Genomic DNA, 41293 nt, shown 5'->3' with positions numbered 1-41293 from the left:
CAGGACCCCGAACACCTCGGGGAACCACAGCATCAGGCCGGAGCCGCCGATGGCGAACATACCCCAGAAGACCGCGATGAAGTCGAATTTCTCCCAGTAACGGTTCATTCCGGGGTCGGACCAAGTTAACCTCTTGATTCTTATAAATAAACATCCAAAAAATGCCTGTATTTAGTTGCTATGGGCCTATTTTCGTTCCCAAAATCAGGGCCACAGCTCTCTTCTGCCAAACGTAGCCAGGAATAAAATAGCGATTAGTCCTGGGCACGACATCTCATCCCCTCCAGAGTGATAACGACCTGCTTTTGCACTATAAGCCGGTTTTTACTCCGAAAAATCCGCCCATAGGCCCTTTTTTAGGGCATAATTTCGACATTTCCGTCCGGCCCCGAAAGCTCGGTGCCAGTAGACCTCGAATTCCCTCTGCAATTTCCGCTGCCGGTGTGGTTGTTCAGCCAGATAGGCCAGCCTCGGCGAAGGGCGAGAGGTGAAGTGCTTCAATAGCAACATACAACTTGAAATATGGCCTGTTTCGTGTAATGATTAACCATCAAATTGGTGCCGTGGCGGTGTGAACAGTTACTGTTCGCTAACCGGCATGAGTACCGGTAGCAATTAAAAGGGTCTCAGCGAGGTGAGCAGTTACTGCTTGCTGTAGCTGGGGCTCTTTTGTTTTATGGATGATATTTCAGCCAGTCATAAATCCTGATGGCCCGCTTCAAATCGGTTTTGAACGCTGGTTCTCCCGTGGTAAGCGCGGAAGGGTTGGCAGTCAGGATATTCACAAGGAAGGCGTGTAGCTCGTCGACATCGATATTTTCTTTCTTGAGATGGGGCAGCACCTGTAGACATTTTGCCGCAGGCAACGTGCTACTGAGTGAGGAAATGGTCTCTTGCCGGCAATAATGACGTTCACGGTTTTTTTTGATCGTGCTGGAAAGCAAGTCATCAAAGTGCTGCTTACTTTGTGCAGCTGACTGGGCTCTCTCCGGCAAATCCTCCGAGTATTGCGAAAGGTACTTGAATATCGGCAAGCTGTTACTGTTATGCGACAACAGCGTTGGCAAGGCTTTCCAGATGATGCTTTCCGCATCGAAATCCCTGTTGTCGAGAACCACATCGGCGTACAGCTCGTCCGCCGTAATCCCCGCATACCCCTTCTGACCGAAATCAGCCAGCACCCCCACACCGACAACCACTTCTACATCTTCCAGTTTATCGTCTTCAAAATTCATGACCCGCATTCGTCCCGTCGGCTTGTTCGTCAGAACCAGCTCGTAGATGTCCTGCTTTAGTCGCCGCAGCATCGGAGCGTTATATTTTGCCTGGTTTTCCAGCAGGGCCTGATATAACGGCTCGTAGCTTTTCAAACGGATGCGTGTCATTTCAATGGATTTACCACCTTCAAACGATTTGCTGTAGGTGGAGACCTCCTCGTCCTCGCCCTCTTTTGCCCGCACGACAAACATCAACCGTTCCTTAATCTTGTCGAGGTTTTCGACGGAAAGGCATTTGACGATCGATTTCAGGATGTTTTCGATGTTGGCATCATTGATGGAATATCCGATGAACACGATGGGGTGTTCGAGAAAAATCGTCAGGATTTTTGCAGCCAGATAGGCATTCTTTTCCGTGAAATCGGCATAATCAGCTTCGTTGATAACGATGGATTCCGGCTTGGTGTAGCAGCCATGTATTTTGTAGATTTCGGAAACACCGTGCAGGGTGGAAAAGAGCAGCTCTTCCTGGCCGACGTATTTCGTATAACTGGGGAACAGATCCTCGATGAAGCTGTCGTAATTGGTCGTCAACACTCCGCAGATACTGCGCATTTCCAACTTTTTAAACAATTCAATTTCAGTCGCATACCCGGTGTCATGCACCATGCTCTTGTCGCGCATGTGGCGGGCAATTTCAATCTTTAACGGAGAGACCGAGCGGCTGATCTCATCTGCCGATTGCTCCCTGCTTTCCCTGCATTGCTCGTCACTGAACCAGCGCACATTGAAGTCTCGCTCGATCAGTTCCGCCACCTTCGGCAACAATCCTTCCTTGCACTCCAGCCCTTTTGCCTGCTGTTCATACATCTCATAGGCATACTCATTGTCAGTCGCCAACCGGGCAAATTTACGAAGCAAACCTATCCAGTTTTCCAAACCGAGATAGCGGATTGACATGCCTGACCCGACAAACAGCATCGGCAGGTGGTCCGTTTTTTTCAAGAGCCTCAGCATTACATTTTTCATGATAACTCCAGTAACTATCTCTTTCTGGTTTGAATCAACTCACCCTGACCTGGCCGTTCATCAGCATGGGCAGGAGCCAACCGCGAAGTTGGGTGAGGTGCTGGTTTTCCTTTTCGTGTAGATCCTGTCGCTTGAGGATCGACTCCACTGATTTGGTGAACTGTTCGACAACGTTCGGGTCAGGCAATGAGCGGGTGCTTTACGTGGAGCCCGAATTCCCCGGTGGGGCAGAATTTCGCCGCCCTCAGCTACCTGTCAAAGGGTGGCAATAATGGCAACAAACTCGTCGAGCCGGTAAGCCCCCTCAATGGGGTTTTTGTCGAACACCATGAAATAACGGTACTGATTCTCTGCCTTGGCTGCCCATGCTTTGCCCAGCTTCAGCTTGCGTTCCGAGTCGGAATTGTCGCGATCATCCCCCTTCGTTTCGATCAACAGGGTCTTTCCGTTTTTGGTCTGCACCAGAAAATCGGGGTAGTGATTGATGAATCCGTTGAGGCAGAAGCCCTTTTTTTCCATGATCTTGTGCCAAAAGAGGACGTTGTCGAGGTTGGCAATGTCGTTGATTGCTTTGACCTCAAGGGAATTCATGCCTCCTTCGCGAGCATAGAGACTCTTGGGAATACTGGGGGCTATGTCCACGGGATGAATACAGATAGGAAGCGTGTAGGCTTCTTTGACGGTCAGACGATCTCCAGCTAACCACGTACCAAAACATTTTTCTGCGTGTTCGGTGGCCAGAGCATTGATCTTCCCTTTGATCTTGTCCCGGTAGCTGTACTCGCGTTCAACGCAATCTCGTAGCTGTTCAACCGTCATGGCGGAGAAAATGCGCTTGACGTAAACCTTGATCTCCTGGTCGGCAATCGGGTACATGTTGCCGATCAGTTGGCACATTCTGCCGGTCAACTGCTCGATCTGCGATTCTTTCGGACGGCTGAGGATGTACTCCGCCAGTTGCTCGCGCACTCCTGACTTCAGCTTCCAAAAACCCGGCTTGTAATCGTCTTCGGCAACCTTCTCGATGTCGATGCGGTAGGCGTCGCCATCCATTGTGGCAAAGTCAATCTGGCTGTCGCACTGACTGAGACGGAATTCTTCAAGGAAAAGCTCTTTGTTGACCCTCACCTCGTCCTCGAACAGATAGAGTCCGAGCGGCTGGGTATAAAACTCAGGAAGGCAAAGATTTTTGGCCTCATTCGCAAAGACAGGCTCCATCGGATACTCGTCCATACGCCCCCTCACTTCGTCAGGAAATTCAAAGCCGCCAGCGTCCTTCGTGCGCTCTTCGTACTCTTGATTGGCCTCGTTGGTGATTTCTTCAATCTCCTGAAGAACATCATCGACCGCCTCCGAATTCCAATCACTTTCAATCGGACTAACCTCTTCACCAACCGGCAGGGACTGTTCCTGATCACCAGCTTCAGAATCCACAACCGTATCTCCCTGCGGCACGAAAAGGTCACGCTGGGAAGGTTTGGTGTCTTCCGCTCCCTTCAAGTCAGCAGGCAACTCCTCAGCATCCTTGGCTCGCAGATCCTTACGACTGAATCCGGCCAAGTTCAGACCCTCGACAATCTTGTCCAGCGTGCTGATGAAATGCGCTGATGATGCTAAGACGAAAGCGTTGTTCAGTAGGTTTCGTTGGTGCTTTCGGGCGTAGGGCTGGCGCAAAACCCGGCCGACAATCTGCTCCACGTCCACCGACGAATGCCGGTTGGCAATGGTGGCCAGAACGTAGGCGAAGGGGCAGTCCCAGCCCTCCTTGAGAGCGTTGATGGTGATGATGTAGCGGATGGGACAGGTCCTGGAGAGCAATGGCACATTTTTCAGTTCGTTGATCGTTGCCGTCTTGATGGCAATCTGCTCTTCAGGGATGCCGAGTTTGACCAGTCGCTCGCGAATAAGGGTGAAGGTCGTGCTGTCCTCGCGGGTTTCAGGCTCAGCCTGGAAAAGAACGATGGGACGGATGTAGTCGCCCCCCTGCTTCTCTTCTTCGACGGCCTGCGCCTCCAGCCGGTTTCTCAGCTTAATGGCGCTGTTGATGACCTCCTTCTGACTGTGGTGGTTGTAGGCGATCACCGGCAGCTTGACCATGTTGTTGTCATTGAGCTGCGCGGCGTCAACATAGCTGATGATGTTGCTCTCTTTGCGCGGCGTGGCCGTCAGGTCAAGGATGAAGCTGGGGTTGAAGTTGGTCAGCATCTCTTTGCTGAGGTTGGACCCGGCATTGTGGCTCTCGTCCACAATGCACACCGGCCTCATACTGCGGATCACATTGATCAGCGCCGATTCGTCCGTCTCGGGCAGAACGTCCTCGGCACTGATGGCGCGGACGAACCCATCCAGGTTGCTGTTTTCCTGATACGCTTTGCGCCCCTCCTTGTTGCTGGACCGGAACGAGGCATAGCTGAGAACGAACACGTTGAGCTGCTCACGAACGCTGCTGACGTTGAAGTTCGCCCCCTGCAACAGATCTTCCTTGCCGTACACCCCAACCCGGCCGTTGAACAGGGTGTTGAGCTTCTGGCGATAGGGGTGTTGGGGGTTGTTGAGATTGTTGTAGGTCTGTTCAAGAATGGCGTTGGAAGGGACCAGCCAGACGACCGCTTTGGGTTCATTGCGCAGGTAGATTTCAAGGCAGTCGAAGACCGTGCGAATGGCGTTGGTTGCAATGAAGGTCTTGCCGCCACCGGTCGGCACTTTGAGACAGATATGAGGAACTTGCGGGATGATGTTCCGGTACTTTTCGGGCCGGACCACGCCTTTGTCGGTCCAGAAGCGTTCAAAAGCCTGCTGTAGGTTGCCGCAACTCTCAACGGAGGAGAGAAACCCGGCCAGGTCGTCCAGTACGTTCTGTTGGTACGAGAGTAATTCCATGCCGGTCTCCTAAAAACGGGATATATCCCGAGGGATTTTCTTGAAGCGGATGTTGTGTTTGCGCATGAACCCGGCATCGAGGACGCAGGAGTCGGCGTAGATGAGGTAGCCTTCGTTTTTGCGTTGCAGCGTCGCCAGGAAATCGAGGCTGAGCACGGTCAGGCGCTCTGGATCGTAGTAGAAATAGAACCCGGTCCGGTCGCGCTCGCCGAGCCAGTAGGGATGCTCGTCGGCTTCGATGGCAGGGAGTTTTTCCGTCCAAGCGACGTACTGACGGATTTTTTCAGTGCCGATCGCCTCGTTTAGATTCCCTTCATCGTCAAAGACCCGCTCGCCAAGGGTGTAGTAGTCGAAGCCGCCGCCGGTGCCATCAACACGCTTGCCCTCCTCACCGTAGCCGTCCATGACCCGCAGCACCCTTTCTGCGGTGATGGTTTCGGCATAGTCCATCATTTCGATCAGGATGAACTTGCGATTGCCACCGTCCTGATTGTTGAGGTTGAGGACGGCTTGGGCAGTGGTGCCGGAGCCTGCGAAGGAATCGAGGATAAGTGAATTGTTATCGCAAGCTATATCCAGGACCCTAGAGATGAAATCTGCTGACTTGGGGAAAGCAAAGACTCTCTCTCCCATTATTTGGTCTAATTCATCTGCACCAGTTTGTCCTTTTATGTCTGCCCAGAAACTGGATACCGGCATCCTTGCCTCTGTTTCAGAGAGAAAGCGCTTCTTTCTGGTTTTCCCGGTTTTGGGATTTAGTGGCCACCAGATTTTGTTGTCAGCCAATAGCTTTTCATAACCAGCCCTGTCAGTAATCCAGCCTCTTGATGGGTCTGGATAAAAAACATCGCCCGTTTCCGGATTGCAAATATTATAATGCAGGTTCGGGCGATCTTCCTTTGTAGCCTTCCCTGTAAGAGGGTCAGTAACATAAGGGCCCCTTGGGTCATTGTCTTGATTTTTAAAATTTGATCTATCAATAAAGCGGCCGTGTATTGGAGCCCCTTTGGAGGAAACAATAACGTATTCGTAGTCTATTGATAGTCGAGTCTTGACTCGGTTGTCAGTATTTCTGGATTTCCAACAAATAGATCCCAAGTAGTTATTCTTACCAAACACTTCCTCGAGTACTATTTTTAGAGAGTGATATTGGTTCTCGTCGATACTACATAAAAATACGCCATCATTAGCGAGAAGGCGCTTAAGCAGTTGCAGACGCGGATACATCATGCACAGCCACTTGTCGTGCCGACAGAGGTCTTCCCCCTCCTTACCAACAACATCGCCAAGCCATTTCTTGATGCGCGGATCATTGACGTTGTCGTTGTAAACCCATCCCTCGTTGCCGGTGTTGTAAGGCGGGTCGATGTAGATGCACTTGACCTTCCCCTCATACTGAGGCAGCAGGGCCTTGAGGGCTTCAAGGTTGTCACCGTGGATTATTTTGTTGCCGGTTGAAACTTCGTTTTCGTCGCCGAAGGTGTACTGGTGGTCGAGGGTCTTGACCGGCACCTCTTGGTGATGGTTGATAACCTTGTCTTTGCCTTTCCAGATCAATTCGGGCATGAAGCTTCCTTAGGTAAATCGATTTCTTCTGCTAACGTGATAAATAGCAAGGCCTTATTACTTAATCTAATCCTCTGGCTCGTCAGTCTGGCTTGCCGCGCTGGCAATCTTCTCTTCGTGCCACTTTGCATAGGTCGTGCGAGTCCCCTCAATGGCCCACGACTCCCGGCCGTTGGTATTGCGTGCAGCAACCACTGAGGAAGCGGCACTGGGGCTGGAGAAAGAGACGTCCTCGGCGAATTCGAAATAGTCCGGCTTCTTTGCATCAACCAATTTGCCGTCGGCGACTAGTTGATCGCGCAAAGTGCGATAGGTGTCCCAAGAGGGGACTCCTTCCTTGCGAGCAGTCGAGCCCTGGAGCACAACGAACTCGCCTCCGGCCTCAATTGCCGTTGCCTTGGCCCCACTGGTGGCCATGAGGAACCGGGGGGATTCCTCCGCCTTGCTTGTTGGTTCTTCGCTCGGCTTCGCCTGCAAAAAGCCGAACCCGAGAGCGGGCAGGATCATTTGAACCTGACCAAGGAAGAACTCCATGTCCGCTACGTCCGGTTCTGGCAGGGGAGGCGTGGGGGGATTGGTACCGTTGGAGAGACTTGCACGATTCGCTACCTTGGCCTTTTCGAGCAGGCGGCTCTCCAGGTAGCGGCCATGCGACTTGGTGATGTTTTCGTCCTTACTGATGACAACAGCAGTGCGGGTCCAGAAATCCTTTGTAGGGTCTTTGTCGTGGTCGATCAACCGCTTGAGGACGCTATCCCCTTCGCCGATGTAAACCCGGTCACGGCTGGGGCGGTCCGGGTCAGGCCCAACGAGAAAGTAAACCCCGGTTCGGCGCACTTCTTCCCGTTTTGCCAGGTCTGCAAGCTGGCTTCTTGGCGCGACATAAAGCTTGCCAGTCCAGTTAATGATTTCAGCGGTGAGAATTCCGGTGGGTGTACCGTCCACCAGATAAAGACGAATCGTTATTCCCTTCACAGATCCCCCTTCCAATACCGCGATAGTACATAGAAAAACCAGCAAACAATAACATTTCCTAAGCTAAAACGGAAAAGAAAAGCCCCGAACCGGGCGGATTCGGGGATTGACAAGGAGCCAGCTTCTTCTGGGTCCCAAGGACTCGCAAGGGGGCGCAGTTGTCGACCAGGACTACCCGGCCATGCCCCGGCGACCAAAGGCCGCCCACACCTCGGGCCGATGCCACCCACAAACGAAAGCCCTCCCAGGGAACAGAGAGGGCTTTCGCTATCTATCATGAGTGTTGGCGCCAATCTACCTGTCTGTCAGGCAAACCCCCGATTCCGGAAGAGGCGCATGAAGAGCACCCCAGCCACGGACAGGCAGAGACCGACGCTAAAGAAGAGGTAACCGATGCTGCGGCCGTCTCCCCACCCGAGGAGGTCCTTTCCCTCCATCAGGCCAATCAGGCCCAGACCTCCGAAAGTCCCGATCCCCCCGATGACGTAGAGTGCAAAAGCGAAGACCGCCAGACCGATTCCCTGCTGGTTGTTCATGATCCATCTCCCTTCGAGGTATCGCTTAACGAAGGGGGCTGCCGAGACGGCAGCCCCCGCTTTAACGTCCGCTCTTAGCCCTTGAGGAAGGCGACGAGCATCAGGAAGGCAAGGCTGAGGCCGGTGAAGAAAGCGAGGAAGCCGAAGCCCTTGAAGAAGAAGTCGTAGAGGACGCCGCTCGTCTTCCGCGCCGCGTAATCCTCGGTCACTCCCAGCTCCTCGTAGCGCTTCCACTGGTCGCCGCGCTCCTCGATGAACTCCTCCTTGGTCATCTCCCCGTTGAAGATAACGAAGTCCATGGGGAACTTCTCCGGCCGTCCGTGGGTATTGAAGAAGTGGACGGTGAAGATGAAGCCGGTGGCGAGCAGGGCCTCGTCCGAGTGGATGATCGTCGCCACGTTGAAGGTCCAACCGGGCAGCAGGACCCCGAACACCTCGGGGAACCACAGCATCAGGCCGGAGCCGCCGATGGCGAACATACCCCAGAAGACCGCGATGAAGTCGAATTTCTCCCAGTAGGTCCAGCGCTCGAAGGTCGGCTTGGGACCGCGGAACAGGAACCAGCGCACCATCGCCTTGACGTCGCGGATGTCGCGGAAATTCGGCAGCAGCGAGTCGGGGCCGAAGAGGCGGACGAAGAAGCTCCCCTCGACGTCGCGGCGGATGAAGAGGAAATCGAAGGACATCACGATGGTGCTGAGGAAGTAGTAGAAGGTCAGGATGGCGCAGCCACGGTGGATCAGCCCCGCGTAGTGAACCCCGCCGTAGAAGGACATCATCGTCTTGGCCCACTCCTGGTCGGCGAACTTGAGGGGGAGGCCGGTGAGGGAGAGGCCGAGAAAGCTGATGATGACCGTCATGTGCAGGAGAATGTGGCGCGTCTCGAAGCGCTTGTAGATCTTGTGGCCGTCGGCGATGTCGTGGGCACCTGCGCCCCCGGAACCGCCATCCAGGGCGGCGGCCGCCGCATCGGCGGAGACGCCGGCGGGAACCCTGCGGACAACCCCTCCTGTGGCGGCAGCGGCCAGGTGAAGGGCCTTCTGCTTTTAACGGTTTTCCACGAAGCCGCGGAACATCCAGAGCAGGGTGTGGATCCAGAAGACGGCGAATGTGCCGATCAGCAGCCCGGTCATGGCCATGAAGGTCCAGTAGAGGATGGGGTAGTTCTCACTGTCGGCATGGTCGCCGTGGGCGTAGAACTTGGCGAACTGCCCGGTGGCCTGGGGATGGCACTCGGCGCATGTCTGCACCAGGTTTTCCCCGTGCAGGGTGGAGGCGGGATCGTCCTGGGGCAGGACCATGTGGGCGCTGTGGCAGTCGCTGCACCCGGCGGCCCTTTCGGCGAAACCGAGCCGGAAGCTCTTGCCGTGGTAGCTCTCCAGGTAGGTCTCGACCGCGTGGGGATAGACGCCGTTGTGCTCCATCTTCTCTTCGTCGCCGTGGCAGTCGATGCAGACCTGGGTGCCGAACACCCGGCCGTCCTGCGCATCGGTCTCGCTCAGCGCCTTGATCTCGTGCAAACCGTGGCAGTCGTTGCAGGCGGCCGAGTCTTCGTTGCCGCCGGCCACCGCCATGCCGTGGACTTAGTTTTCGTAGCCCTCCACGTCGTGGCACTCCTGGCACTTGGCAACGACGTCCTGCTTGTCGCCCGCCCAGGCCTTCTGGCTGTGGATCTCGGAATGACAGCCGGTGCATCCGACCTCGCCGTCCGCGTGGACGCTTCCGCCGTACTCGTGGCCCTCTTCTTTGTGGCAGCGCACGCAGTTGACCGGCTGGACTTCGATCTCCCCCTCGGTGTGGGCATCGATGTCGACCACCTCCACGTGGCAGCTGGTGCAGGCGTTCCGGCCGTGCACGGAGGCGGCGAAATCATGCTCGGATGCCGTATCGTCATGGCACTCCAGGCAGGTCATGGGGTCCGGGGCCATGCCGCCCGAGCCTGCGGCCGGAAGGGCCAGAGCCGCAAGTAAAACAACCATCAGGGGAACAACTGTGCGCAACCAACTCATTACGATCTCTCCTTTTTGAATACGTTCTGCAACCTGGCCGTCAGCGCGGTCCAAGCCGACTCCACAGATCTTTCAGGTTCCCGGGGATCTCAGGATGCTCCCGGTAGTTGAAGCGATACTCCATTTCGGCCATGAAGAGAGGGAACTTTCTTCGAAACCCGCCCCGATAGCGGGTCAGCCGGCTCTTTGCAAAGGCCCAGAAATGCATTCCCAGGCGAACCTCTTCGGCGGACGCTCCGGGGTGCCAGGCCCTGTGGCGAAAGGTCTCGATGGCGAGCCGCTCACGGGCCGTCCGGTTCGGGGCATCGACCACCGAGGAGGGGCCCAGGCACCCGCCCTCCCCTTCTGCCGGGGAGAAGCGCAGGTGGACCTTCGCCTCTTTCGTGAAGAGCCAGAGAAGGACCTGTGTCCCGTCTTTCCCGGGGTCCGGCTCCGCCCCTTCCCTTTCGGTCAGCGGCCAGTCGCGGCGGTTCTGCCTCTCGATCTCTTCGCGAATGCGGTTGTAGTGTCCCTGAACGGTCTTGCGGTTGAGTCCGAGCAGTTCGGCCCCCCGGTCGGCCGGGACAAAGCGCCAGAACAGATCGACGATCCCGCCCCGGGCGACCCCGTCGAGGCGGGTCGTCTTGGAATCGACGGTGATCCGCTTGCGGCACTGCCGGCACTGGATGCGCCCGTCGCCCAGAAGGTGAAACTGGTCGCCGCCGCACTGGGGGCAGCGCACCCCCTCCCCCGGCCCACTCCCTCCGGGACGGCCGCCATGCGGGAATTCGTTTTCGTTCATGGTCTGGTCGTTTCATCTTTATGGTCCGAAGTACTGGTCCAATCCGCGCAAGGGCACAAAAAAAGCCCCAAAGACACTTCCCCTGGACCAGCCTCATTGAACGGGAAATCCTGTTGCAAAACCCGTCGGCACCCTCCCGAGTCACACCATCCAGCCCCTTGCCACATCGAAGCAGGCCGCCCCGATACAGGTCAGGGACCACAGGATGAACCCCGAAATGGCCACCCCGATGGTGCATATCACCCCGAAAACACCCAGCCGGAATCCCCGCCTGAACGTGCCGGAGATGAGATTTTCAACCCTCATAACCTATCTCTTCTCAAAGGGCCGACATGGTTCTCTCTAGATGAACCATGTCGGCTGGTTCACGGGCACCCCGCCCAGCATGGAGGTCAGCGACCAGAGCACCAGGATGGATGCTCCGACCACCGATCCTCCAACGAGGCCGAACATGCCAATACGGAAAAAGAACCTTGCAACCTTCGACAACCCATGCGTTGATTTCACACTCTGCCCTTTCCGCGCCACAGCCTAGATCAGCCGGCTTGCCAGATCGAAGGTCGCCCCGCCGAGGCAGGACAGGGACCAGAGGATGAAAAACGAGGTCAACAGGCCGATCATCCCGACAATGGCAAAAAAACCCATCCCCGTACTCGAACCGATCGGTCGACTGAACAGTTCCTCTCTTTTCATGATGTACCTCCCTTCTTCCCAGCTGCGCCGGCCGGATCGCTCGCTCAGGCCAGCTTGGATGCCACGTCGAAAGCCGCGCTGCCGAGGCAGGTGAACGACCAGAGGATGAACGCGCTCAGGGAAATCCCGACAAATGCGAAAGTGCCATAAACCGAGTACTTGTAGGTCTTCTTGACGGGGTTGGAAATAATGTTTTCAGCTTTAATGACTTACCTCCTTGTGGGGAAAATGGTGAATTCCTGCCTGCCAGGTCAGATCAGATCAGCTTGGCGCCGATGTGGGACAGCGCCGGCCAGGCAACAAAAGCACTGGCGGAAAAGGCGGCGATGCCCATGGCCACCATGGTGGCCTTGACGTAGTTACTGGCCTGGGGACGACTTGAGACAATGTTTTCCTGCTTCATTACAGACTCCTCGATTGTTGTGGGTTAACCCTAATACGCAGTGACCGGCCTGCGAAACATCTGGGGAGCCAGTCCCCTCGGAGCGGCCGCGGTCGCCGGAGCCATCAGGCATGAAGGACTCCCCTGGCTCTTGGGCAGGAAGGCCTTCGGCAGATCTCCCGCACGCCAGGCCTGAAGTGCCTCCATCGCCGTGCCCGTGGCATTGTGAAACACCTCGATCCCCAGGGCCTTGAGAGCCCGGAACGCCTTGGGACCGGTCTCTCCGGTGATCAGCACATCGACTTCGTAGCCCGCAAGAGCTTTGGCAGCCAACATCCCGGCGTTGTTCATTGAATTGCGAATTTCGCTGTTGTCGATCGACTCCCATTCTTCTCTCGTCTCGTCAAGAATCAAAAACCAGTAGGCTCGCCCGAAACTCTCATCGACTCCGAACTCGGCACCCGGCCCTCGCGTTGTTATCGCTACTCTCATCTACGCCTGCCTTCCTCGCCTGAACTGCACCGCGCGACCGCCGTCAATGCCCTGCAATCGAAACCGACGACTCGTCTCAAGCGGCCCGGTCTCTGACCATGCCGCCGACCAGGTCTTCCAGGTCCCCCGCCTTGCCCCAGCGGACCCAGATCCCGGCCTTCTTCAGAACGCCTTCATAGGCCGGGCGATCGTCGCCGCAGATAAGCCCCTGAACGCCCTTGCGGGAAAGCCAGGTGGGGAATTCAGGGTGGGCACGCGAATCCCAGATGTGCATGCCGAGATTCCTGAAAGAACCGGCCGCCGGATCGACATCGACCAGAAAATAGACCCGCTCCAGACCGGCACCGGGCCGGATCATCGCCCCGTAATAAGGGACAGCTACCCGCATGGGGGACTCGTTTATGTGTTTTTGTGTTTTCATGTCTTCCCTATATTCCAAGAGTCGTGCCGGAAAAATAAAAAACAGAAACAAAGCTTAATTGTCTATTAAATTCAAATACTTGGATGGATATGCCATAAAAAACCAAACACTGTTATTTCTTAGNGCGGCGTTGCACACGCAACACCACAACAGCCCCGCAGGCCAAGACGAAGAAGCCAAAAGCCCTAAAAACGGCGGCTCGTGGCGTTGCAACAACAAATGCAACAAAACGGAGGAAAGAAACAATGCAACACCCGCAACGCCCTGCAACCGCCAGCGGGCTCGACCTTTCTCAAAATAATGTTTTCTCATTTTTGGGATTTTTAGTCTCTTCTGGGATGCAGAAGGCCGGGTGTCCTTCCCTCCGCGCCGAGCCACCCCCCAGGGGATATTTCGAACCGGAAGCCGTCTTTGGCGGCCCAGGGAATTCGGACCGCGCCAGCCTCGGCCCCCGGGTAGGCATGTCTGCCGTTCAGGAGACCAACCGGAACGCCGCAGCCCCTCGCAAGCCCAACGCCCGCTCCGCAAATCCCCAAAAACAAAAAAAAGCCCCGGCCGAGGCCGGGGCATATACAGGAAGGTCGAACTGAAATGAAGAAAAAGGCGGTAAAGGTAAACCGAAAGGGGCCTAGGAGAGGAGGTCGAACCTCTTCATCCACCGCCACAGAGTTGTTCGGTCCACCCCGAGCTCCTGGGCGACCCGGGTGCGATTGCCGCCGTGGCGCTCGAGGAGATCCCCAAGGGCCTCCCGGGACACCTTGCCCTTTTTGTGGCGGGTCAGGGACTCCTCGGGATTCTTGGCCGCAAGGAATCCGGCCGGAAGGTGCTCCATGCCGATCTCCCCGCTGCGGCACAGAATAACCGTCTGCTCGATGATGTTGAGCAGTTAGCGGATATTCCCCGGGTAATCGTGATTGAGAAGGACCTGCAGGGCCTCGGCGGTAAAGCCCCGGATCTTCTTGGCGTAGGTCCGGTTGAAACGATCGAGGAAAATATCGATGAGCAGGGGAATGTCTTCCCTCCGCTCCCGCAGGGGCGGGATCTGCAAGGCCACCACGTTGATGCGGAAGTACAGGTCGCGCCGGAAGGTGCCTTCCTCGACCATCTGCTCAAGCCCGCAATTGGTGGCGGCCAGGAACCGCACGTCGGCCTTCATGGGGCTCGGCGCGCCGAGGGGCTGGTATTCCTGGTTTTCAAGAACCCGAAGGAGCTTGACCTGCAGGGGAAGGGGCAGGTCGCCAATCTCGTCGAGAAACAAGGTCCCCCCCCTGGCCATCTCCAGGCGCCCGGGGCGGTTCTCGGTGGCCCCCGTGTAAGCGCCGCGGCGGGCCCCGAAAATCTCCGCCTCCAACAGGGGTTCGGGAAGGGCGCCACAGTTCACCACAACCAGAGGCCCCTCTTTTCGGGGACTGAGGTCGTGAATGGCCTTGGCGAAAAGCTCCTTGCCCGTACCGCTGTCGCCGCGCAGCAGAACCGTGGCCTCACTGGCCGCAACATCGGGGAGGATATCGAAGAGCCGGCGCATGGCCGGGTTGCGGCTGACGAGGTCGCCGAAAGTGTATTTCTCCTCGATCTCCCGCCGCAGAGCGTGAATCAGCGACTGGTCCCGAAAGGTCTCCACCCCGCCGATGGGGTTGCCCTCCTGATCCCTCAGCACCGAAGCGCTGACCGAGATGGGCAGCTTGGCGCCGTCCTTGGAGAGGATATCGACTTCCCGGTTGATGACGGGCTGGCCCGTCTCCTGGGCCTCCTTGACCGGGCAGCCCGAGAAACAGACCCCGGCCCGGAAGATGTCGTAGCAGCGCTTGCCGATGGCCTCCTCGTAGGAAAATCCGGTAATCTCTTCCGCCGCACGGTTGTAGGTGGTGATCCGCATATGCTCGTCGACGGTAAAGACACCGTCGGCCACACTGTTGAGAATGGTCAAGAGGTGAGCCGAAGAACCGTTCAGGGGGGCCTTGAATGCCGGCTCTTCAGGCGCCTCTATTTTACTTGGTCTAGACATAGCCATTCCCTGGATTCCGGGTTGCCGGGGCGACCATCGTTCGCCCCCGGAGAAAAAAGGCCCCAATCAAGAAAGCCGAGCCCCCGCCCCTGCACATTGCCGCAATGCAACCCCGCCGAGCAGGCCTGCACCCGCCACCGCCGGAGCGACGGCGGCGGGCCTGTGACCTGCGGGCAGAAACACTCCAGTTCAAAAAATCAGTGTGCCGCGTGTTGATCGCCGCCCTTGGAGGGATGGGCCCTGACATAGCCCTTCACCCCGACATGGCAGGTCGCGCAGCGGGTATCGGAGGCAAAGGCCGTATCGCCGTCGTGGCAGGCCCCGCAATACTGGCCGTCATAAAGGGCGGCCATGGTAAAGTCCTTGCCCTTCTGAGCCGCCAGGGCCTCCATGCCGAACAGCCCGGTGTGGCACGATTCGCACTCCAGGCCCGTCTCGCCGTGGGCCTTGTGGCTGAACAGGATCGCCTTGACCGGCTCGGTGTAGTAGATGTCGCCGCCGTCCTTGACGTGACAGCTGGTGCAGTCGCTGTCGGAGGCAAAAGCGGTGTCGCCGTCGTGGCAGGCGCCGCAGAAGCCGCCCTCGTAAATGGCATCCATGGAAAACTCGGGGTTGCCCTGGAGGGCATGGCCCTCCATCTCGAAAAGCCCCTCGTGACAGGTATCACAGTCGAAACCCATCCCCCCGACGTGGGATTCATGGCTGAACACCGTCGACTTGTAGGTGATTTCTCCGCCGCCGAAATCGTACTCGGCGAATCCCTGCTGAACCGCGACCAGGCCTGTGGCAAGGGCCGCGCAAATAAGAATCCGGATCAACTTCTTCATGAGCTTTATCCTCCGCTACGCTCTTGGTTGAGCACTCAGTCGGTCTGCAGACGGCAGCCGCCGCCGCTCTACCCGCGTGTGTAAAAGACGTTCGGCCGGGTTCCCGCCTCGGGGCGGAGCACCCACACGCTCTTCTCGATCTGGTGAACCCGCTTGTAGAGCTGGCTCCCCTGGTCGGAGAGGTCACCGAAGATGCGGACCTGCGCGGGGCAGGCCTCGGCGCAGGCGGTCTCCTTCTCACCCTTGGAGAGGCGCGTGTCGAAACAGAAGTTGCACTTGTAGACGGCGTGCTTCTCTTCGCTGAAGTAGCGGGCGTTGTAGGGGCACCCCAACTGGCAGGTCAGGCATCCGATGCACTTGGTGATGTCCATCGAAACGATGCCGGTGGTCTGGTCCTTGTAGGTCGCCTTGGTGGGGCAGACCCGGGTGCACTGGGGAAGGTTGCAGTGGTTGCACAGGACCGGGATGAACTCGCGCTTGCCGCCGACGGCGTCCCGGGTCTCCTTCTCGAGGATCGCGGTACGGTAGCCGTAGTCGGGCACGTGGTTGGTCTTCTTGCAGGCCTGCAGGCAGCGCTCGCAGTCGATACAACGGTCCTGGTTAATGACCATGCCGTAGTGGGGCTTGTAGGGGTACTTCTCCGCGTAGGCTCCGGCCGAAGCGTAGACGCTCTTCACGGAAGAGGTCGCCGAGAAGATGGTGCCCCCGGCGAAGACGCCGGTGACGGCCAGACCCATTTTAAGAAAGCTGCGCCGCTCCTCCGTGGAGACGTTTTCCAGCCCCTCGTTCTTCAGCCCCTCGAGGCTCACGTTATTCTTTTTCATTCCTCTATTCTCCTTCTCCTGTTCGTTTGCACAGGATGGCATCTTGTTTCCCGCCTAGTGATGAGCCTCGACCTTGTGGCCCGCAAAGAGCTTCTCGCCGAGCAGGAAGAGGAAACCGGCCAGACAGAACCCACCAAGGGTGATGATGATCTCGTAAAACGAGGGCTTATAGGGAAGAATGTGCTGGAACTCGTTGACCCCCAGCTCGTGGTAGACCGGGATGACCTCACCGACGATGACCAGGTCGTAGCGCATGATGAAGATGCCGATGATCATCATCGCCGAGGTGGCGAACATCAGGGTCAGGTTCTTGCCCTTGGAAAGGACCCAGACAGCCAGCGGAATGAGAAGGGCGCAGCCGGCCTCGAAGAACCAGAAGTTGAAGGCGTAGGGGCCCTTGACCAAGGCCATGATCGCCTCGTATTTGCCGCCGGGCATGCCGGCCACGCCGGCGACCATCTTCCAGATGGTGAAGAAGATGATGACGCAGATCAGCAGGATGCCGAGCTTGCGCACCTGGTCGAGAGACTTGACCATCGGGGTGTCGAGCTCCAGCTTCTCGCCGTTGACCTTGTAGCCCAGCCAGTGGAAGAGGATGATCACCGCTGTGCCGGTCATGGCCGCCGAAGCGATGAAGTAGATGGACATATAGGGCCCGTGCCAGAACTCGCGGCCCATGAGCAGGCCGAAGACCGCGCCGAGGTTGGAGTGGGCGGCGATCCCGGCGATGGCGCCGCCGAAGCCGCAGGCCACGGCCGGCTTGTGCTTGTTGAGGTTGAGGAAGAGAAATTCGAACAGCATCAGCACGAGATAGATGCCGTACAGGGTCCCCATCCACCAGATGTTCGAGGTCAGGTTGGGGGAGATGACGTTATAGACCGCCATGCGCCAGGGGATCTTGATCTCGAAGGCGATGACGAAGAAGCCCGCCAGGATGGTGGCGATGGAGAGGAAGACCGAACGCTTGGCGATCGGCATGTACGACTCCACCCCGAAGACGTGACCGATGGAAGAGACGAGGCACAGCCCCGTCGAGGTCACCACGAAAAAGACGTAGGTGGCGATCAGGATCCCCCAGGGGACCTCCCGGGTCACGTTGTAGGTGTGCTCGTGGCCGACGACCATCGAGTAGACACCGGCAGCCGTGGCGGCGAGAACAAGGCCCCCGCACACCAGAACGGCCAGGTAATAGGCCATCCCGCCGGAGAGGAGCCGATCGGCGATCCCGGCTTCGATCTCGTTCAAGGTTAACTTTCTGCTCATAGCGTCCATGTCATCCTTCCCTGCCCAGTGGTTTGTGTTTATCGAAGGAGCGAACCTCGTCCGGCCCGACCTCCAACCCTATGCCGTCCCGCCCGGGCGAACCGGACCGGACGGACAAAAAAAATTGTTGCAACCATTGCATCGACCAGCGACGCTGCCAAAACGGGTGCAACACCCCAACATCTTGAAACCATACAACTTTTTAAGCATTGCGACCCAAAAGAGCCAGGACCGCTGTTGCAAAAGCAACGTAGATCTACCATAGATAACATTAAAATGCAATCCAATTTTAGCTAAACCTTACAATTCTAATTTCTACCTAAGCAGGAAGCTCACCGACCGCCTATCCCGCCCGGGCCGACAGCACCAAGCCCCGCGCCCCTCTCCCGATGCGCCCGATCGCCCGCCGACCTGCAACACCCGCCCACCTTCCCCCCCGAAGGGAAAGAAAGATAGCTGTAAATTCAAATTGTTAACTTCATGAACACAAATAAATGCAACACAATGTGAAATGCAACATCCACGTTGCAACGCGCACCAAGGTAGGCTATGTTGACACTTCCTCTCCCCCGCCACCCCGCGCCCTCACTGCCCGTGCGGCGAAAGACGTCAACCCTCGCGAGGTCTATCTACCGATGATGTTCAAACGATTCTGGAACTGGAGCAAAGAGCACATCCTCCTGGTCACCGTCCTGTCCCTCGCCTCTATCGGGATCATGGGCTTCGTCAACATCGAAATCCTGCACATGACCTCCGAACCGGAATTCTGCGCCCAATGCCACCCCGGCAAAGGACACGGCCCACTGGCGGAAGTGGACTCCTGGGAGCACTCCCGGCACGGGGAGGCCGGGGTTTCGTGCCTCGACTGCCACGGCCAGCCCGGCATGGTCGGCTACGTCAAGGCCAAGATAGGAGGACTGAAAGACCTCTACATGCAGTTCACCATCTCCAAGGAGGAAAAGCTCGAAATCCTGTCCCACCCCCACGAAGACCTCGTTCCCGCCGAGACATGCCTGTACTGCCACTCGGACATCGCCAATCAGGCCCAATGGGAGCAGGCCCCCCTCGACATGGGCACCGCCGCCCTTCTGCACATGCGCCTGTCCGACGAGGTGAAGAACCCCGAATTCCGCCAGCGCAAGGGACTGCCAGACATCCTTGCCGAGTACTCCGTCGGCGGGTTGCACTTCGACCACGCCTTCCACATGGAGTCCTTCGAACTCAGCTGCCGGGACTGCCATCTGGGGATAGTGCATCGCAAGCCGTCCAAGGCCGAGCAGATGGAACAGTGCCTTGCCTGCCACGCCGAAAACGGGGACTCCGGCGCGCCGCAGTTGGCCGACTGCACCGGCTGTCACGAAAACCAGGTGGCCATGAACGAAGGCAGGGGCGCCGCCGGGGTCCCCGAGGAAGAGGGCCTCATGTACGCCGCCGGAATCGACTGCCAGATGTGCCATGCCGGCGCCGAGGCAGGCGACTACCGCCCCGCCGCCGCCAGCTGCGCCGAATGCCACGACGAGTCCTACGCCGAACTGTTCCATGACTGGACCCGGGAGACGGGCGATCAGATCGCGCAGGTCGACGCCCTGCGCGCCGAGGTGGAATCGGCCCTCGAAACAGCCGACCGCATCCATCGCGACACCCGGGCCGGCTGGGAGCTCTACCTGGGAGGCCTGGCCAAACTCGCCCTCGTCGAAAAAGACGGAACCCGGGGAGTCCACAACCCGGACTACGCACAGAGCGTTCTTCAGGCCGCGGCCAAGGAGTTCGAGGCCGTCCTGGAGAACCTGAAGCGAACCTGGTAAACCGCCCCCCATCGACCCAAAAAAAGGCGCCCCCTGACGGGGGCGCCTTTTTTGCTTTCGAGTCGATCGTTTTTCCGAGAGAGCAAGGAGGTAGAGGGTCAGACCTCCAGCTCGCTGCTGAACAGGCCGAAGTCGTACATGGCGACAACCGTGGCCACCAGCACGGAGCCGACCACGGTCGCCGTCTTGGTAATCTCGGGGACGGCGCCAAGCAAGAGAAAAGCAGTGACAACAGCGAAAACCGTCATGGTCAGCACCATGCGGACCAACTTCAGCAATAGATGGTCATGTCCCAGCATTCTTCAACTCCTTGCAATCGTTTACCCACTCTGAAACTGCAACCCCGCCGAAACCTTCGGCATCCGACCTAAAAGAATTTACCTGCGAGATGCGCCAGGGGTGGCCAAAGGGCGAGCACGGCGGTAATGGCGGCGGTGACGCCAACGGCCGCGAACAGGCCGATCAGAAAAGTTTTGGTCAGGTAGTCGTTCAATGCGTTGGCTCGCCTCATGGGACATCTCCATCTTAGAATTTCGGACAAAATTGTCAACCTCCGTTGCGCCTGCAACAAACATTTACCACAGTCAGGTTTGCAACGCAACACTTTTGGCAGAAAAAGTGTAAATTTAAATTTCCACTTTACCGGAAATGCGAGCTTAAAGGATCCAGCCCTCCGTGTTGCACCCTTTTCCTTGAAACGACAGAGCCTGCAACACGCCCCCCCCGAACAAAGGGTTCGGCACGCTCTGAGGCGAAAGGGGCTTCGAGAAGAAAGAGATGTACCGCGGGGAGGGGGGCCGGAACGCCGATAGCGGCCCGGCTTTCTTTATAGTCAAGGTCTACAATCTCTCGATTTTTTACTACAGGTTTGGCAGAGAATGCTGTATGATATTGAAAAATAGAAAATTTATGCAAACCTATCTATAGCAGATTCCCCTCACCGACCACAGGCTTGGAGGAGCAACAGATGGCTGTCAACAATTGCGATCCCATCTATCCCATCAGCGTCGCCGCCAAACTGCTCGGGGTCCATCCCCGCACGATCCGCATCTACGAGGACGAAGGGCTCATCAAACCCTCCAGACAGGGACAGAAGCGCTACTTCTCCAACGACGACATCGAGTGGATCCAGTGCCTTCGCTACATGATCCACGATGAGGGCATCAGCATCCCCGGCATCAAGAAGCTTCTGGAGCTCAGCCCCTGCTGGGAAATCAAGAACTGCCCCCCCGAGAAGCGCGATTCCTGCTCGGCCTATATAGACAAGACCCGCCCCTGCTGGGAAAGGATGAACACCGCCTGCGCCAAGGACAACAATCAGTGCGAAACCTGCGAGGTGTTCATCAGCGCCATGAAAACCGCCCGGGAAAAAGCCGCCGGAGACTACGAAAAGCTGAACAAGCTGCAGACCAAATAGCACCCCCCCAAAGCCAATTCGTCCCCCAAGCGTCCCCCCCGGAACCCACCCGGCGGGGGACGTCTTCGTTCAGGGCGAGAGACCAGGAAGCGCCCTCGCCAGGACGAAAAGCAAAACATAGTTATGCAGAACAAAAAAATTCTCATCAGTTGAAATAATAATTCCTACATGTTCCACATATTGTGAAAATATTTCCCCCAAAAAGCAACAAACGGTGTTTGTTTTCACATAATGTTGATATATAATTACAGCAATAAAAAGAGGTGCGCAACTCACACATCAGGGGGCAAAGGAGAAGACCGAATGGGCATCGTCAACAGCGATCCAGTCTACCCCATCAGCGTTGCAGCCAAACTGGTGGGAGTCCACCCGCGCACCATTCGCATCTACGAGGACGAGGGCCTCGTCCTTCCGGCCCGGCAGGGAAACAAGCGCTTCTACTCTCCCGACGACATCTCCTGGATCGAGTGCCTGAGGTCCCTGATCCACGATCAGGGCATCAGCATTCCGGGCCTCAAGCGCCTGCTGGGCATCCTCCCCTGCTGGGAAATCAAAGACTGCCCCCCGAAAATGCGCCGGAACTGCTCCGCCCTCAAGGACCTGAGCCGCCCCTGCTGGGAACGGGCCAACACCACCTGCGCCAGGGATCTTGACCACTGCCAGAGCTGCGAGGTCTTCATCACCAAAACCTGGGGCGCGGAACCGACACCCCAGGAAAGGACTTGCAACCTCAACTGAGCCCCCCTGCGAAAAACCATTGCGCGAGGCAAATCCTTGGGGATTTTCGCCTTCTCTATTAATTCCGCCCTCTTCCCTCCCCCCCTACCGCCGCAGTCCTGCCCCCCCGAGCAAAGGGAATGCCGCTCCGACTTCAAGGGCTCCTCCCACTCCTGCCGGAAACATACAATCACCGGATGCGCCAGAGGGCGGGAGCAGCAGAGCCCGCGAGGTTTTTCTCCCGGCGTCACGGGTCTCCCGCCGAGCAGCCCTCTCGGCCGCCTCCATATTGACAACCAGAATTGTCAAATTAATGGGAATAGCCTGTATCAAGATTACAGCCAACCGCCTGCACCGTTTTCTTTCCTGCCACGACTTCACCCTAACGTACTAATTTTATTACATTTTTTGTTGACAACCGTGACCTTTGCTGATATCTTTCTCTACAAAAGGGGCAGGGTCACAATGGCTCCAAGGATCGTCTCTCAAGGGCTTTTGAAAGGAGGCTTACCATGAAAGAAACCGCTGCAACAATCGGCCATGTCAACGAAAAGGCTCACTCGCAAGTCGCCGTCGCTCTGCTGCAGATCGCTTTCCGTACCTCTTTCGTGCTGACTATCGGCGTCATCGGCCTGATCGGCCTTTGGGCCTTCGCCGCACTGATCGGTGGAGCAGTCAGCGCCGGCGGCCCCTTCGAACTGGTCCAAGGTTGGTTCTCAGCGGTCACCGGACTGTAGGCCTGCTATAGAATTTTTCCCAGGAGGGGTTTTCAGCCATGCCCGCACCCATTCCTCCACATAAAGGGAACTGAATACGGAAAGGCTGCAACCCCGAACGGGTTGCAGCCTTTCTTTTTTCCCTTCTTCTTTTTGGGCCGACCCGCGCCTGCCGCAGCCCGGCTCGGCCCACGGGGAGAAGATTGTACCCGCAGGCTTTTCATGTAGACTTATTAAAGTTGAGCCCGCGGCCTATTTAATGCCGGCCTCTCCGAGCGTCCCGACAGCTCCTTGAGCCAAGCGATTCCAAAACCATCAGACACCCCATTCAAAGGATGCAGGATGAAGAAGATCTCGGCACTTATCGACGCCTTTTTCAAGGGCATTGGCAGAAGCAGGGTTTCGGTGATCGGGGCGATGATCGTCACCGTGACCTTCCCCTTTCTGCTGGGCCTGGTTCTCATCGACGGCATATTCCACATCGACAACCCCTACCTGGGCGGCTTCATCTACATGGTTCTCGGTCCGGCCTTCATGCTCGGCCTGGTCATGGTCTTCGTCGGCCTCTTCTTCCTCAAGGGCAAGGAGGAGGTTCGCCTCTTCACCCTGGAATACCTGCGGGAGCACTTCACCGACGAGACCCGCTTCAACCGGGTGCGAAAGCTCATTTTCCTGGGCGTCTTCCTGACCGGCGTCAACCTCTTCATCATCGCCCTGCTCGGCTACAGCGGTTACCACTACCTGGAATCGAATGCCTTCTGCGGCAAGTTCTGCCACACGGTCATGAACCCCGAGTACACCGCCTACCAGAACTCCCCCCACTCCCGGGTGCACTGCGTGGAGTGCCATATCGGTTCGGGAGCGACCTGGTTCGTCAAATCGAAGATCTCGGGTGCCCGCCAGCTCGCCGCAGTGGCCCTCAACACCCATCCGCGCCCCATCCAGACGCCGGTTCACGGCCTGCGCCCCGCCAAGGAGACCTGCGAGGAATGCCACCGCCCGGACAAGTTCCACGGGGACAAGCTCTTCGTCAAGAACAAGTACCTTGAGGACGAGGAGAACACCCTCAACCAGACGGTCCTTCTCATGAAGATCGGTTCGGCCGGCAGCGGCACCGAGCAGCCCCACGGCATCCACTGGCACGTGGCCGAAGAGAACGTCATCACCTACAAAGCCGACCACAAGCGGATGGTCATCCCGGAGGTCACCCTCACCAGGGCCGACGGCACCCAGGTCGTCTACCGCAGCGAGGACGCCGCCGCCACCGTCGAGGAGGAGGGCCACGGCACCGAAACTCGGGAAATGGACTGCGTCTACTGCCACAACCGCCCGACCCACATCTACCGCTCGGCCGAACAGGCCCTCAACGAAAAGATCACCGACGGCGCCATCGACCGGAAGATCCCCTATATCAAGCGCCAGGCCATGGAGGCCATCACCCAGAAGTACGCCACCCAGGAGGATGCAGAGGCAGGCATCGACAACCACCTGCGGAACTGGTACAGGGAGAACCTCCCGGAACTGGACCAGGCCCAGCTGAACAAGTCGATCGCCGGCACCCAGGAGGCCTACGCCAAAAATGTTTTCCCCGAGATGAAGATCGAGTGGGACACCTACGTCAACCACATCGGCCACGGTACCGACTTCGACATCGGCTGCTTCCGCTGCCACGACGGCATGCACGAGAGCGAGTCGGGCGAGGTCATCTCCGCCGATTGCGACACCTGCCACGCGGTCCTGGCAGAGGACGAGTCCGACCCGGAGATCCTCCAGACCCTTCGGGGCGAGTAGCCCCAGGGCGCTTCGGCCCCAACGTCAAAAGGCCCTTTTCTGACTTGTCAGAAAGGGGCCTTTTTTTGTCAGCCGGACCTGTTCGTCTTTCCCATCCGGCGTCTTCGCTCTGCGGGGCAGAACGATAATTCCCCCCCTCGGGGGGGGCCGTTGCTTCTATGTGCTATTTGGTTCTACGATGCCCTTGTACCTCCTTTCTCCTTTAATGCCATTATACCGCGAAAAGGGTCAAGGGCAAGGCGGCCGCCGGGAGGGCCTACAGGCGAATAAGGGCGGAGGCCCAGGTAAAACCGGCCCCGAAAGTCACCATGCCGACCAGACTCCCCTTCTCAACGCGCCCGCTTTGGCAGGCCTCGGCCAGGGCGATGGGGATGGAACCGGCAGAGGTGTTGCCGTACTGCTCGACGTTAACGAAGAGTTTTTCGGCGGGGACCCGGAACCGCTTGTTCACCGCCTCGATGATGCGCAGATTGGCCTGATGGGGAATGAGCAGGTCCAGATCGTCCACGGACATCCCCGCCTCATCCAGAACCGTTTTCAAAGCATCAACCATAGAGACCACAGCGTGACGGAAGACTTCACGCCCCTCCATGCGGATGGTATGCAGCTTATCCCGGACGTTCTCGGGAGTGGGGGGGTTGAGGCTGCCGCACCCCGGGTTGCAGAGGAGGTGACTGTACTTCCCGTCGCTTTTCAGGTAGGTCCCCAGGATGCCGCGCTCGCCGTCTGAGGGGCCGAGAACCACCGCTCCGGCGCCGTCGCCGAAAAGCACGCAGGTGTCCCGGTCGTCCCAATCGACCATGGACGTCAGGACATCCCCGCCTATCACCAGGGCTCGGCGGTACCCCCCCTGGGCGATCAGGCTGCCGGCGACCTGGAGGCCGTAAAGGAACCCCGAGCAGGCGGCGGAGAGGTCGAAGCCGACCGCGGACTTGGCACCGATCCGCTCCTGAACAAGACAGGCGGTTGCCGGAAATTTCATGTCCCCGGTCACCGTGCCGACGATCACCAGGTCAATCTCCTCCCCCGCCACCCCGGCATTCTCGAGAGCGGCCAGGGCCGCCTCAGTAGCCAGTTCGGAGAGGGGCGTCCCGGGCTCGACCACGCGCCGCTCCTTGATTCCGGTGCGTTAGGTGATCCAGCGATCCGAAGTCTTCACCATCTTCTCCAGGTCGGCGTTGGTCAGCACCTTGTCGGGCACCGCCCGTCCCGTCCCGAGCACCATAGCATGCGGCTTGCCGTTCATCCTGATGTCTCCCCCTTCGACAAAAATGAATGGGTCAACATAGCATGATCGACCGCCCCTCACAAGGTTCTCCCCGACAATCGGCAGAACGACCCAGGGGCTTCCTCAATCGCCCGACGGCCCGACCTCCCCCCTGCCGACGGCGGGATCGACCGAACGCAGGTGCAGATCGCGCTGGGGAAAGGGGATCTCCACCCCCTCCTCGCGGAAACGCATGTCGATGAACTGGCCGATCTCGCTTCGAACCTGCAGGCGCTTGCCGATATCCCCGATCCACACCCGCAGGTCGAAATCGAGAGAACTCTCCCCGAAGCCGACGAAAATGGCCGATGGCGGCAACGCCGACAGGACCTCGGGATGCTGCTCCCCGGCCTCCTTGAGGATCTCCAGCACCTTGGACACGTCGCTTCCGTAGGCCACCCCCACGCTAAGGGTCACCCGGGCGGTCTTGGAGGAGAGGGTCCAGTTGGTGACCTTTTCGGAAATGAGCTGGGAGTTGGGGACGATGATTTCCGACCGGTCGAGGGTCTCCACCACGGTGGAGCGCAGGCCGATTTTGACGATCGTGCCCCACTCGCTGTCGAGGACGATGACATCCCCCAGCTTGACGGGACGCTCGAAAAGGAGGATGAGGCCGCTGAGGAAATTGTTGACGATGTTCTGCAGGCCGAAACCGATGCCGATGCCGAAAGCCCCTCCCAGGACCACGAAATGCTTGAGTTCAATCCCGAGCAGGCCCACCGCCAGGAGAAACCCGACCAGACACAGGGAATAGTGAAGCAGACGCTTGATGGACGACCTCACCCCTCGCTGCAGCCCCCTGCGGGGGAAATACTCCGCCTCGAGCAAAGCCTGCAGAAACCAGCTGACCTGAAACGAGAGGTAAAGCACGAGAAAAGCCAATACCACCGAACTGGCATCGAGGCGCCCCTCGCCGAGGGGGAGTTCCCACCCCTGCAGGCTCTGCCAGACCTGCCCGACCGAATCGTACAGGCCCCACATCACCGGCAGGAAGAAGAGCGCATAGATCATGACCAGGGCGCGGAAGAGGGTCTTGAGCCGGACCGCAAGCTCGCTGCCCGAACGTTTGAAAAAGTCGTACTGGCGCAAAATATCGTGGCGCACCAGGAACTCGATGCCCCCCGCCCCGATGCGGATGGCGATCGCGGCAAAGAGCCACAAAAAGACCGTCCCCAGGGTCGAGAGGAGAAGGCGCAGGGCCAGGGTGCTGAATCCCGCGGCTTGGGCGAACAGGGAAGCCAGCAGCACCGCAGTCCCCAGGCGCAGCAGGGTGGCGAAGCGCCTGCCTTTCGGCTCCTGCCGGCGCGACTCGATGCGGGCCAGAAAGAGCAGCAGGGGCACCCCGACCAGCGAGTTGAGCGCGAGAAAGGCGCGCAGGAGGGGCTGGGGAAAGGCAATGGCCCACAGCCCCAGAGAAAGAAAGAGCAGCGGCGCCAGCAGCCAGACCAGGAGTTTCTGGCGTGAATTGGTGGCCAGTGCGGCAACCAGAACGGAGCCCGCCCCGAGGCTGAACAGGTTGAAGATCAGTTCCGGCAAAACCGGCAGGTTGGTGTAGAACCCCCGCAGGAAAAAGAGGGAGACGAAGATGCCCGTCGCCCAGGGATGATCGAGGAGGAACCCCCACTCGGGGGCGAGTTCGCGCTTGCTGCGGTAGCGGCGGAGGTAGAGGGGCAGAACGAGGGCAACGAGGACCTGCAGGGTCACGATCCAGCCCTGCTTCGACCAGAACTCCTTGCGCACGATCAGGGCCGACTTTACCGACTCCCTTGCGGCGCTCCACAGCTCGGCGTTGAATTGCCGGTAAAAGTCCGGATTGGCAAAGGAGGGGGCGGTCTTGCTGAAAACCTTTCCGCGCACATTCTTGAGTGCCGCCTCGATCTGGCTGAGATGCTCCTGGTTCTTGTTCTGGAGCCCCGTCAACTCCTTCTGCAGAGCGACCAGGGGAAGGGAGGCGTTGCTGGCCCTCTCGACGCCCTGATTGATCAGGGCAATGGTGCGGCGGAATTCATCCTTGGGATAATCGACCTCCCCTTGCTGCAGATTCTTTTCCCAGCCGAGCCAGACCTCCTTCTTGTCGCTCCATGCCCGGCGGATCTTGTCGAGTTGACTCAGGCGCCCGGAAAGGGTCTCCAGAACCTTGCCGAGGCTGCGATTCTGCTCCTCAAAACGCCCCAGCACCTCCTGAAGCCTGTTCTGTCCCAACCCGGAGAGTTCCCCGGATTCCGCACTCTGAGCGATGATATCCTTCTGGAGTTCACGGGCCTTGCTGATCTGGGCCTCAATGGTGGAGGTTTCGGTAAAGGAGGCGATCTCGGCTTCCTGCTGGGTGAAAAGCCCGGCCAACTGGGAGCCGCGGGGGACGATTTCCGCCACGCCGGGATAGGCATTTGGGGCAACCTTGGGCTCGCCCCCTTCCTGGGCGACGGCCGGGGCCGCCAGAAGGAGAAAAGACAGGAGAAACCACGGAATCGCTCGCATATGCCCCCCAAAGCTCGAAAGTATGATGATATTTTGAACCAAACACAACCGGTGTCAATCGCCCCCCAATCCGCTTTCCCTGGACGGCCAGGAGCAGGCAGGGACCGAACGGCCGTTTCGATTGTGGATGGTGGCGCCGTGCGGGGGGGAGCTATTCGATCAGGGCGGGGCCCCTTCCGGAAACCAGGGGGAGCGAACCCGGCGGCTAAAACCTTACCGTCCAAGTCAGGTGGAGTTCATCCTCACCGGGGTTATCATCATAGAGATTGGCATTGGAGACGTGGGCGTAACGCACCCCGAGGAGGTAAAGATCTCCGATCCTGCGGCTGATCGTCATTCCGGAACGGAACTGGACGATGCCCCCCAGGTCCCGGCTGTCGCCCTGCTCATACAGACCCGCTCCGGTAAATGGGGTAAAAAACCAGGCCCCCAGGGCCAGGTCGGCGTAGAGGGAGCCATAGCCGAAGAAGGCTCCGTCGGCGTTGGCCATCAGACCTATTCCGGGCCCGACAAAAAGGGCCTTGCGGCCGAAACGGTATTCGGCGAAACCGGCAACAGCGTCCTCGTCCCCGTCGAACGCGTCGAACTCCCCGACACCGAACTCCAGAACCGAATTCCCGTCCCCGAGCACCTCAAGCGGACCGAGTCGGGCATAGGTCTGCGCCGAAGAACTTTCAGGGCCGCAGCCCAGAACCGCCACCAAGCAACATCCGAGCACCGTCAGCCATCGTCGGTTCATGTCTTTCCCTCCGGGCCATCTTGGGCTGATCACTTGCTGACCGATCAAAAGCTTATTGTATCCTAAATTTCCGAAATTACTCGACATCCCCGCCACTCTCTCCCGCTCAAACAAAAAAGCGCCACCCCTTTCGGAAAGGAAAGGGATGGCGCAGCGCTCTTTTCAAAACGGCTAGGTGCCGGTTCGGGGCTTGGAGATATCGGGGCGGCCTTAGCGGCGGCCCGACCGGCGACGGTGGATGGGCACCCTGACCCGGGCGGCCCTGCCCATGCAGCGACCTGCGCTCAGGAAGATCAGGGCCGAGACGAAAAACGCCGGCAGGATTCCCGCCGAAAGGGTTCCCAGGACTCCGGTCACGCCGCAAAAGACCAGGGTGCAGATTCCCAACAGGGTCAGATGCTGCCCAAGATTGACGTCCATCAACCGCCCTCCCTGTTCGGCCCCGGAAAGACCCGTGAGCCGAAAAGTTAGATATCTTGTTTTAAAGTCTTTCTAATTTAATTAAAAGGCTTTCGATATTCCTTTGCATAACAAGGTGATAAAAACTTAAACGGTGTTTTATTTTTTGTCAAGAAAAAACGAGGGGCACTCCGGAGAGGTCTCGGGGACGTTCACTCCCAGAACAGGTTGAGCGGGTCTTCGTCGAGGTGACGAAGGAGTCTTTCCAGGTTGAGAGTGGGGCCGGCATTCAGGAAGATGTGCCACCTGTTCTGGGCGCCGGGATAGTGCAGGGTCCACTGGCCCAGTTCGGAATGGAACCGGAACTGGGCCAGGGGAGCGGCCGGGGACGGATGGGGACCGCTGCCGTCGGCCTTTGCCACGAACAAGGTGACGTGGCAGCCCTCCATGCTGTAGGAGAGCCTGACCTGGCGCCGCAGACAGGTCGGCGCAAGGTCGGCGCAAGGTCGGCGCAGAACCGGCGAAAAAGCTTCTCGGCCGACACTTTCACCAACTCGGGCAGCGCCATCGAAGCCGGGCCTTTGCGTCTTGAAGGAATGAGGGGGGGGAGGACGTCCGCCGGTCAGGGCGGACAGCAGGCGCAACTGGAACGGAACAGGTTGGTACTCAGGTAGCGGTCACCGCGGTCCGGCAGCAGGGTGACGATCGTCCCCTCGCTCATCTGAGCGGCCACCTGGAGGGCGCCGGCCACAGCCGCCCCGCTCGACATGCCGACGAACAGTCCCTCTTTAATGGCCATTTCTCGGGCCGCCTCGAAGGCGTCCTCGTCGTCCACCATCAGCTTGCGGTCCAGTTCCCCTTCCCGGTAGATGTCGGGGACAATGGCCTCCTGCATGTTCTTGAGGCCCTGCACCTTGTGGCCGAGGCGCGGTTCAACCCCGACAATCCGGACGCCGGGCTTCATCTCGCGCAGGTAGCGGCCCACCCCCATCAGGGTGCCCGAAGTTCCCATGCCGGCCACGAACACGTCCACGCGGCCGTCGGACTGGCGATAGATCTCGGGGCCGGTCGTCTCGTAGTGGGCCAGGGGGTTGTTCGGGCTGGCGTACTGATTGGGCATGAAGTAGCGACCCGGCTCCTCGGTCATGATCTTGTGGGCCATGCGGATCGCCCCGTCGGTCGCCTCGCAGCCGGGGGAAAGGACGACCTCGGCGCCGTAGGCTTCGAGCACGCTGCGCCGCTCCTGACTGACGCAGGCGGGCATCACCAGCTTGACCCGGTACCCCTTGGCGGCGCCGATCATGGCCAGGGCGATGCAGGTGTTGCCCGAGGTCGGCTCGAGAATCGTTTTCTCCTGGGTCAGCAGGCCTGCGTCTTCGGCCTTCTTGATCATGTAGTAGGCCGGGCGGTCCTTGACCGAGCCGCCGGGGTTGTTTCCCTCCAGCTTCGCCAGGATCCGGACCCGGGGGTTGGTGTTGAGGGCCCGGAGTTCGACCAGGGGCGTGTTGCCGATGGCGTCCACCAGCCGGTTCAAATTGCTTTTCATCGGGGAGTCCCTTCCTGGCCCTGGGCCGATCGCCCCCAAAAGCGGCGACGATGAGTCATCCCATCCGCAGAGACCGGACGGCACACCCTCCATGATACAGAACCCGGGGAAAATAAATCAATGGATTATCTGGACAGGGGCGCTAGATGATCCCGTGCAGGGGACCTCCGGGGGCGCCCAGTTCGTCGACCCGTTTTTCCACCGCGGGGTCGTCGATCAGGGGCGGGGCGAGGTGGGGCTTGCTGCGAGCGTCGATCACCAGGGCCCCGCTGCAACCCCAGTGCTTGTTGACCAGTTCCGAACCGACCCCGTAGAGATCCCGGGCCGGGTCGGAACGGGTGAAGACCGTCCACAGGAAGTTGTTGAGGGTGCGCGCCACGAACTCGCTGTCGTCGACGACCAGCAGCAGGGGGAAGGCGTTGATGGGGTCGGTATCGGCAAAAAAGCGGCAGAAGGCCTCCAGGCCCTCGTCCTGGAGATGTCTCGGCGAGGTGCTGGACGGCCCCTCCAGGGCCAGGACCCCGGGCAGCACCAGCTGCGGGTTTGAAAACCCCTCGGGCAGGCGCAAATCCCCGGGGATCTCCCGGGGCAGCTCGCGCCGGGCCGGCCCTGCGGCGGCGACGACGACCTTGGACCCCTCGTTGAGGCCGCTCCCCGAGTAATCGAGGGTGTCGGCCGTGGTGCAGGTCTGGAAGTGGAGGTCCCGGCGCCAGTCGACCCGCTCCAGGACATGACGGAAAAAAGCGGCGATGTCATGGATGTCGAGACCGGGGCAATCCTCCCGGGCGGCGATGAAGAGGTACTTGGCCAGAGAGAGCTGCCCCTGGCCGAGAATGGCGTTGCCGAGGGTGAGCAGCTCCTGCGGCTTGCGCCCCTCGGCATAGGGGACGTAGCGCTCGCTGCCGATGGCCAGCAGCAGGGGATGAACCCCCGCCGCATCGACGGCGTGCACGGCATGGACTCCGGGAAGAACGTCGGGAATGAGCTTCCCGGTCAGCTCGTGGATAAAGGCCCCGAAGCTGGTGTCCTCCTGAGGGGGACGCCCCACGGTGGTGAAGGGCCAGATGGCCCCGGGACGGTGGTAGACCTTGTCCACCCGAAGGACCGGGAATTCATGTTCCAGGCTGTAGTAGCCGAGATGATCGCCGAAAGGTCCTTCGGGCAGGGTCCGGGCCGGGTCGACCGTTCCGCTGATGCAGAAGTCGGCCTCCGCCGGGATCGGCAGCGCCCCCGGCGGGCTGACCACCGGAATGCGGTGGCCGCCGAGCAGGCCGGCAAAGGAGATCTCCGGCATCCCCTCGGGCAGGGGCATGACCGCGGCAACGGTCAGGCTGGGCGGGCCGCCGACGAAGATGTTGACCCGCAGGGGCACGCCCCGCTTCAGGGCCTCGGCGTGGTGGATGCCGATCCCCCGGTGGATCTGGTAGTGCAGGCCCGCTTCCCGGTTGGGCTGATACTGCCCTCCGGAGATCTGCACCCGGTACATGCCGAGATTGGATGAGCGCAGCCCCGGCCGGGCCTCGCTCTCGGAGTAGACCTGGGGCAGGGTGACAAAGGCCCCGCCGTCCTTCGGCCAGGACTTGAGCTGGGGCAGCTGGTCGAGGGTCGTGGCATGGGCCAGGATCGGGCCGTCCTTGACCCTTTTGGGCAGCAGGTGGAGCGCTACCAGGGGAGCCTTCAGCAGCCCCCGGGGCTCCTTCCAGGCGCTGGCAGGGCTGAGCTTGAGATCGACCAGGCAGCGGATGGTCTCCAGGGTGTCCCGGAAGATATAGCGGGTCCGATCCAGGGTGCCGAACAGGTTGCCGAGCATGGGGAACCGGCACCCCTTGACTCGGGTAAAGAGAAGCGCCGGGCCTTCGGCGGCGTAGGCCCGCCGCTGGATCGCCCCGATTTCGAGGTCGGGATCGACAGGGACCTCGATGCGCCGCAGCCGACCGCCGCGCTCCAGGTCCTCGACGCACTCATTCAGGTTGCGATACCCCATGGCAAAAGCCCCTCTCCGGAGAAGAATTGATCGGCGGATTGTAGCGGAACCGGGAGGGGAATACAACAGGGAGCTGGAGCCGGAAACTCGCCGGCCGGCCCCGAGACGCCTTTACCCCGGCCCGTAAGGTGTTAGTCTTTTGGTATGCCAAACCACAGGAGGTAGCGCCATGACATACGGCCAGGATCGGGTTTACAAGAAGCTGGAAGTGATCGGGGTTTCCCAGAGAGGGATCGAGGGAGCGATTGAGGCGGCGGTGCTGAAAGCCCACCAGACCCTGAAGGGACTGTCGTGGTTCGAGCTCGAGGAACTGCACGGCCACATCGGCGAGGACGGCCAGGTCAAGGAGTACCAGGCGGTCATCAAGGTGGCCTTTGAGGTCAAGGACTGACGATCCGCCCCGCACTCTGCCGCCGGGGCTAGCCGGGGGTGGCCCCCTCCAGGTAGCGGCCGTTGACCTGGTAGACAAAGGCGAGGACCTCGGCCACCGCCTGGTACAGCTCCACCGGGATATCGTCGCCGACAGGGACATGCGCCAGAAGCTCCAGCAGGTCGGGGTCTTCCATGACGTGGACCCCGGCCTGGCGCGCCCGCTCGATAATGCGCGCCGCCACGTCCCCTCCGCCGCTGGCGACCACCTTGGGGGCTGTGTCCTGTTGCCGGTCGTAGCGCAGAGCAACTGCTTTGTCCATTTCCATCTTCCCTTTCACAGCCTACACCCTGGCGTCGAGGCATCCGTCCCCGCCGGGAAAGACCCTCTTGACGAGGGCCCTGGCGGGATTCTCCGCTCCGGCCGAAAAGCTCACCCCCCTCAGGGGCAGGCGCTCCCTCACCCCCTCCAGGCCGTCCTGGTTCCGGGCCACGAAGCGGGCCTTCTCAGGATCGTCGCACAGGAAACGGATCGACAGTCCTGCGGACTCGTAGAGGAAGTCGACCCGCATATCCCCCAGCCCCTTCAGGCTCAGATGCAGGGAAAAGAGCCAGGGCCCCTCCTCCCCATCCCCCTCTTGGCTTCCTTCCCGCCGGTCCTCGACCACCATGAAGCCCTGCTCCAACTCGGGCAGGGGAAGAGGGACGAGGCGGGCTCCCTGCTGAGCCAGGCGAAGGTTGCAGAGCTGGAAGGCCTCGAGAACCTGCAGGGCCTGGGCCGCCTTTTCCGCCCAGGGCCCGGCGGAGCGGTCAACTTTTTGACTGATTTCGGCCAATGCGCTCTTCAGGGGCATTTCCTCCCCTTCGTCCAGCCCGGCGGCCAGTTTTCCCTCCAGACCGAGCCCAAGGCGCTCCACCCAGCCCCGAAGCGCGCCGCCCCCGCCGGATCCCGGCGCAGCGCCGCCCTCCCGGGCGAAAAACTCGAGGCACGCCTTCGCCCCCGGACTTAAGCTTTCGGAAAGTCTCCCCTTTTCCTTGAGCAGCCCCCTCAGGCAGGCCACCAGGCCGGCCTGGGAGCCGAGCACGTGCAGAGAGCGGCCGAGGCGCTTGGACAAAAGGTCCTCGATCACCCGGAACTCCAGACGCGGCTCCAGGGAGACGACCATCAAGTCAAGTTTCTGTCCCGTCTGCAGGGCCAACTCGGTGCGGGCACTGAACTTTCTCTTCCCTAGCTGAAGCAGAACCTGGCCCTGCCCTCCCTCGGCCACGGTCGCCCGCACCATCTGGTCGATCCGCAGGTGCTGCTGGCGGGCTTCCCGCGACACCGAGGCACTCGCCCCGACTGCGGCGGGCGGGGCCGGAATGACCGAATTGATGAGGCTCATGAGGCCAACCCCTTGCTCATCGGCGAGCCCCCCTGAGCGGCCCGACGCGATGGAAAATCTATCGTTTCGGGCTACTTGTGCTTGGGGTCAAGCATCGACCCAAGGAACTTCACCCGGCTCCCCAACTGCTTGAACTTCTCCCCGAGGCAAAACTCGGTGAGCTTGTCCAGATGGTCGGGCGAGATGTCGGTGATCTGCAGGGCGACCTCCCCCGGCTGATCGTCCGAAGAGGAGCCGTCGACCACCCGGCCGCGGCAGCCGAGCACTTTCAGGGTTGCCCCGGGCAGGGCTATCTCCAACTCCAGCTCCTCTCCGGGCGGAACCTGCTGGCGAGCGGAGAAGCGGAGCCCGCACCCGCTCAGGTTCACCCTCTCAAGAGAGGATTCGGAGGGAGGTTGCTCGCCGGGCCGCCAGAACTTCAAATAGACTTCGCTGTCGACGCGGAATTTGCGCCGGGTATCCCCCTGAGAGGAGACCTCGGCCAGAACCAGGGACAGGCGCCTGTCGTCGAGAACCTCCTCGATAAAGGCCTCGGCCTGGAAAATGGAGAGTCCCACTTCGCAGGAAATCCGGCAGCGGCCAGCCTGGTCGAGGGCCTCGAAAGGGATCTGGCCGGGCAGGAACATCGCCTCCAGACGGGTCGGGGAGGTCACCTTGACGACCCCGTCCAGGGCAAGGTGGCCCTCTCCCCGAACCGGCAGGGCCAGGCTCGCAATTTTGAAATCCCTCAAAAACTCGACTGTTTCCTTCGAAAGCATGTTGACGCCCGATCCGTCGCCCGAAGCGACCGCTGCTGTTTTGAACCCGGGGAAAAGGAGATAAATAGAATACGTATCTTTCTTTTCGGCACCAGCCGGGGGGATCTTTAGGCCTTTTTCCCTTTGGCACCGTCTTTGCTATAAATCGGAACCAACGGGGGAATTTCCCTAAACTCTTTTCCGGCGGTGCCGATAAGAGTAGCAACACAGATCGAGAGAAAGGGCCTAATGACCATGACCGCGACGAGCCTCATAGTTGGACACTCCCCCGCTTCAAGGAAAGCCATTGCCACGACCATAAAGGGGACCGACCTGTTCCGCCAGATCCTCTTCAGCGCCGACAGCCAAGAGGCTTTCAGCCAGCTGAAGAAGCATTCGGTGGACATGGTCTTCTGCGACCTGCGCCGGCTCACCGGCAAGGCGGTCGACCTGTTCAAAAGGCTGGCCAAGCAGGAGGAGTGGGGGGACATCCCGGTCATCGCCTTCACCCCCGAAGAAGATGAAGCGACCCGTATCCGGGGCCTGGAGCTCGGCGCCAGCGACTGCCTGTCCTTCACCGCCTCGGCCAAGGAGGTCGCAGCCAAGGCCCGCTTCCTCCTGAAGATCAAAGAACGCTTTGAACAGTTGCGCTCCTCCAGGGCCCAGCTTGCCGAGCTTGCCCTCAAGGACGGCCTGACCGGCCTTTACAACCGCTCCTACTTCGACGCCACCCTGGAGAAGGAAATCGCCCGCAGCCAGCGCTCGGAGAAATCCTTCTCACTCGTCCTGCTCGACCTCGACCACTTCAAGGATGTCAACGACAACTACGGCCACCAGGCCGGCGACCGGGTCATCCAGACCGCCGCCAAGGTCTTCGCCGACTCGGCCCGCAATGCCGACGTCGTCTGCCGCTACGGGGGCGAGGAGTTCGCGGCCATTCTGCCCGAGACCTCCACGGCCGGGGCCCGCATCTTTTCCGAGCGCATCCGCAAAAAAGTCGAGGGGCTCGATCCCGTGTCGCTTGGCATCGGCAAACCGATCACCGTCAGCATCGGCATCAGCTGCGCCGACTTCCGCCATCCCATCACAATGAGCGAACTGCTGGAAAACGCCGACCGTGCCCTCTACACCGCAAAGAACCGGGGCCGCAACCGGGTCGAAATCTTCACCCCGACCAAGCGCCACCCTCCGATGGTTCACTTCCCCGCATACAAGGGACACGCCGTGGCCTTCGCCTAAGGCCGTCCCCCGACCGACTTCGACCGAACCCGCCCGGCCTTCTTGGCCGGGCTTTTTCGTATCGGTTCCGCGCCGCGTCCCCGCCGGTCCGCCCCCTGGCAGCCTTTTCCGCCAAAATCCCGACACCCCTGCAGACAATCCGAGGGAAGAGGCCCCGCCGCCCTCCCCAAACATGGGGAAATGGGCCCTCTGTGCCGCAAATCTCCTTTTTGCAAAAAAAGAACAGCTCTCTGGCCGAAGAAAGGTGACACTCCCCGACGCAAAAGAACGAAAAGAAGGAAGCCGGCCCCTGCCGGCAAAGACGGTTTGCCATCGGATGTTGCCGGAAAGGCTCGGGATCTGCTCGGCGCCGGGAGGGTTTTGGTCTTGATCCGGAAAGAAAAAGGCGGCCAGAAGGCCGCCGGAGAGGTTGCGGACGTGGCCCCTTCAGGAAGCGTCCCTGACGCGGACCTTCATGCGCAGCTGCCTGCGCTGCTCGGCCAGGCAAAAACGAACGATTTCGTCCTGGTCCTCTTGTTCGATTTCCACCAGCTCCAGCGCCGCGAGCTGGCCCTCCTTGCCCCTGTCCTGGACGCGAACCACCCTGCCGACGCATTCCATCGATGGAGAGCTGCCCCCCGGCAAAGAGACCTCCAAAGCGACGGTCTGACCGACGACGAGGGGGGTAGAGGAGACGAAGCGGATTCCCGACCCGCTCAGGTTGACGTTCTGCAGCACGGTCTTGGTGGGGCGGTCAAGATCGGTGCCCCAGTACCTCATGTAAACCTCCGCATCGATGCGGAAAAAACGCCGCCGCTGGGGATAGGACGCCACCTCGACGGCCCGGAACCGGAGCTGACCATTCTCACCGCGCTCCCCTGAAAGCCGGCCCATGATCCGGTGGATAGACTCCCCCTGCTCGATGTAGATCAAGCAGAGACCGTCCTCCTCAAGGACTTCGAGAGGGCTGGCGGTGATTTCCACCTCGAGAATCGAAGCATCCAGAAGCCTGACCCTCCCTTCCAACTCCAGGGGATTGCCCCTCTGGAAGGAAAGGATGATGCGGCACTTTCGAAAATCCTGAAGTACGTTCTGCACCGCCCGAGAAAACATGCGGCCTCCCATAAAGAAAGTTCACCGAACAACGACATCATGCTTACGGGCCGACCCCCGAAAGAAGGGCGGGTGAAGCGCTCAGCCGGGCCCATTGAAGATGCGGCCCCGCCGGTCGGGCCCCACCCTGTAGCCGGACAGGGCCGTTCGCCCGCCGGTGAGAGATGTGCGCTCTGCGTTCAAGGCGGAAAGCATCCCCCGCCCCTTGGCCCCCAGGTCCTCGGTTCCGGCCAGCACCCGGCGCATCAACTCCAGCCGCTCCCGGAACAGGGAATGGGTCGTCACCGGCTTGCCGGCGGCGCGCAACAGAGCGTTCAACTCCAGGTCGGTGCGCCGGGCCTCATCCTGGAGGCCGGTCAATTCGCCGCAGAAGTCCTGGATCGGCCCCGGCCGCCCCTGCTCGACCAGAGCGGTCAGCTTGTTCCCGGCATCCAGAAGGGCCCGGTACTGGCGAATGGACAACTCCAGCAATTCCTCCAGACTCGCCATATCGTCTCCTAGATCGCCGCGGCGGCCGACTCGCCCTGACGCCTCTGGCCGGCGACGCCGTTGTTTCGGTCCTGCTGCACGACCTCGATGGCCTGAACCCAGGTCTCGCGCAGGTGGCGCAGCAGCCCGTCGACGGACTCCAGGGCTTTCGAATCGTTCTTGAGATTGGCCCTGCTCAGCTCCCGGACCATGAACCCGTAGAGGGCGTCGAGTTCGGCCGCGATCTGACCGCCGACCTTGTGGTCGAGGGTCGTGGAAAGCTCAGTGACAATGGCGATGGTCCGGTTGATGCCGTCGACCTTGCCCTCCATGTCGCCGGCGGCCAGGGACTCCTTGGCCCGGTTCGCGAAACGGATGGCGCCATCGTAGAGCATGATGAGGATCCGCTCCGGAGAAGCGGTGCTGACCTGGTTGTTCTGATATTGATTCAAAAAGGCATTCATTATTATTTACTCCCCATGCTGGCCATGATGCTCATCTGCTGGGCCAGATAGTTGCTTTGGCTGTTCATGGTGCTGACAAGCTGCTCCATGGCGGAGAACTGGCCGACCAGGATCGACTCGCGCTTTTCGAGGCGCAGCAGCATGCTCGAGATGCTGTCGTCGATGCGACTGACGGAGGCCTCGGTACTCTTCTTGCGGCCGGCGTAAAGGCCGTCGATGGAGTCAGTCGCTCCCTCCAGGTAGTCGACGAAACGCCCGGCGAAGCCGGTGTCGCCGGTCCAGAAAGTCTCGAAACCGTCGAGGTCGTTCTCGATCATGTCTTTGAGTGCGGTGCTGTCGATGACCAGGTCCCCGGTACGCTCGTCGGTCTCGATGCCGAGGGTCGAGAGGCTCTGGTAGACTCCGGTTCCGCCGTCCACGTTGGTCAACAGGTTCTGCAGTGAGCGCTTGACCGAACGCGCCGCCGAATCCCCACTGAGGCCGTCATAGGAGAGGAAAGAGAGGATGTCGTTGAAGTCGTCGACGAAATCCTCGACCTTGGCGACGATCGCCTCCTCGTCGGTGCCGACGGTCAGGGTGGTCGTCGTCGCATCGGCCGGGTCAAGGACCTCGTCGGCTTTGGTCAGGTCGAAGGTGATCCCGGGGATCGCACCCGAGATGGTGTTGGAATCGCTGACGATGGAAATCCCGTCCACCTCGATCTGCGCCTGGGAAGCGCTGCGGGTCAGCTCGACGGTGGGAAAGCCGGTCCCTCCGGAAACGCCGGAGGCGTCGATGGTGATGTTGTCGTCCTGCACCGAGTCTCCGGTCAGAACGAGGCGATAGGGTGTGCCGCTGCCGTCGTTGACGATGGAGGCGGTGATCCCCGGGTCCTCCAGGGCATTGATCGCCTCCATGATGCCGTCGAGGGTATTGTCCGCCGGGGCGAGGGCGATCGGGGCGTTGCCCCCGACCTGCAGGTTGACGGTGCCCGAGGTGAAGAGCTCGGCGTCTTTGTCCGCCACCCCCTGGTAAACCACCTTCTCCACCTGGGCCAGGCTGAGCACCTTGACCTCGTAGTTGCCGGGCTGGGCCTCGCTGCCGGCCGTGGTGGCAAAGTACTCCTCGGAACTCTGTTCGCTCTTGCGGGAGAGAAGCTCCTCGGAGGTGGCCAGCTTCTCCACGGCCTCGAGCAGGTTCCCCATGTGGCCGTCGAGCTTCTTGAAGGAGTTCAAACGGCTGTTGAGTTCGTTCCTGTCGTCCTCCATGCGGTAAAGGGGAAGCCGCTCGGCTTCCATCAGCGCATCGATGAGGCTGTTGGTATCTATTCCGCTGGCGAGCCCGCCTATGCTTATTGCCATGGTGTCCTCCGCTTCCGGCGCGTCACGGCCGGGCTCAGCTCTCGGTCTGCAGGAGCAGGCCGCGAAGCTCCTCGAGGCTGCTGGAAACCTTCAGCAGTTCCTCCGTGGGGAGCTGGCGGATAACCTCGTTGGTTTCCGGATCGATGATCCGGATGACCACTTCCCGGGCTTCCTCGCTCATTTCAAAACGTACGCTGTTGAGCCCCCCTTCGGCCAGCTGCTTGACGCGGCTGAGGATCTCCTCGGGTGTCTGTTTCTTTTCATCCCGGCTCGGCTCGAAAGAGAGGGGGGAGGGCTGGCGTTGCCGATCGATTTTTTCTGCGGCCTCTGCGCTTTTCTGCACATTTGCGCCGGCCGGTGATGCTGTCTCTATTTTAAACATCTCTCAAATCTCCTCTTCTGACCACCATCGATCGATCTTTCAAGCCAGCCGGGCCCCATGTGGTTAAAGGTGGGGGGCGGGAGACCCGCCCCCCGGGTCAGTCAAAAAACCTAGCCTCTACCCGAGAAGGGAGAGGGCCACATTGGGAGCCTGGTTGGCCTGAGCCAAAATCGACACCCCGGCCTGCTGCAGCACGTTGGACCGGGTCATTTTCGCCGACTCGTTGGCGATGTCGGTGTCCTGGATGCGGGAGCGGGCCGCGGAGAGGTTGTTGGACTGGCTCGACAGGTTCTTGATGGTGTGATCCAGACGGTTGACCGTGGAGCCGACCGAACTGCGGGCGGTGTCCACGTCCTTGATCGCATCGTCAAGGGCGGTGATCGAGGTCTGGGCGGCGGCGTTGTCCGTCACCGCGACCGCGTCAACGCCGAGCCCGGCGGCCGTGAAGTCCTGGGTGATCGTGAAGTTGATCTTGTCGTCGGCGGTGGCGTTGGCACCGACCTGGAAATCCACGTCCAGAGCCCCGTCCAGCAGGGTCTTGCCGTTGAAGGACGTGGCGCCGGCGATACGATCGATCTCCGAGGTCAGTTCGTCCATCTCGGTCTGGATGGCTGCCGCGTCGTCGGCGTCGTTGGTCTCGTTGGCGCCCTGAACGGCGAGCTCGCGCATGCGCTGCAGCATGTCGCCGATCTCGGACATGCCGCCCTCGGCCGTCTGGGCCAGGGAGATGCCGTCGTTGGCGTTGCGGCTCGCCTGATCCATGCCGCGGATCTGGGCGGTCATGCGGTCGGCGATGTTCAGGCCGGCCGCGTCGTCGGAAGCGCTGTTGATGCGCAGACCCGAAGAGAGACGCTCCATCGATTTTGAAAGGGAGTTTTGGGTGTTGCTCAAATTGCTTTGAGCGTTGAGAGATGAGATGTTGGTATTGATTGTCATTGCCATGATGTATTCCTCCATGAATGGGTGTTTGCGGGCATCCGTGCCCTGTTACTTTCGGATAGGGTCAGACCTCCCTAATCCTTGCTGCACCTCCTTTCCGGGACAAGTGGCCTGCCCTC

41 protein-coding genes and 1 pseudogene are annotated in these 41293 nt (G+C 59.8%); 7 read left to right on the top strand and 35 right to left on the bottom strand.

Translation table 11 applies throughout. The annotated features are described in order from the left end of the window. Positions 1-674 precede the first annotated feature (674 nt). The 17 genes and pseudogenes from C0617_RS08495 to nrfD form a co-directional block, all read right to left on the bottom strand. Positions 675-2246 carry an SIR2 family protein gene (locus C0617_RS08495; protein WP_291316590.1) on the bottom strand — a complete coding sequence of 524 codons (1572 nt, stop codon included), beginning with the start codon at positions 2244-2246 and terminating at the stop codon, positions 675-677. A gap of 255 nt (positions 2247-2501) precedes the next feature. Further along, the gene (locus C0617_RS08490) at positions 2502-5126 is read right to left on the bottom strand and encodes a DEAD/DEAH box helicase family protein (RefSeq protein WP_291316589.1); all 2625 of its coding nucleotides are present in this window, start codon (positions 5124-5126) and stop codon (positions 2502-2504) included. Positions 5127-5135: 9 nt separating this feature from the next. Beyond that, positions 5136-6692 carry a site-specific DNA-methyltransferase gene (locus tag C0617_RS08485; protein ID WP_291316588.1) on the bottom strand — a complete coding sequence of 519 codons (1557 nt, stop codon included), beginning with the start codon at positions 6690-6692 and terminating at the stop codon, positions 5136-5138. A 66-nt stretch (positions 6693-6758) separates the two neighbouring features. Further along, positions 6759-7712 (bottom strand): GIY-YIG nuclease family protein, encoded by a 954-nt coding sequence (locus C0617_RS08480; protein WP_291316587.1) that lies wholly within the window; start codon positions 7710-7712, stop codon positions 6759-6761. A gap of 260 nt (positions 7713-7972) precedes the next feature. Next, positions 7973-8203 (bottom strand): hypothetical protein, encoded by a 231-nt coding sequence (locus tag C0617_RS08475; RefSeq protein ID WP_291316586.1) that lies wholly within the window; start codon positions 8201-8203, stop codon positions 7973-7975. A gap of 74 nt (positions 8204-8277) precedes the next feature. Beyond that, positions 8278-10182: pseudogene (locus C0617_RS17080) on the bottom strand (cytochrome C). A gap of 70 nt (positions 10183-10252) precedes the next feature. Further along, a complete protein-coding gene (locus C0617_RS08455; RefSeq protein WP_291316582.1) occupies positions 10253-10993 on the bottom strand; it encodes a hypothetical protein in 741 nt (246 codons plus the stop codon). Between the two features lie 141 nt (positions 10994-11134). After that, entirely contained in the window at positions 11135-11299 is a 165-nt protein-coding gene (locus tag C0617_RS08450; protein WP_291316581.1) for a hypothetical protein, read from the bottom strand. A gap of 225 nt (positions 11300-11524) precedes the next feature. Next, the gene (locus C0617_RS08445; RefSeq protein WP_291316580.1) at positions 11525-11686 is read right to left on the bottom strand and encodes a hypothetical protein; all 162 of its coding nucleotides are present in this window, start codon (positions 11684-11686) and stop codon (positions 11525-11527) included. 256 nt (positions 11687-11942) lie between these two features. Then, positions 11943-12089: a hypothetical protein gene (locus tag C0617_RS08440; RefSeq protein WP_291316579.1), complete on the bottom strand. Its 147-nt coding sequence runs from the start codon at positions 12087-12089 to the stop codon at positions 11943-11945. Between the two features lie 30 nt (positions 12090-12119). After that, positions 12120-12560: a NifB/NifX family molybdenum-iron cluster-binding protein gene (locus C0617_RS08435; RefSeq protein WP_291316578.1), complete on the bottom strand. Its 441-nt coding sequence runs from the start codon at positions 12558-12560 to the stop codon at positions 12120-12122. 76 nt (positions 12561-12636) lie between these two features. Then, complete coding sequence (locus tag C0617_RS08430) at positions 12637-12948, bottom strand: hypothetical protein (RefSeq protein ID WP_291316577.1); 312 nt, start codon at positions 12946-12948, stop codon at positions 12637-12639. 661 nt (positions 12949-13609) lie between these two features. After that, complete coding sequence (locus tag C0617_RS08425) at positions 13610-13813, bottom strand: helix-turn-helix domain-containing protein (RefSeq protein WP_291316576.1); 204 nt, start codon at positions 13811-13813, stop codon at positions 13610-13612. 54 nt (positions 13814-13867) lie between these two features. Continuing rightward, a complete protein-coding gene (locus C0617_RS08420; protein WP_291316575.1) occupies positions 13868-14986 on the bottom strand; it encodes a sigma 54-interacting transcriptional regulator in 1119 nt (372 codons plus the stop codon). A 197-nt stretch (positions 14987-15183) separates the two neighbouring features. After that, positions 15184-15813, bottom strand: a complete 630-nt coding sequence (locus C0617_RS08415; protein ID WP_291316574.1) for a c(7)-type cytochrome triheme domain-containing protein — start codon at positions 15811-15813, stop codon at positions 15184-15186. Positions 15814-15881: 68 nt separating this feature from the next. Beyond that, positions 15882-16637: a 4Fe-4S dicluster domain-containing protein gene (locus C0617_RS08410; RefSeq protein WP_291316573.1), complete on the bottom strand. Its 756-nt coding sequence runs from the start codon at positions 16635-16637 to the stop codon at positions 15882-15884. Between the two features lie 54 nt (positions 16638-16691). Further along, positions 16692-17900, bottom strand: coding sequence for an NrfD/PsrC family molybdoenzyme membrane anchor subunit (gene nrfD / locus C0617_RS08405; protein ID WP_291316572.1), 1209 nt, complete (start codon positions 17898-17900; stop codon positions 16692-16694). Positions 17901-18535: 635 nt separating this feature from the next. Between nrfD and C0617_RS08400 the strand changes: the two genes are divergently transcribed. Next, complete coding sequence (locus C0617_RS08400; RefSeq protein WP_291316571.1) at positions 18536-19705, top strand: NapC/NirT family cytochrome c; 1170 nt, start codon at positions 18536-18538, stop codon at positions 19703-19705. Between the two features lie 98 nt (positions 19706-19803). Here the strand turns inward: C0617_RS08400 and C0617_RS08395 are convergent, their stop codons facing one another. Then, positions 19804-20004, bottom strand: coding sequence for a hypothetical protein (locus C0617_RS08395; RefSeq protein ID WP_291316570.1), 201 nt, complete (start codon positions 20002-20004; stop codon positions 19804-19806). 68 nt (positions 20005-20072) lie between these two features. Next, the gene (locus C0617_RS08390; RefSeq protein WP_291316569.1) at positions 20073-20216 is read right to left on the bottom strand and encodes a hypothetical protein; all 144 of its coding nucleotides are present in this window, start codon (positions 20214-20216) and stop codon (positions 20073-20075) included. A 456-nt stretch (positions 20217-20672) separates the two neighbouring features. Between C0617_RS08390 and C0617_RS08385 the strand changes: the two genes are divergently transcribed. The 4 genes from C0617_RS08385 (at position 20673) to C0617_RS08370 (ending at position 24346) form a co-directional block, all read left to right on the top strand. After that, entirely contained in the window at positions 20673-21122 is a 450-nt protein-coding gene (locus tag C0617_RS08385) for a MerR family transcriptional regulator (protein WP_291316568.1), read from the top strand. A 303-nt stretch (positions 21123-21425) separates the two neighbouring features. Next, positions 21426-21860 carry a MerR family transcriptional regulator gene (locus C0617_RS08380; RefSeq protein WP_291316567.1) on the top strand — a complete coding sequence of 145 codons (435 nt, stop codon included), beginning with the start codon at positions 21426-21428 and terminating at the stop codon, positions 21858-21860. Between the two features lie 491 nt (positions 21861-22351). Continuing rightward, positions 22352-22576, top strand: coding sequence for a hypothetical protein (locus C0617_RS08375; protein WP_291316566.1), 225 nt, complete (start codon positions 22352-22354; stop codon positions 22574-22576). 321 nt (positions 22577-22897) lie between these two features. Further along, on the top strand, positions 22898-24346 hold the full coding sequence (locus tag C0617_RS08370; RefSeq protein ID WP_291316565.1) for a NapC/NirT family cytochrome c: 1449 nt from the start codon (positions 22898-22900) through the stop codon (positions 24344-24346). 256 nt (positions 24347-24602) lie between these two features. On the opposite strand, the gene C0617_RS08365 is transcribed toward C0617_RS08370, so the two are convergent. The 7 genes from C0617_RS08365 to C0617_RS08335 all read right to left on the bottom strand — a co-directional run bounded on the left by C0617_RS08365 (position 24603) and on the right by C0617_RS08335 (position 32759). Next, positions 24603-25466 carry a beta-ketoacyl-ACP synthase III gene (locus C0617_RS08365; RefSeq protein WP_291316592.1) on the bottom strand — a complete coding sequence of 288 codons (864 nt, stop codon included), beginning with the start codon at positions 25464-25466 and terminating at the stop codon, positions 24603-24605. A 231-nt stretch (positions 25467-25697) separates the two neighbouring features. Then, positions 25698-28091 carry a mechanosensitive ion channel domain-containing protein gene (locus C0617_RS08360; protein WP_291316564.1) on the bottom strand — a complete coding sequence of 798 codons (2394 nt, stop codon included), beginning with the start codon at positions 28089-28091 and terminating at the stop codon, positions 25698-25700. 205 nt (positions 28092-28296) lie between these two features. Continuing rightward, the gene (locus C0617_RS08355) at positions 28297-28830 is read right to left on the bottom strand and encodes an acyloxyacyl hydrolase (protein WP_291316563.1); all 534 of its coding nucleotides are present in this window, start codon (positions 28828-28830) and stop codon (positions 28297-28299) included. A 210-nt stretch (positions 28831-29040) separates the two neighbouring features. Further along, positions 29041-29250, bottom strand: a complete 210-nt coding sequence (locus C0617_RS08350; RefSeq protein WP_291316562.1) for a hypothetical protein — start codon at positions 29248-29250, stop codon at positions 29041-29043. Between the two features lie 191 nt (positions 29251-29441). After that, entirely contained in the window at positions 29442-29651 is a 210-nt protein-coding gene (locus tag C0617_RS08345; protein WP_291316591.1) for a DUF3024 domain-containing protein, read from the bottom strand. Between the two features lie 200 nt (positions 29652-29851). Then, complete coding sequence (locus C0617_RS08340) at positions 29852-30775, bottom strand: cysteine synthase family protein (RefSeq protein ID WP_291316561.1); 924 nt, start codon at positions 30773-30775, stop codon at positions 29852-29854. Between the two features lie 142 nt (positions 30776-30917). Continuing rightward, positions 30918-32759: a UbiD family decarboxylase gene (locus C0617_RS08335; protein ID WP_291316560.1), complete on the bottom strand. Its 1842-nt coding sequence runs from the start codon at positions 32757-32759 to the stop codon at positions 30918-30920. A gap of 169 nt (positions 32760-32928) precedes the next feature. On the opposite strand from C0617_RS08335, the gene C0617_RS08330 reads away from it, so the two are divergent. Next, positions 32929-33150: a dodecin gene (locus C0617_RS08330; RefSeq protein WP_291316559.1), complete on the top strand. Its 222-nt coding sequence runs from the start codon at positions 32929-32931 to the stop codon at positions 33148-33150. A 28-nt stretch (positions 33151-33178) separates the two neighbouring features. Here C0617_RS08330 and C0617_RS08325 read toward each other — a convergent pair whose 3' ends face one another. The 3 genes from C0617_RS08325 to C0617_RS08315 form a co-directional block, all read right to left on the bottom strand. Then, positions 33179-33451, bottom strand: a complete 273-nt coding sequence (locus C0617_RS08325; RefSeq protein ID WP_291316558.1) for an EscU/YscU/HrcU family type III secretion system export apparatus switch protein — start codon at positions 33449-33451, stop codon at positions 33179-33181. A gap of 21 nt (positions 33452-33472) precedes the next feature. After that, on the bottom strand, positions 33473-34513 hold the full coding sequence (locus tag C0617_RS08320; RefSeq protein WP_291316557.1) for a hypothetical protein: 1041 nt from the start codon (positions 34511-34513) through the stop codon (positions 33473-33475). A 71-nt stretch (positions 34514-34584) separates the two neighbouring features. Next, positions 34585-35271 carry a PilZ domain-containing protein gene (locus C0617_RS08315; RefSeq protein ID WP_291316556.1) on the bottom strand — a complete coding sequence of 229 codons (687 nt, stop codon included), beginning with the start codon at positions 35269-35271 and terminating at the stop codon, positions 34585-34587. A gap of 228 nt (positions 35272-35499) precedes the next feature. On the opposite strand from C0617_RS08315, the gene C0617_RS08310 reads away from it, so the two are divergent. Continuing rightward, on the top strand, positions 35500-36489 hold the full coding sequence (locus tag C0617_RS08310) for a diguanylate cyclase (protein ID WP_291316555.1): 990 nt from the start codon (positions 35500-35502) through the stop codon (positions 36487-36489). Positions 36490-36915: 426 nt separating this feature from the next. On the opposite strand, the gene C0617_RS08305 is transcribed toward C0617_RS08310, so the two are convergent. The 6 genes from C0617_RS08305 to C0617_RS08280 all read right to left on the bottom strand — a co-directional run bounded on the left by C0617_RS08305 (position 36916) and on the right by C0617_RS08280 (position 41177). Continuing rightward, positions 36916-37581, bottom strand: coding sequence for a PilZ domain-containing protein (locus C0617_RS08305; RefSeq protein ID WP_291316554.1), 666 nt, complete (start codon positions 37579-37581; stop codon positions 36916-36918). Between the two features lie 81 nt (positions 37582-37662). Further along, complete coding sequence (locus C0617_RS08300) at positions 37663-38070, bottom strand: hypothetical protein (protein WP_291316553.1); 408 nt, start codon at positions 38068-38070, stop codon at positions 37663-37665. Positions 38071-38078: 8 nt separating this feature from the next. Then, the gene (fliS, locus tag C0617_RS08295) at positions 38079-38513 is read right to left on the bottom strand and encodes a flagellar export chaperone FliS (RefSeq protein WP_291316552.1); all 435 of its coding nucleotides are present in this window, start codon (positions 38511-38513) and stop codon (positions 38079-38081) included. Between the two features lie 2 nt (positions 38514-38515). Next, entirely contained in the window at positions 38516-39853 is a 1338-nt protein-coding gene (gene fliD, locus C0617_RS08290) for a flagellar filament capping protein FliD (RefSeq protein ID WP_291316551.1), read from the bottom strand. A 34-nt stretch (positions 39854-39887) separates the two neighbouring features. Then, positions 39888-40235 carry a flagellar protein FlaG gene (locus C0617_RS08285; RefSeq protein WP_291316550.1) on the bottom strand — a complete coding sequence of 116 codons (348 nt, stop codon included), beginning with the start codon at positions 40233-40235 and terminating at the stop codon, positions 39888-39890. Between the two features lie 117 nt (positions 40236-40352). After that, complete coding sequence (locus C0617_RS08280) at positions 40353-41177, bottom strand: flagellin (protein ID WP_291316549.1); 825 nt, start codon at positions 41175-41177, stop codon at positions 40353-40355. Positions 41178-41293: the final 116 nt, after the last annotated feature.

This window comes from Desulfuromonas sp. (genome assembly GCF_002868845.1).
Lineage (GTDB): Bacteria > Desulfobacterota > Desulfuromonadia > Desulfuromonadales > BM501 > BM501.
This window is presented reverse-complemented; position numbering and strand designations above follow the sequence as displayed.

Excerpts from the sequence above, each read along its gene's own strand:
- C0617_RS08360 (WP_291316564.1), bottom strand. The coding sequence starts at position 28,091 with ATGCGAGCGATTCCGTGGTTTCTCCTGTCTTTTCTCCTTCTGGCGGCC.
- C0617_RS08375 (WP_291316566.1), top strand. The coding sequence starts at position 22,352 with ATGAAAGAAACCGCTGCAACAATCGGCCATGTCAACGAAAAGGCTCAC.
- C0617_RS08335 (WP_291316560.1), bottom strand. The coding sequence starts at position 32,759 with ATGGGGTATCGCAACCTGAATGAGTGCGTCGAGGACCTGGAGCGCGGC.
- C0617_RS08340 (WP_291316561.1), bottom strand. The coding sequence starts at position 30,775 with ATGAAAAGCAATTTGAACCGGCTGGTGGACGCCATCGGCAACACGCCC.
- C0617_RS08305 (WP_291316554.1), bottom strand. The coding sequence starts at position 37,581 with ATGTTTTCTCGGGCGGTGCAGAACGTACTTCAGGATTTTCGAAAGTGC.
- C0617_RS08410 (WP_291316573.1), bottom strand. The coding sequence starts at position 16,637 with ATGAAAAAGAATAACGTGAGCCTCGAGGGGCTGAAGAACGAGGGGCTG.
- C0617_RS08300 (WP_291316553.1), bottom strand. The coding sequence starts at position 38,070 with ATGGCGAGTCTGGAGGAATTGCTGGAGTTGTCCATTCGCCAGTACCGG.
- C0617_RS08450 (WP_291316581.1), bottom strand. The coding sequence starts at position 11,299 with ATGAGGGTTGAAAATCTCATCTCCGGCACGTTCAGGCGGGGATTCCGG.
- C0617_RS08420 (WP_291316575.1), bottom strand. The coding sequence starts at position 14,986 with ATGTCTAGACCAAGTAAAATAGAGGCGCCTGAAGAGCCGGCATTCAAG.
- C0617_RS08430 (WP_291316577.1), bottom strand. The coding sequence starts at position 12,948 with ATGCGGGTAGCTGTCCCTTATTACGGGGCGATGATCCGGCCCGGTGCC.
- C0617_RS08440 (WP_291316579.1), bottom strand. The coding sequence starts at position 12,089 with ATGAAGCAGGAAAACATTGTCTCAAGTCGTCCCCAGGCCAGTAACTAC.
- C0617_RS08425 (WP_291316576.1), bottom strand. The coding sequence starts at position 13,813 with ATGGAGCACCTTCCGGCCGGATTCCTTGCGGCCAAGAATCCCGAGGAG.
- C0617_RS08385 (WP_291316568.1), top strand. The coding sequence starts at position 20,673 with ATGGCTGTCAACAATTGCGATCCCATCTATCCCATCAGCGTCGCCGCC.
- C0617_RS08435 (WP_291316578.1), bottom strand. The coding sequence starts at position 12,560 with ATGAGAGTAGCGATAACAACGCGAGGGCCGGGTGCCGAGTTCGGAGTC.
- C0617_RS08490 (WP_291316589.1), bottom strand. The coding sequence starts at position 5,126 with ATGGAATTACTCTCGTACCAACAGAACGTACTGGACGACCTGGCCGGG.
- C0617_RS08350 (WP_291316562.1), bottom strand. The coding sequence starts at position 29,250 with ATGGACGTCAATCTTGGGCAGCATCTGACCCTGTTGGGAATCTGCACC.
- C0617_RS08495 (WP_291316590.1), bottom strand. The coding sequence starts at position 2,246 with ATGAAAAATGTAATGCTGAGGCTCTTGAAAAAAACGGACCACCTGCCG.
- C0617_RS08390 (WP_291316569.1), bottom strand. The coding sequence starts at position 20,216 with ATGAGGCGAGCCAACGCATTGAACGACTACCTGACCAAAACTTTTCTG.
- C0617_RS08330 (WP_291316559.1), top strand. The coding sequence starts at position 32,929 with ATGACATACGGCCAGGATCGGGTTTACAAGAAGCTGGAAGTGATCGGG.
- C0617_RS08325 (WP_291316558.1), bottom strand. The coding sequence starts at position 33,451 with ATGGACAAAGCAGTTGCTCTGCGCTACGACCGGCAACAGGACACAGCC.
- C0617_RS08310 (WP_291316555.1), top strand. The coding sequence starts at position 35,500 with ATGACCATGACCGCGACGAGCCTCATAGTTGGACACTCCCCCGCTTCA.
- C0617_RS08285 (WP_291316550.1), bottom strand. The coding sequence starts at position 40,235 with ATGTTTAAAATAGAGACAGCATCACCGGCCGGCGCAAATGTGCAGAAA.
- C0617_RS08395 (WP_291316570.1), bottom strand. The coding sequence starts at position 20,004 with ATGCTGGGACATGACCATCTATTGCTGAAGTTGGTCCGCATGGTGCTG.
- C0617_RS08380 (WP_291316567.1), top strand. The coding sequence starts at position 21,426 with ATGGGCATCGTCAACAGCGATCCAGTCTACCCCATCAGCGTTGCAGCC.
- C0617_RS08280 (WP_291316549.1), bottom strand. The coding sequence starts at position 41,177 with ATGGCAATGACAATCAATACCAACATCTCATCTCTCAACGCTCAAAGC.
- fliS (WP_291316552.1), bottom strand. The coding sequence starts at position 38,513 with ATGAATGCCTTTTTGAATCAATATCAGAACAACCAGGTCAGCACCGCT.
- C0617_RS08455 (WP_291316582.1), bottom strand. The coding sequence starts at position 10,993 with ATGAACGAAAACGAATTCCCGCATGGCGGCCGTCCCGGAGGGAGTGGG.
- C0617_RS08475 (WP_291316586.1), bottom strand. The coding sequence starts at position 8,203 with ATGAACAACCAGCAGGGAATCGGTCTGGCGGTCTTCGCTTTTGCACTC.
- C0617_RS08485 (WP_291316588.1), bottom strand. The coding sequence starts at position 6,692 with ATGCCCGAATTGATCTGGAAAGGCAAAGACAAGGTTATCAACCATCAC.
- C0617_RS08320 (WP_291316557.1), bottom strand. The coding sequence starts at position 34,513 with ATGAGCCTCATCAATTCGGTCATTCCGGCCCCGCCCGCCGCAGTCGGG.
- C0617_RS08445 (WP_291316580.1), bottom strand. The coding sequence starts at position 11,686 with ATGAAAAGAGAGGAACTGTTCAGTCGACCGATCGGTTCGAGTACGGGG.
- nrfD (WP_291316572.1), bottom strand. The coding sequence starts at position 17,900 with ATGAGCAGAAAGTTAACCTTGAACGAGATCGAAGCCGGGATCGCCGAT.
- C0617_RS08370 (WP_291316565.1), top strand. The coding sequence starts at position 22,898 with ATGAAGAAGATCTCGGCACTTATCGACGCCTTTTTCAAGGGCATTGGC.
- C0617_RS08400 (WP_291316571.1), top strand. The coding sequence starts at position 18,536 with ATGATGTTCAAACGATTCTGGAACTGGAGCAAAGAGCACATCCTCCTG.
- fliD (WP_291316551.1), bottom strand. The coding sequence starts at position 39,853 with ATGGCAATAAGCATAGGCGGGCTCGCCAGCGGAATAGATACCAACAGC.
- C0617_RS08355 (WP_291316563.1), bottom strand. The coding sequence starts at position 28,830 with ATGAACCGACGATGGCTGACGGTGCTCGGATGTTGCTTGGTGGCGGTT.
- C0617_RS08315 (WP_291316556.1), bottom strand. The coding sequence starts at position 35,271 with ATGCTTTCGAAGGAAACAGTCGAGTTTTTGAGGGATTTCAAAATTGCG.
- C0617_RS08415 (WP_291316574.1), bottom strand. The coding sequence starts at position 15,813 with ATGAAGAAGTTGATCCGGATTCTTATTTGCGCGGCCCTTGCCACAGGC.